The 57,671-nt window shown below is 71.2% G+C and carries 48 protein-coding genes (2 of these 48 running past the window's edge); 17 read left to right on the top strand and 31 right to left on the bottom strand.

Annotation, left to right across the window (positions count from 1 at the left end):
- The 3 genes in view from INT49_RS08965 to INT49_RS08975 are tightly spaced (at most 11 nt apart) and all read left to right on the top strand, a layout consistent with a single transcriptional unit that may run on beyond the window.
- On the top strand, positions 1-626 hold the 3' portion of the coding sequence (locus INT49_RS08965; protein ID WP_193117395.1) for a DUF4350 domain-containing protein. It extends 601 nt beyond the left edge of the window; only the last 626 of its 1,227 coding nucleotides appear in the window; its start codon lies off the left edge, out of view; its stop codon occupies positions 624-626.
- A complete protein-coding gene (locus INT49_RS08970; protein ID WP_193117396.1) occupies positions 623-1,672 on the top strand; it encodes an AAA family ATPase in 1,050 nt (349 codons plus the stop codon). The genes INT49_RS08965 and INT49_RS08970 overlap by 4 nt, the downstream gene beginning before the upstream one ends.
- Positions 1,673-1,683: 11 nt before the next feature.
- A complete protein-coding gene (locus tag INT49_RS08975) occupies positions 1,684-2,982 on the top strand; it encodes a DUF58 domain-containing protein (protein ID WP_193117397.1) in 1,299 nt (432 codons plus the stop codon).
- Here the strand turns inward: INT49_RS08975 and INT49_RS08980 are convergent.
- Together INT49_RS08980 and INT49_RS08985 are read right to left on the bottom strand one after the other, a co-directional pair.
- Positions 2,949-3,611, bottom strand: a complete 663-nt coding sequence (locus INT49_RS08980) for a class I SAM-dependent methyltransferase (protein WP_193117398.1) — start codon at positions 3,609-3,611, stop codon at positions 2,949-2,951. The genes INT49_RS08975 and INT49_RS08980 overlap by 34 nt on opposite strands.
- 41 nt (positions 3,612-3,652) lie before the next feature.
- A complete protein-coding gene (locus INT49_RS08985; protein ID WP_193117399.1) occupies positions 3,653-4,648 on the bottom strand; it encodes a stage II sporulation protein M in 996 nt (331 codons plus the stop codon).
- 116 nt (positions 4,649-4,764) lie between these two features.
- On the opposite strand from INT49_RS08985, the gene INT49_RS08990 reads away from it, so the two are divergent.
- Positions 4,765-5,616 (top strand): RDD family protein, encoded by an 852-nt coding sequence (locus tag INT49_RS08990; protein WP_193117400.1) that lies wholly within the window; start codon positions 4,765-4,767, stop codon positions 5,614-5,616.
- 201 nt (positions 5,617-5,817) lie between these two features.
- On the opposite strand, the gene INT49_RS08995 is transcribed toward INT49_RS08990, so the two are convergent.
- Together INT49_RS08995 and INT49_RS09000 are read right to left on the bottom strand one after the other, a co-directional pair.
- Complete coding sequence (locus INT49_RS08995) at positions 5,818-7,524, bottom strand: phosphohexomutase domain-containing protein (protein ID WP_193117401.1); 1,707 nt, start codon at positions 7,522-7,524, stop codon at positions 5,818-5,820.
- A complete protein-coding gene (locus tag INT49_RS09000; RefSeq protein ID WP_377802285.1) occupies positions 7,517-7,843 on the bottom strand; it encodes a DUF3499 domain-containing protein in 327 nt (108 codons plus the stop codon). Before INT49_RS09000 ends, INT49_RS08995 begins: the two co-directional genes overlap by 8 nt.
- 133 nt (positions 7,844-7,976) lie before the next feature.
- Between INT49_RS09000 and INT49_RS09005 the strand changes: the two genes are divergently transcribed.
- On the top strand, positions 7,977-8,435 hold the full coding sequence (locus INT49_RS09005; RefSeq protein WP_193117403.1) for a metallopeptidase family protein: 459 nt from the start codon (positions 7,977-7,979) through the stop codon (positions 8,433-8,435).
- 72 nt (positions 8,436-8,507) lie between these two features.
- On the opposite strand, the gene INT49_RS09010 is transcribed toward INT49_RS09005, so the two are convergent.
- Genes INT49_RS09010 through INT49_RS09020 form a run of 3 tightly spaced genes read right to left on the bottom strand, consistent with a single transcriptional unit; the run spans position 8,508 to position 13,929 of the window.
- Positions 8,508-10,154 carry a DUF5719 family protein gene (locus tag INT49_RS09010; RefSeq protein WP_226850024.1) on the bottom strand — a complete coding sequence of 549 codons (1,647 nt, stop codon included), beginning with the start codon at positions 10,152-10,154 and terminating at the stop codon, positions 8,508-8,510.
- Positions 10,147-13,617, bottom strand: a complete 3,471-nt coding sequence (locus INT49_RS09015; RefSeq protein ID WP_193117404.1) for a hypothetical protein — start codon at positions 13,615-13,617, stop codon at positions 10,147-10,149. The genes INT49_RS09010 and INT49_RS09015 overlap by 8 nt, the downstream gene beginning before the upstream one ends.
- Before the next feature lie 12 nt (positions 13,618-13,629).
- Positions 13,630-13,929, bottom strand: a complete 300-nt coding sequence (locus INT49_RS09020; protein WP_319021561.1) for a WhiB family transcriptional regulator — start codon at positions 13,927-13,929, stop codon at positions 13,630-13,632.
- Positions 13,930-14,070: 141 nt separating this feature from the next.
- Here INT49_RS09020 and INT49_RS09025 point away from each other — a divergent pair, with 141 nt between their 5' ends.
- Positions 14,071-15,300 carry a coenzyme F420-0:L-glutamate ligase gene (locus INT49_RS09025; RefSeq protein WP_193117405.1) on the top strand — a complete coding sequence of 410 codons (1,230 nt, stop codon included), beginning with the start codon at positions 14,071-14,073 and terminating at the stop codon, positions 15,298-15,300.
- Positions 15,297-16,031, top strand: coding sequence for a TIGR03089 family protein (locus INT49_RS09030; RefSeq protein ID WP_193117406.1), 735 nt, complete (start codon positions 15,297-15,299; stop codon positions 16,029-16,031). The genes INT49_RS09025 and INT49_RS09030 overlap by 4 nt, the downstream gene beginning before the upstream one ends.
- A 56-nt stretch (positions 16,032-16,087) precedes the next feature.
- Here the strand turns inward: INT49_RS09030 and INT49_RS09035 are convergent, their stop codons facing one another.
- From INT49_RS09035 to INT49_RS09060, 6 genes are all read right to left on the bottom strand, one after another.
- The gene (locus tag INT49_RS09035) at positions 16,088-16,858 is read right to left on the bottom strand and encodes an ABC transporter ATP-binding protein (RefSeq protein WP_193117407.1); all 771 of its coding nucleotides are present in this window, start codon (positions 16,856-16,858) and stop codon (positions 16,088-16,090) included.
- 13 nt (positions 16,859-16,871) lie between these two features.
- The gene (locus INT49_RS09040) at positions 16,872-17,807 is read right to left on the bottom strand and encodes an ABC transporter permease (RefSeq protein WP_193117408.1); all 936 of its coding nucleotides are present in this window, start codon (positions 17,805-17,807) and stop codon (positions 16,872-16,874) included.
- Positions 17,804-19,933, bottom strand: coding sequence for a glycosyltransferase (locus INT49_RS09045; protein WP_193117409.1), 2,130 nt, complete (start codon positions 19,931-19,933; stop codon positions 17,804-17,806). The genes INT49_RS09040 and INT49_RS09045 overlap by 4 nt, the downstream gene beginning before the upstream one ends.
- A 58-nt stretch (positions 19,934-19,991) precedes the next feature.
- Positions 19,992-21,152, bottom strand: a complete 1,161-nt coding sequence (gene glf, locus INT49_RS09050) for a UDP-galactopyranose mutase (protein ID WP_193117410.1) — start codon at positions 21,150-21,152, stop codon at positions 19,992-19,994.
- A 118-nt stretch (positions 21,153-21,270) separates the two neighbouring features.
- Complete coding sequence (locus INT49_RS09055) at positions 21,271-22,188, bottom strand: glycosyltransferase (RefSeq protein WP_319021562.1); 918 nt, start codon at positions 22,186-22,188, stop codon at positions 21,271-21,273.
- Positions 22,185-23,192, bottom strand: coding sequence for a glycosyltransferase (locus tag INT49_RS09060; RefSeq protein WP_193117411.1), 1,008 nt, complete (start codon positions 23,190-23,192; stop codon positions 22,185-22,187). The genes INT49_RS09055 and INT49_RS09060 overlap by 4 nt, the downstream gene beginning before the upstream one ends.
- A gap of 304 nt (positions 23,193-23,496) precedes the next feature.
- Here INT49_RS09060 and INT49_RS09065 point away from each other — a divergent pair, with 304 nt between their 5' ends.
- Entirely contained in the window at positions 23,497-24,702 is a 1,206-nt protein-coding gene (locus INT49_RS09065) for an LCP family protein (protein ID WP_319021563.1), read from the top strand.
- Positions 24,703-24,889: 187 nt separating this feature from the next.
- Positions 24,890-26,464, top strand: a complete 1,575-nt coding sequence (locus INT49_RS09070) for an ankyrin repeat domain-containing protein (protein WP_193117412.1) — start codon at positions 24,890-24,892, stop codon at positions 26,462-26,464.
- A gap of 53 nt (positions 26,465-26,517) precedes the next feature.
- Here the strand turns inward: INT49_RS09070 and INT49_RS09075 are convergent, their stop codons facing one another.
- The gene (locus INT49_RS09075; RefSeq protein WP_193117413.1) at positions 26,518-27,237 is read right to left on the bottom strand and encodes a glycosyltransferase family 2 protein; all 720 of its coding nucleotides are present in this window, start codon (positions 27,235-27,237) and stop codon (positions 26,518-26,520) included.
- A gap of 166 nt (positions 27,238-27,403) precedes the next feature.
- Between INT49_RS09075 and INT49_RS09080 the strand changes: the two genes are divergently transcribed.
- The 4 genes from INT49_RS09080 to INT49_RS09095 are packed head-to-tail and all read left to right on the top strand — an operon-like array spanning position 27,404 to position 32,234.
- Positions 27,404-28,729, top strand: a complete 1,326-nt coding sequence (locus INT49_RS09080; RefSeq protein ID WP_193117414.1) for a nucleotide sugar dehydrogenase — start codon at positions 27,404-27,406, stop codon at positions 28,727-28,729.
- 4 nt (positions 28,730-28,733) lie between these two features.
- Complete coding sequence (locus INT49_RS09085) at positions 28,734-29,159, top strand: DUF2304 domain-containing protein (protein WP_193117415.1); 426 nt, start codon at positions 28,734-28,736, stop codon at positions 29,157-29,159.
- Complete coding sequence (locus tag INT49_RS09090) at positions 29,156-31,108, top strand: DUF6541 family protein (RefSeq protein WP_193117416.1); 1,953 nt, start codon at positions 29,156-29,158, stop codon at positions 31,106-31,108. Before INT49_RS09085 ends, INT49_RS09090 begins: the two co-directional genes overlap by 4 nt.
- Positions 31,095-32,234: an acyltransferase gene (locus INT49_RS09095; RefSeq protein WP_193117417.1), complete on the top strand. Its 1,140-nt coding sequence runs from the start codon at positions 31,095-31,097 to the stop codon at positions 32,232-32,234. Before INT49_RS09090 ends, INT49_RS09095 begins: the two co-directional genes overlap by 14 nt.
- 19 nt (positions 32,235-32,253) lie before the next feature.
- On the opposite strand, the gene INT49_RS09100 is transcribed toward INT49_RS09095, so the two are convergent.
- From INT49_RS09100 to INT49_RS09115, 4 genes are all read right to left on the bottom strand, one after another.
- Positions 32,254-33,477: a glycosyltransferase gene (locus INT49_RS09100; RefSeq protein WP_193117418.1), complete on the bottom strand. Its 1,224-nt coding sequence runs from the start codon at positions 33,475-33,477 to the stop codon at positions 32,254-32,256.
- Positions 33,477-34,541: a non-hydrolyzing UDP-N-acetylglucosamine 2-epimerase gene (gene wecB, locus INT49_RS09105; RefSeq protein WP_193117419.1), complete on the bottom strand. Its 1,065-nt coding sequence runs from the start codon at positions 34,539-34,541 to the stop codon at positions 33,477-33,479. The genes INT49_RS09100 and wecB overlap by 1 nt, the downstream gene beginning before the upstream one ends.
- A gap of 103 nt (positions 34,542-34,644) precedes the next feature.
- The gene (locus INT49_RS09110) at positions 34,645-35,826 is read right to left on the bottom strand and encodes a glycosyltransferase family protein (RefSeq protein WP_193117420.1); all 1,182 of its coding nucleotides are present in this window, start codon (positions 35,824-35,826) and stop codon (positions 34,645-34,647) included.
- A 109-nt stretch (positions 35,827-35,935) separates the two neighbouring features.
- Positions 35,936-37,141, bottom strand: coding sequence for a glycosyltransferase family protein (locus INT49_RS09115; protein WP_193117421.1), 1,206 nt, complete (start codon positions 37,139-37,141; stop codon positions 35,936-35,938).
- 156 nt (positions 37,142-37,297) lie between these two features.
- On the opposite strand from INT49_RS09115, the gene INT49_RS09120 reads away from it, so the two are divergent.
- Positions 37,298-39,580 (top strand): glycosyltransferase, encoded by a 2,283-nt coding sequence (locus tag INT49_RS09120; RefSeq protein WP_193117422.1) that lies wholly within the window; start codon positions 37,298-37,300, stop codon positions 39,578-39,580.
- On the opposite strand, the gene INT49_RS09125 is transcribed toward INT49_RS09120, so the two are convergent.
- From INT49_RS09125 to INT49_RS09185, 13 genes are all read right to left on the bottom strand, one after another.
- On the bottom strand, positions 39,567-40,691 hold the full coding sequence (locus INT49_RS09125) for a glycosyltransferase (RefSeq protein WP_193117423.1): 1,125 nt from the start codon (positions 40,689-40,691) through the stop codon (positions 39,567-39,569). The two genes, INT49_RS09120 and INT49_RS09125, sit on opposite strands and share 14 nt — an antisense overlap.
- Complete coding sequence (locus tag INT49_RS09130; protein WP_193117424.1) at positions 40,688-42,532, bottom strand: ABC transporter ATP-binding protein; 1,845 nt, start codon at positions 42,530-42,532, stop codon at positions 40,688-40,690. The genes INT49_RS09125 and INT49_RS09130 overlap by 4 nt, the downstream gene beginning before the upstream one ends.
- A 22-nt stretch (positions 42,533-42,554) precedes the next feature.
- The gene (locus tag INT49_RS09135) at positions 42,555-44,507 is read right to left on the bottom strand and encodes a DUF6541 family protein (RefSeq protein WP_193117425.1); all 1,953 of its coding nucleotides are present in this window, start codon (positions 44,505-44,507) and stop codon (positions 42,555-42,557) included.
- A gap of 40 nt (positions 44,508-44,547) precedes the next feature.
- Complete coding sequence (locus INT49_RS21545; protein ID WP_193117426.1) at positions 44,548-46,047, bottom strand: glycosyltransferase family 4 protein; 1,500 nt, start codon at positions 46,045-46,047, stop codon at positions 44,548-44,550.
- Positions 46,037-47,050, bottom strand: a complete 1,014-nt coding sequence (locus tag INT49_RS09145) for a Gfo/Idh/MocA family protein (protein ID WP_193117479.1) — start codon at positions 47,048-47,050, stop codon at positions 46,037-46,039. Before INT49_RS09145 ends, INT49_RS21545 begins: the two co-directional genes overlap by 11 nt.
- 2 nt (positions 47,051-47,052) lie before the next feature.
- Entirely contained in the window at positions 47,053-48,162 is a 1,110-nt protein-coding gene (locus INT49_RS09150) for a DegT/DnrJ/EryC1/StrS family aminotransferase (RefSeq protein ID WP_193117427.1), read from the bottom strand.
- A complete protein-coding gene (locus INT49_RS09155; protein WP_193117428.1) occupies positions 48,159-48,845 on the bottom strand; it encodes an acyltransferase in 687 nt (228 codons plus the stop codon). Before INT49_RS09155 ends, INT49_RS09150 begins: the two co-directional genes overlap by 4 nt.
- A 204-nt stretch (positions 48,846-49,049) precedes the next feature.
- Positions 49,050-49,568, bottom strand: a complete 519-nt coding sequence (purE, locus tag INT49_RS09160; RefSeq protein WP_193117429.1) for a 5-(carboxyamino)imidazole ribonucleotide mutase — start codon at positions 49,566-49,568, stop codon at positions 49,050-49,052.
- Entirely contained in the window at positions 49,565-50,737 is a 1,173-nt protein-coding gene (locus INT49_RS09165) for a 5-(carboxyamino)imidazole ribonucleotide synthase (RefSeq protein ID WP_193117480.1), read from the bottom strand. The genes purE and INT49_RS09165 overlap by 4 nt, the downstream gene beginning before the upstream one ends.
- A gap of 172 nt (positions 50,738-50,909) precedes the next feature.
- Positions 50,910-52,265 (bottom strand): ATP-binding protein, encoded by a 1,356-nt coding sequence (locus INT49_RS09170; protein ID WP_193117430.1) that lies wholly within the window; start codon positions 52,263-52,265, stop codon positions 50,910-50,912.
- A 3-nt stretch (positions 52,266-52,268) separates the two neighbouring features.
- Positions 52,269-52,964, bottom strand: coding sequence for a response regulator transcription factor (locus INT49_RS09175; RefSeq protein ID WP_319021564.1), 696 nt, complete (start codon positions 52,962-52,964; stop codon positions 52,269-52,271).
- Between the two features lie 48 nt (positions 52,965-53,012).
- Positions 53,013-54,179 (bottom strand): adenylate/guanylate cyclase domain-containing protein, encoded by a 1,167-nt coding sequence (locus tag INT49_RS09180; RefSeq protein WP_193117432.1) that lies wholly within the window; start codon positions 54,177-54,179, stop codon positions 53,013-53,015.
- Entirely contained in the window at positions 54,176-55,222 is a 1,047-nt protein-coding gene (locus INT49_RS09185; protein ID WP_319021565.1) for a biotin--[acetyl-CoA-carboxylase] ligase, read from the bottom strand. The genes INT49_RS09180 and INT49_RS09185 overlap by 4 nt, the downstream gene beginning before the upstream one ends.
- Before the next feature lie 237 nt (positions 55,223-55,459).
- On the opposite strand from INT49_RS09185, the gene INT49_RS09190 reads away from it, so the two are divergent.
- From INT49_RS09190 to INT49_RS09200, 3 genes are all read left to right on the top strand, one after another.
- Entirely contained in the window at positions 55,460-57,049 is a 1,590-nt protein-coding gene (locus INT49_RS09190) for an acyl-CoA carboxylase subunit beta (protein ID WP_193117433.1), read from the top strand.
- A gap of 2 nt (positions 57,050-57,051) precedes the next feature.
- The gene (locus tag INT49_RS09195) at positions 57,052-57,291 is read left to right on the top strand and encodes a hypothetical protein (RefSeq protein ID WP_193117482.1); all 240 of its coding nucleotides are present in this window, start codon (positions 57,052-57,054) and stop codon (positions 57,289-57,291) included.
- A 74-nt stretch (positions 57,292-57,365) separates the two neighbouring features.
- Positions 57,366-57,671 carry the beginning of a DUF885 domain-containing protein gene (locus tag INT49_RS09200; protein WP_193117434.1) on the top strand. It continues 1,374 nt past the right edge of the window, so only the first 306 of its 1,680 coding nucleotides appear in the window; the start codon lies at positions 57,366-57,368; its stop codon lies beyond the right edge, outside the window.

Genomic DNA, 57,671 nt, shown 5'->3' on the forward strand with positions numbered 1-57,671 from the left:
GCGCCGAGGGCTGCTTCGACTCCGGAGACGGCTCGCTGGTGGCCGCGGAGGACGGGATCATCGTCCTGGGCAGCGCCGATCTGCTGACCAACGCGGGGATCTCCGAGGCCGAGAACTCCGCGCTCGTGCTGAACGTGCTCGGCGAGTCCGGCGAGCTGACCTGGTACGTCCCTTCTGCCGGGGACCCGATGGGCTCGAGCGGCCAGTCCCTCGTGGGGTACCTCCCGGACTGGGCCGGCCCGGTCGCGCTGTGGATCCTCGCCGTGGGCGTGATCGCCATGGTGGCGCTGGGCCGACGGTTCGGGCCGGTGGTCGTGGAGCCGCTGCCCGTCACCGTGCGACCCCAGGAGCTCGTGCTGGGACGGGCCCGCCTGCTCCAGCGGTCCGATGCCCGGGACGCGGCGGCGACCTCCCTGCGCTCCGCCACGTCGACGCGGCTGGCAGATCGCCTCGGGCTGCGCCATGAATCCGCCCTCGACGGTCTGCTGGCGGCTCTCGCCCCGCACACCGACCGTTCGCCCGAGCAGCTGCGCACGCTGCTCGGCCCCACCCCCGTCACCACCGACGAGGACCTCGTGCGACTCGCACAGGACCTCGACCGTCTTGAGAAGGAGATCGACCGATGACAGACCCCACCCCCGGTGACACACCGGCCACCGAGCCCGGAAGCACCCCCGGCGGCCTGCCCGGCGGCGGTCCGACCGCATCGCAGGACGCCGTCGATCACGACACCCGCGCTCAGCTGCAGGGCCTCTCCTCGGAGATCCACAAGGGCGTCGTGGGTCAGGATGCCGCGGTGACCAGCCTGGTCGTGGCGCTGCTGTGCCGCGGGCACGTGCTCCTCGAGGGCGTCCCGGGCGTCGCCAAGACGCTGCTGGTGCGATCGCTGGCCGCCGCGCTCGACGTGCGGATGCGTCGCGTGCAGTTCACGCCGGACATGATGCCCGGCGACATCACCGGCTCCCTGATCTACGACAACACCACCAGCGATCTCGTGTTCCGCGAGGGACCGGTGTTCACCAACCTGCTGCTGGCCGACGAGATCAACCGGACCCCGCCGAAGACCCAGTCGGCCCTCCTGGAGGCGATGGAGGAACGGCAGGTGACGGTCGACGGGGCGAGCCGACCGCTGCCCGATCCGTTCCTCGTGATCGCCACCCAGAACCCGATCGAGTTCGACGGCACCTACACCCTGCCCGAGGCGCAGCTGGACCGCTTCCTGCTCAAGGCCGTCATGCCCCTCCCGGACCGCGACGTGGAGATCGACGTGCTGCGCCGCCACGCGGACGGCTTCGACACCACCGACCTCGCCGCGATGGGGCTGGGCCCGGTCGTCGACGTCCCGTCCCTGCACCGCGCCCAGCAGGACGTCTCCCAGGTCGTCGCCGAGGATCCCGTCGTGCAGTACATCGTCGACGTGTGCCGGGCCACCCGCCACTCCCCCAGCCTCTCGCTCGGGGTCTCGCCCCGGGGCGCGATCGCCCTGCTGCGCACCTCGCGGGCCTGGGCCTACCTGACCGGGCGCGACTTCATCACCCCGGACGACGTGAAGACCATGGCCCCGTCCACCCTGTCGCACCGCGTGCGCCTGACCACCGAATCGGAGCTCGAGGGCACCCAGGTCGAGTCCGTGCTCGCGGCGACGCTCGCCTCCGTGCCGGTGCCGCGCTGAGGCGCCATCCCATGAGGATCTCCCTGACCCCGCGCGCGGCCCTCGCCGCGCTGATCCCCCTGCCCGTGGTCGTGCTGTGGCCGAGCTGGTGGATGCTGCTGACCCTGTTCGTGCTGTGGGCGCTGGTGATCCTCGCCGACGCCTTCGCGGCCCCCGCCCCGACCGCGATCCGGGTGCGCCGCGAGGCACCGATCCAGGTGCGGCTCGGCAACGAGGTCACCGGTCGGCTGCTGCTGACCAACACCACCGCCCGCGCCGCGCACCTCGAGGTGCGCGACGCCTGGAACCCCACCGCGGGCCTCGCCGCACAGCGGACGACGATCCGGGTCCCGGCTCACGAGCGTCGGGCGATCTCCCAGCACTTCACCCCCACGCGACGCGGCGAGCACAGCTCCCGCGCGCTCCTGGTCGCCTCCTGCGGCCCGTTGGGGCTGGCCCGGCGCACGACCAGGGCCGACGCCCCCGGCCGCCTGCTCGCCCTGCACCCCTTCGGTGCACGACGCCATCTCCCCTCGCGGGTGCAGCGGCTGCGGGAGATCGAGGGCCTGGCGGCGATCCACCAGCGCGGCCAGGGCACCGAGTTCGACTCGCTGCGTGACTTCGTGGACGGCGACGACGTGCGCTCGATCGACTGGCGTGCCACCGCCCGCCGCCGCAGCGTCGTGGTGCGCACCTGGCGGCCTGAGCGGGATCGGCACGTGCTGATCGTCGTGGACACCTCACGCACCTCGGCGAGCCGCCTCGGCGACGCGACCCGCCTGGACTCCGCCTTCGACGCCGCGCTGCTGCTGACAGCGCTCGCGGGGCAGGCCGGGGACCGCGTGGATCTGCTGTGCATCGACCGCATCCCGCACGTCTCCGTGCTCGGCTCGACTCGGACGAAAGTGCTCCACGACATGGTCACCGCGACCGCCGCGGTGCACCCTGCGCTCGTGGAGACCGACTGGGATCGCGCAGCGGGGGTCATCGCCGACCGTGCCCGGCGCGGCTCCCTCGTGGTGCTCGTGACCCCGGTGGATGCGTCGGTCGTGCATACGGGATTGCTGCCGGTCGCCGCACGCCTGGCCAAGGACCGTCCGCTCGTGGTCGCCTCGGTCGCGGATCCTGCCCTCGAGGAGCTCGCCGCAGATCGCAGCGACGTCGAGGACGTCTACCGTGCGGCCGCCGCTGAGAAGGCGCGCGCCGAGCGGGCCGGGGTCTCCCGGACCCTCGAGCGGGTGGGCGCCCACGTCGTCGATGCCCCGCCCGACAGCGCCCCGCAGGCTCTCGCAGATGCCTACCTCGCCCTGAAGGCCGCCGGCAGGCTCTGAGCTCTGCGTCGGACGCCGCGCGAGGACCTGCATCGCGCGAGGACCTGATAGGTGTGCCAATGCTTCGGGCCCTGGAACGAGGCTCCGTCACGCTCCCGCTCGTCCAGGGAGAGCACGTCGAAGCCCGCGAGCCGGGCCTCCACCTCAGCGCGGGTCAGGAACGTGCCATCGGTGCCGGCCCCGTCATCGCGGTCCCCGAAGAAGTCCACGGCGAGGACACCTCCCGGTCGCAGTGCCTCCAGCATCGTCTGCCACAGTCCGTCGAAGTGATTCCGCGGGACGAAGGGCAGGGTGGCACAGGACAGGATCAGATCCGCCGCTGGGAGGGCGGTGATCGAGGCCAGATCCAGCGTCTCGTGCTGCACGGGACGCTCTGCAGCCAGCTCGGCCATCGCAGGCGCCACACTGGGGTCGACGTCATAGGCGTGCACTGTGTACCCGCTCTCTGCGAGATGACGGGCCTCGATACCTCGGCCGCACCCGAGGTCGATGGCCACCCGCCTCGTTCCCATCGCATCGCCCGTCGGCCGGGCCGCGGCGACGGCGGCGCGTGCCAGAGGGCGGACGTCCCTGCCCTCCTGCGCGGCGTTGTACGGGGCGAAGTCCCGGTCGGCGCCGCTGCTCTGCATCCGGGAAGGGTACCGTTCGGACCGCTGTTGCGAGGCGCTGTTCAGCCTGCGGTGGCGACGCGATCGCCCACGAGGTCGTCGGAGAGGTCGCCGGTGATCCCGAGGCGATGCACCTGGCGCCCGCGCACGAGGAAGAAGACCATGAACGCCGCCCAGGCGAGGGCGCCGAGGCCGACCCGCACCGCCGGAGGAAGCCCGCTCGGAGTCACGAAGGCCTCGAGGAAGCCCGAGATCAGGAGCACGGGCACGAGCCCGATCGCCACCGTGATCAGGGAACGGGCCGCCCGGGACAGGGCCCACAGCCGAGGGAGCGGACCGGGCCGCACCCAGGCCCAGAAGGTGCGCAGCCCGGCACCGGCGCCGACCAGCACGGCGGTGATCTCCAGCAGACCATGGGGCAGCAGGTAGACGAAGAAGGTGTCCAGCCCGTCGTACGCGCCCATGACACCTCCGGAGAGCCCGACGTTCAACCCGTTCTGCACGAGCATGATCAGCGGCCAGATCCCGGTGACGCCGAAGACGACTGCCTGCACCGTGATCCACGCGTTGTTCGTCCAGACCTGAGCGGCGAAGCCCGTGGCCTCGCCCTCGAAGTAGTACGAGACGAAGTCGCGCTGCGCGAGGGAGCGCTGGGCCGCCTCGGGGAGCACCAGGCCGCGGGCCACCGGATCCGTCCCGAAGTACACCCCCGTGACGATGGCCGAGACCAGGAAGATCGCGGCCGAGAGCGCCACCGCCCAGCGCGCCTCGTACAGGGCGGCGGGAAGGTCCTCCCACAGGAAGGTGCGCGCGTTCTTCCACAGCGGGATCCGTGCCCCGGTGATCCGCAGGCGCGCCCGATGCACGAGCAGGGAGAGCCGTGCCGTGAGCGCCGGGTCCGGGTTGGTGGAGCGCACGGTCGACAGGTGCGTGGACGTCTGCTGATAGAGAGCCAGCAGCTCGTCGATGCCCTGCGCATCGAGAGTGCGCGAACGGGTCAGTTCCGCGAGCCGCTCCCACTGGGGGCGGTGCACGGCGATGAATGCGTCGGTGTCCACGATCCCAGCGTAGGGTCCCGACCGTCCTCGCACCGCCGACGAAAGTCGGAGCCCTCGGCGCCGGAAGCCGACGCTCGGCGCTGACCGAGGGCACCGCAGGCTGACAGGATGGGGGCATGGCAACGATGGGCTCCGCTGCGCCGGTCACGGCGCGCACCGACCGTGACGCGCTGATCACCGGGGATGCTGTCCTCCTGGATCTGCGTCCGGCCTCCTTCGCGGCCCGCATGCTCTCCGCCGCGATCGACGGCGCGCTGCAGCTGGGCATCCTCATCGTCTGCACCGTCGCGGTGGCATGGACGGCGGCGCGCGCGGATCTCGACGAGGGGTTGATCGCCGCCGCGATCGTGGCCGTGTCCGTGGCCGCCTACGTCGGATACCCCGTGCTCTGCGAGATGCTGCTGCAGGGTCGTTCGGTGGGGCGAATCGCGATGGGCACGCGGGTGGTGCGGGACGACGGCGGTCCCGTCCACGGGCGCCAGAGCCTGCTCCGTGCCGTGATGGCGATGCTGGAGATCTGGTCCACCGCCGGATCCATCGCGCTGACCTGCGCGGTGATCGATCGCAAGTCTCGGCGACTGGGCGATCTGCTGGCCGGGACCCTCGTGATCCAGGAGCGCATGGCGGCACTCGAGCCGAGGCGCACCGAGGTGCCCGCGCGCCTGCAGGAGTGGGTGGCCGCCGCCGACGTGGGCCGGCTCCCGCTCACCCTCATGCAGGACATCCGCTCGTTCCTGCCGCGGGCTGACCGGATCAATCCGGAGTCGCGCCGTCAGCTCTCCCGGGATCTGCTGCGTCGTACGCTGCCCCACGTCGCGCCAGCTCCGCCGCCCGGAACGGTGCCCGAGGAGTTTCTGGCCGCGGTGATCGCGGAGCGGTCGCGCCGTGACGAGGAGCGGCTGCGTCGAGCGCAGGGGCGCCAGGAGGAGCTCGCCGCGGAGGTACGCGCAGTCCGCTTCTCCGCCTGAGGCGCTCTCCAGCAGAGCATTCCCGGTCGCTCTCCGGCAGAGCGTTCCCGGTCGCTCTCCGGCAGAGCATTCCCTCACCGCAGGCGCACGTGCGTCACCCGCAGCAGAGACTGTGGCCCTCAGCGGGAGCGGGGATTGGAGCTGGGCCCGGACCTGCGCCGGAGCCGGGGACTCTCCGTCTCCGGGTGTCCGTGCGTCGTCTCAGGCTGTCGGCACGTCGTGGCGCCCGGCGATCAGCACCGGGATCCCGCCCTCGACCGGGTGCCGACGGGCGCAGTCCGTGCACTGAAGAGCCGCCTCGACGTCCCGCAGCTCTCCGCCGCAGTCGGGACAGCGCAGGCGCGAGCGCACCCAGCTGGGAACATCGGCACCGCTGGCTCCGGCAGGAAGCTCGACGGCTTCTGCGCCCGGCCCCGCCTGATCGGCGTCGTCATCGTCCCGTGCGATGGCGAGGATCTCGTCCCGGATGCGGGCCATGGTGGTCCTCTCTCCTGCTTCGACGTTCAGCCGCAGCAGCGGCTCGGTGTTCGAGGAGCGCAACGAGAACCACCAGCGGTCCTCGGGGTCGAGATCCTCGTCCCAGTGCACGACGGTCAGCCCGTCCAGCTCGTCGATCTGCGCGGCTCTCAGCGACGTCGACTGCTCGCGGACCCGGTCCAGAGCCGCCCCGGAGTCACGCACCAGGGAGTTGATCTCCCCGCTGGAGGGATACGGATCATGCTCCGCGACCAGCGCGGAGAGCGGCCCGTCGGTCTCGGCGAGAGCTGCCAGCATATGGAGCGCCGCGAGCATCCCGGAGTCCGCGGAGAAGAAGTCCCGGAAATAGTAGTGCGCAGAGTGCTCGCCGCCGAAGACGGCGTCGTGCTCGGCCATGATCGCCTTGATCAGCGAGTGGCCCACGGGAGCGCGCACCACGTCTCCCCCGGCCTCGAGCACCGTCTCGGTGACGTGGCGGGAGGAGACCAGGTTCGCGACCACCGCTGGCCGCTCCTCGCCGGCGGCACGAGCCCGGGCGACCTCGCGGCGCGCGATGAGCGCGGTCACCGCCGAGGGCGGGACCGGGGTGCCGGTCTCGTCGACCACCACGCAGCGGTCGGCGTCGCCGTCGAAGGCGAGCCCGAGATCGGCCCCCTCCCGGACGACTGCCGCCTGCAGATCGCGAAGCGTCTCGCGGTCCAGCGGGTCGGCACGATGGTTCGGGAAGGTGCCGTCGAGGTCGAAGTGGAGCGGGATCACCATCAGCTGCTCCAGGGCACCGAGCACGGCGGGGGCAGTCAGTCCGGCCATGGCGTTAGCCGCGTCCACGACGACCCGGAGAGGCCGACGGGTGGGGACGCCGACCAGTTCATGGAGGGTCCGGACATAATCCGGGAGGGTGTCCAGCGGCTCCGAGCGGCCGTCCCCGCGCTCCGGGATCTCGCCGGCCGCGAGGTAGGCCTCGGCACCGCGACGGATCTCCTCCAGACCGGTGTCCCGGCTGATCGGTCGCGCGCCCGGCAGGCACAGCTTCAGGCCGTTGTCCGGGGCCGGATTGTGGGAGGCGGTGATCATCACCCCGGCCGCGCGATGCAGCCCGGAGGCGCAGTACAGCTGGTCGGTCGAGGAGAGTCCGGCATCGGCGACGATCGCCCCGCGGCGCACCGCGCCCTCGATGACCGCACGAGAGAGCTCCGGGGAGCTGACGCGCATGTCATGGGCGACGATCAGCTCCTGGGACTCCAGGAAGTCCGCGAAGGCGGCTCCGAGGGCACGGGCGACGTCGACGCTCAGCTGGGTCCCGGCCGTGCCACGTACGTCGTAGGCCTTGACGATCGAGGCGAGGGACACGGAGGAGGCGGGAGAAGCATGGGAGTCCTGATCGACCGCAGCCGGGGCGGTGCCGTCGGAGGACGGCGCGGGATCAGTCATTCGTGCTCCTGAGGACATGGAGGTGGCGGCCGGGCTCGGTGCCCTCGGGCCGACGGCTCGGTTCGCGGGACGAGGGCGGGCCCGGGCTGTGCCCGGTCGGCTCCGCCGGGGGCCGATGGGGGCGCACGGCATCGGCCAGAGCGACCAGATCGTCGCTGACCTCCTCGCTCCCGGCAACCCGCAGCAGCTCCCAGCCCCGTGGCGCGGTCATACCGCTCGCATGGTCGCGGCAGAGGTCATAGGCATGGGGCTCGCTGACCCGCGAGAGGGGGCCCAGCACAGCGGTGGAATCCGCATAGACGAAGGTCAACGAACTCACGGCCGGTCGCGAGCAGGCGGTTCTGGAGCATTCACGAGCTGGCACGTCCAGCAGTGTACGCAGTCCCGCTGTCGGCCGGTCGACGGCGCGCCCTGACCGGCGAGGACGTGGCGCAGAACGCTACTGTGGGGGCATGGATGTCGAGCCGTCGTCTCTCCCCGGCGCACCCGGACCCCGCTCGGGACCCCGACGCCGTGATCGTCGCGGACGCGGCCGCCGCTGGGATCTGATCCCTCCGCATCTTCCGGGATATCGCACGCGTCGGGAACAGTTCGACGACACCGTCGCCGATGCCGGCGCCGCCCTCGCCGAGCGCTTCCCGCGCCGTCTCGCCCACCTGCAGGTGCTGGTCGAGGAGGTCCCGCCCTCGGATCCTGCGCCCTGGGAGGACGTGACGGTGCTGCTGGGCCGGGTCCTGCCGCCCTCCCGGGACCATCCGGCACGGGTGATCGTCTACCGTCGGCCGATCCAGACCCGGTGCGAGGGCGAGCAGGACACCGAGGAGCTGGTGCGCCAGGTGCTGGCCGAGCAGATCGGCTCCTTGCTGGGCATCGACCCGGAGGACGTCGACCCGGAGGCGTGGACCGCCTGATCAGGCCGGCCGGACCGCGCTCCACGCCTCCCGGACCAACGCCGTCAGTCCTGCGATGTCAGTCCAGCTGCGTCAGTCCTGCACCCTGATCGTGAAGGGATCGCTGGTCTGCTGCGCCGTGGTGACCGGGAGCGAGGAGAGCAGGAGGCCGCCGGCGCCGTCGCTCTCCCGCTGCATCCATCCGGCGCGCACCGCGCCCGGCACGTCCGGGACCACGGAGAGCGCGCTCGGGCTGGCGCCGTCGATCGTCAGGGAGTCGGCCGCGACCGTGACCGATGCCCCCTCGGCGATATCCACCTCGACCGGCTTCCCCGCGCTGCCATCGGCGGCGAGGGGCACGATCGCCGCTCCGCTCGCCTCCGAGGCCGTCAGAGTCAGGCTTCCGGCGCCACCCTCGGCGGGCAGGGCCAGGACCCCGGCGCTGACGAGGGCGGGCGCGGGAGCGACGACCGTGAAGTCGACGGGTGCTCCGAGGGTGTCTCCGGGAAGGTCCGCCCCGGTGGCCGAGCTGCGGGTCACGGCATGCACCGGCTCCGGGGACCGCACGGAGACCGAATAGGTGCCGTCCTGGAGCCCGTCCAGCGGGAGCGAGACCACCGCGCCGGCGGCGATCTCGACGTCCTCGAGCGAGGCCGCATCGAGGACCCCGTCAGGTCCGGAGACCTCGACCGACGCCGTGGTGTCCGTCCCCTGCGGGTTGGCCAGCACCAGCTGGGGCGCGGTCCCGGCGACGTCGACCCCGGGCATGGTCTGCTCGACGGCCGCTCCGGACAGGGGCGTGAGGATCTCGGCGCCGCCCGGGGTGAGCCCGTCGCGCTCCGTGGTCTGGACGTGCATGGACAGCGGTGCACCGAGCACCGATGCCCGCACGCCCACGGCGTCATGACCGCCGGCGACGGACTCGAGCAGAACCTGCTCCTCGGCACCCGGGGCGACGACGATCTGGCTGCGGCCCTCCATCGCGGCCGGTCCGTCCTCGGTCCAGACCTGGACCGAGGCGGTGGCGGGGCGCTCGGTCGGGTTGCGCAGCACGAGCGTGGAGCTGTCCCCGGTGGCCGTGGAGATCCCCAGGAAGGTGGCGTCCGTCATCGGGGCGCCGCAGCGCGTCAGCGCGAGCGACCGGTAGTCGCCGCTGGTCGTGGCGGTGGACTGCACCGAGTCCGTGACCGCCCTGCCGCCCTCGGAGGTCGCCGCCCGGACCACGGAGGACCCGTCGACCTCGGGGACGATCTGGGTTCCGACGCCGAGGTCCGCCGAGGCGGTGTCCGTGCTCAGGGCAGAGCCGTCGGCGGTCTCGGTGGCGAGCGACGGGGCGCGCACCTTCCCGTTCTCGTCCTGCAGGGTCTCGGAGCCGCTGACCCGCCCGAAGAGCACCGAGGAGTCCTGCTCGAGGGCGACGCTGGACAGGCCCACCGTGGAGCTGGGCGGGGTGACCGAGAGGTCCTGATCCGCCGTCTCGACGAGCAGCTGATCAGGGACGTCGAGCGGGCCCGGGCACCACTGCGCGCTCGCCCCGGGCTGCGACTGGCTCTCCATGCGGGTGACCTGCGGGGGCTCGGGGGTCGGCGAGGTGACGATGATACCGATCGCAGCCGCGAGCGGGAGCAGGGAGGCCAGAGCCAGCACCGGGCGCACCGGTCCATGGCGCTCGCGGCGGGACAGCCGCGGGGGCTCCTGCTCCTGGGCATCGCGGGGATGCTGGGGATCGTGGTCAGCCATACATCTCCTCCGCGTCCCGGGTGCGCAGGCGCCAGGGGATCGAGATCACGATGGTCAGAGCGAGGACCGCGTACAGCAGGATCTGCCAGACCAGCCGGGCAGGCTGCTCACGGTGGATGTCGATCTCGCCATCGGCTCCGGACGGGATGGCGAAGCCCTGGGCCCAGTCGCCGACCACGACGGGTTCGAGCTCGGTCCCGTCCAGGGTCGCCCGCCACTGGCTGTCAGCGCGCTCGGACAGCACCACGGTGCGCTCGCTGCTGTCCGCGGGGATCCGTCCGGTGGCGTCGATGACGCCGCTGGACAGCGCCACCGGGTCCGCGCCGCCGACGACCACGGCGCGGGGCGCGGTACCGAGCACACGCCACATGCCGCCCCGGGAGCCTTCGGTGACCTTCTCCAAGGTCGAGGAGGAGTCGAGCGCGCCCACGAGATCCAGCTGGTCGGCCGGGTCGCCCTCGACGACGACATAGGCGATCGCGAGGGACGCCGCCGCCTGCTCCGGGTCATCGGGCCCGGCGCCCTCCGTCCCGCTGGACAGCATCGTGGCGACCGTCGCCCGCAGCGCGCCCTGAGCGGGGTCGTCGTCGACCATCTCGCCGGCGCGGACCGTGTCCACGGCGCGCGCATCGGTGATCGTGGCGTGCTGGATGACGGTGTCCCCGCCGTGGACGACGAGCCTCGCCTCGATCGTCCCGTCGTCCTGCTGCTCGAGCACGAGCACCCTCGCCCTCGCCTCGGTCCGGCCCTGATCCGCTGCGGCAGCAGGGACCGCACCACCTTCGACGCGGTCCAGACGGAGCTGGCCGGGGAGCGCCAGGGTCCAGCCGGCGACTGTCACGACGCAGACCACGGCGACCAGGGCACCTATCACCGTCGTGCCGGCTCGGCGCAGGCCGCCGTCCTCCTCCTCGCGGCGGGCCAGGGCGTCGAAGCTCGCGGCGGCACCGACCGAGAGGATCAGCAGGATCGCGCTCTGCAGGGCGTTCCAGGGCGCGGGCACCAGCTGGTCGCCGGCGACCGCGACGGCGGTGGAACGGGTCAGGAAAAGGGTCATGAGGCCGACGGCGGCCAGAAGGATGCTGAACCGTCCCGCCCTGCCGGCGCTCCCGGCGAGCAGCGGGGAGATGACCGCGGCGATCACCACGGGTGCCACCGGGATCATCGGCACCAGCAGGGCGCCGGTCGTGCCCACCAGGGGGACGAGCAGCTCCTGCAGGCCGGGGGCGACCGGCCACAGCGTGAGCAGGTCGAGCGTGTCGGCGCTGGGAGCCCGGGGCGGGACCCCGCTGACGGCCAGCAGCGTCTCGGGGTGGCCGAGGTAGACGGGGAGGTAGGGGACGTGCAGCGCGAGCGAGGGCAGCAGGATCCACAGCAGGCGCAGGCGCCGGCCGGGCACGACGACCGCGAGGAGTGCCAGGCCCAGCGCCGCCAGCAGCACCAGCACCGGGCTCACAGCGCCGATGATCAGGAGCAGGAGCCCGCCACCCGCTGCAGCGGACACGCTGGCCTGGGAGACCTTGTGGGGTAGGCCGATCGCACGGCCGATGCACAGGGCGAGCAGCGGCAGCAGGGCGTGGACCACCAGCAGGGGCCACGCACCGATCACGAGGGCGGAGATCAGGGGCGGCGCCAGCGCCCAGAGGGTCGCGAGGGTCAGGCGGGCGCCGACGGCGCGGGTGATCGCGCCGGCCGCCCACCAGGCGGCGAGCGCGCTGGCGGGGATGGCGGCGAAGATGAGGACCTCGACGAGGGAGCCCCCGAACGGGAGATGCCCCAGCAGGCGCGTCAGGGGGTCCGCCGGGCCGCGTTCGCCGAGTCCGCCGGGGATCCAGCTGGACCAAGCTGCTGCCCAGGTTGCCGCCCAGCTCTCGGGCAGCGCGCGCAGGCCGGGGCCGGTCAGCTCGCCGCGGCCGAAGAGACCTCGCAGCGCGAACAGCCCCAGGACCGTCGAGGCCAGCGCCACGACGACCGTCCAGAGCACGTGGCGGCCGTAGTCGGCATCCTCCACGCCGTGATGGGTGCCGGCGATGCCCCAGGTCGTACGGCGGACGCGACGTCGGTGGTCGTCATCGGCGAACAGCCGGGTCCAGGTGTCCTCGAGCCAGCGCCGCATGCTGTCGCCGCGCGGCAGGTACAGCGGCGCGAGCCGACCGCTCGGCACCCGCGCTCGGCGGCGTGCCGCCCGACTTCGCGAGAGCACACGACCCACGCGCGGCATCGCGGCGGCCCATGCCCGCAGCTCCATGACGGCACGCCGCGGCTGCGAGGCCGCCACGGAGCCGGCCATGCGCAGCAGCGTCGTCAGGGGCAGCAGGCAGAGCATCACCAGCGCCATGACCAGGGACCGGTGCTTCAGCAGCACGAGGATCTGGCCGGTGCGCTGCTCCTGCAGCCGGTCCAGGAGCGGCCGGGTGGGATGGGGCGACACCACGCGTGCCGCCGACTGGACGGCGACCCGCTCCCCCGATCGCCAGATCCTCCGGCACAGGTCGATCTCCGCCCAGGGCTCGGGGAGGTCAGGATCCAGCCCGCCCACATCGCGCAGGGTCTGCTCACGGATCAGCATGCCGGGCAGGGCGACCGCGAGGACGTCCTCGCGCCAATCGGCCTGACCCTGGTCGATCTCCCCGGGATCGACCCCGGTGATGATGCGCCCGCCGTGGGTCAGGGTGAGGCCGACGTCGACCAGCGCATCCGCGCTCTCCGCCGTCAGGAGGGCTGCATCGCCGGGCTCGCCGCCGTGCTCGACGGGACGCCCGATCTCGTCGTCGGACTGTTCCGCGCCGGTCGGCGCGGGGTCAGGAGCGGGACGGGTCCTCGGACGAACCCGCTTGGCGCCGACCACGCCGGTGTTCGGGGAGCTCGCCACCATCTCGAGCTCGCGCTCCAGGGCCGTCCGCCCGGGGGTCCCGGCGTCGGTGACGAACCACAGCCAGCTCTCCTCCGCCGCGCCAGCCATGCGACCGATGCGTCGACCGGAGCGCTGACGCTCCGTGCGCAGCCGTTCGGGGACCAGGGCCAGATCCTCGGCCTGCTGAGTACGACGTCGTTCCTCCGCCGCCGTGTCGATGGCCCGCGCACGCCGTCCCAGCGGCGCCTGCTTCGCGGGAGAGCCCGTGCCCGACAGGGCCGGGTCAGAGGAGTCATGCGCGGACGGGAGATCCGCAGCGGGATCGCCGTCACCCAGCTCACCGCCACTCTCGAGGAGATCCAGCGCCTCGTGCACTGCTCCGGCGCGTCCGACAGTGGACGACATGGTCCGGACGTCGTCGACGACCCCGTCGCCGAGGAGCTGATCGAGTCTGGCGAGGGAGTCGTCGGGAAGGTCCGCCCCGGCGACCACGACGAGGCGGTCGGCCGGTCGGGATTGTGAGAGGACTGCGTCGAACGTCGCGTTCCGCGAGCGCTCAGGGGTCGACCCGCTCAGCAGGACGACAGCAGTGACATGGCGTTCGCTCACCGGGAAATGATGTCAGACCACCCGGCGCTTGAGCTTACGGCGCTCGCGCTCCGACAGCCCGCCCCAGATCCCGAAGCGCTCATCGTTCTCGAGGGCGTACTCGAGACATTCAGCCCGGACATCGCAGGAGACGCAGACCTTCTTCGCCTCGCGGGTCGAGCCGCCCTTCTCCGGGAAGAATGCTTCCGGATCGGTCTGCGCGCACAGTGCGCGTTCCTGCCATGACATCTCGGCCTCGTCGGAGTCCTGCCCGGCGAAATCGAGCAGGGACAGCTCTGCACGCGCGTCGTCGTTGACTGTTTCCTCGTCCATAGCCACCTCTCCTTCCACTGCTGAGTGGCCACCGAAGGCCCGTTATCACCCTAAAATACACGCATGTAGTTATGGCCCGTCAAGCGGGCCCGGCGCGTCGCCCCTGCTGAACGCCCCGAATCACAGACCCGGGAGGATCACGTGACCACGTCACCGCATCGACAGGCCTCCGCGGCGGCGGGCGAACAGTCGACCGTACAGCCGGCGACCTGGACGCCGTCCCGGCCGGTTCCCGGTCAGGTGAACATCCTCCCCGTGCTGGGGATCGGCGAGATCCGCGCCGGGGACGACCTCGCCGGCGTGCTGCTCCCCGCGCTGCAGGCGATGGATGTCCAGGACGGCGACGTGCTGTGCGTCTCGACCAAGATCGTCTCCAAGGCGCTGGGGCTCCGCGTCGATCCCGAGCACCGAGATACCGCCGTGGACTCGGCCGCCGTGCGCACCGTCGCGCGGCGACGGCATACCCGCGTCGTCACCTCGGTGGTGCAGATCGCCTCGGGGCCCGTGATGGCGGCCGCCGGGGTGGACTCCTCCAACGCCCCCGACGGCCCGCTGCTGCTTCCCGAGGATCCCGACGCCTGCGCGCGTGACCTGCACCGATCCCTGTCCGATGTGCTCGGGATCCGGATCGGGGTGCTCCTGACGGACACCTCCTCGAGGATCTGGCGGGTGGGCGTGGGGGACATCGCCCTGGGAGCCGCCGGGGTCACCTCCCTGCAGGACCTGCGCGGCGGGGCGGACGCGGACGGACGGGCCTTGACCGTCACCGTGCGCAACCTCGCCGATGAGCTCGCCGCAGCGGCCGACCTCGTCAAGGGCAAAGCAAGCGGGGTGCCCGCCGCTCTCGTGCGCGGCGTGCACGCTGCGACGGACGGCGCAGTGCCCGCCCGGGAGCTCTCCCGCACCGGCGAGGACGACTGGTTCCGCCGTCCGAGCCTGGAATCCGTCTGGGTGGCGCTCGGCCTGGAACCGCATCAGGAGCCGATCGCCAGAATGTCCCCCGAGCCCGTGGCCGAACGGATAGACCGTGCCCTCGCGGTCGCCGCGATCCCTCGGCACGGCGACCCGGGCCACCGTGCCGTCGCGCGCCTCGTGCCCGCCCCAGGCACCGCCTCCTCCGGTCCCGACCGATCGGACGGTCCGGGTGGTCCGGACGGGCTGGAGGATCTGGAGGGGCTGGGTGGTCCGGCCCTCTCCACCGACGCACGCATCGAGGTCGTCCCGGCCGGCCCCGATCCCGAGAACTGGATCGCGGCCGGCTCCCTCGCCGAGAGGATCCGCGTCGCTCTGGGCGCGGAGTCCCTCGGCGCCGCTCTGCCGACCCTGGCGATCGACATCGTCCGCCCCGAGATCCCGGAGGATCACCGATGAGCACCGACCTGAACACCCAGCTGCTGTCGACTCTCGAGCGGAGCGGACCGAATCCGGCCCTCGCCTGGTACGGGGAGGCTGCCCGCATCGAGCTGTCCGGGCATGTGCTCGCCAACTGGGTGATCAAGACGATCGGGCACCTCCATGACGAGCTCGCCCTCGAGCCCGGGGACACGGTGGTGCTCGATCTCCCCGCCCACTGGAAGCGTCTGGTGCTGGCGATCGCGGCCTGGTCGCTCGGCGCCGAGGTCACGGTGCTCGATGGACGTGGCGCCGCGGTGTCGGCGGAGGCTGACCTCTCGGCGGAGCAACCCGCAGGAGCACCGGCAGCTGTCCCGCAGGAGCCCCGCGTGGTGGCCACCGATCGTCCGGAGTCACCGCTGGCCCAGTCCGCGGACGAGCTCCTCGTGCTCGAGCCCGTCTCCCTGACGCCCCGCTACAGCGGGCATCTGCCGGCGCTGGCCCACGACTGGGTGAGCGAGGTGCGTGCCCATCCGGATCAGCTCGGCGTGATCCTGCCTGCCTGGAGCGGCCCGGCTCCCGAGCAGTCGACCTCCGAGCAGTCGGAGCCCGCCGCAGGGACGCCGCCGCGCCTGCTGGTCCCGGAGGACGGCTGCGGCTCGATGCCCGCCGTGCTGCGCGTTCTGCTCGCCGGGGGCGGGATCGTCAGCCCCTCGGCGATGGTGACCGAGCGTCAGGCGAGCGACGAGGCGGTCACGGGGACCGCCTGAGCGCAGACGCGATGGGACGGGACGGGACGGCCTGAGCGCTGTCGCGACCCGGAGGATCAGCTGGCGCGCAGGGTCGCGACGGCCTCGGTCGGGTCCCCGTCGTAGATGACCGTGCCCTTGCGCAGCACCACGATCCGGGTGCACAGCTTCTCGAGCATCTCGAGCTCGTGGGAGACCACCACCATGGTGCGGCCCGCGGCCTGCAGCTCCCTGATCCGCTCGAGGCACTTGCGCTGGAAGGGCTCGTCACCCACCGAGAGGATCTCGTCGACCAAGAAGATGTCCGGCTCCGTGTGCACCGCGACGGAGAACGCGAGGCGCAGGAACATGCCCGAGCTGTAGTACTTCACGTCCGTGTCGATGAACTCCTCGATCTCGCTGAACGCGACGATCTCGTCGAACCTCGCATCGATCTGCTCCCGGCTCATCCCGAGGATCGCCCCGTTGAGGTAGACGTTCTCACGACCCGAGAGATCCGGATGGAAGCCGGCGCCCACCTCGATCAGACCGGCCACTCGTCCGCGCAGGATCACGCGGCCGTGATCGGGGAAGAGCACCCCGGAGATGGTCTTGAGCAGCGTGGACTTGCCGGACCCGTTGAAGCCGATCAGGCCCACGGTCTCGCCGGCGTGCACGGTCAGATCCACATCGTCCAGGGCCAGGAAGGTGTCGGAGAGCTTCTTCTTCTGCAGCGCGGAGAACACCAGCTCCTTGAACGAATGGTCATGACGCAGGGAGAACTCTTTGGTCACGTGCTGGATGCGCACCATCTCGCGGTCCGTGGGGACGGCCGCGGATTCGGGGACATCCTGGATGTTCGGACTCATCGCTCCGCTCCCCTCACAGTTCCTGGGCGAAGCGCCGCTTGGAGCGCTCGAACACGACGGTGCCGATGACGAAGGTGGCCACGGCGATGAGCAGACCGGCCCACCACAGACCGAACGGCTCCCCCGGTGTGGCGAGGGTCGGATCCATGGGCAGCTTGTCCACCACCGGACCGGAGTACCGCCAGAAGGCGACGTGGAAGAGCTCCACCACGATCGTCAGCGGGTTCAGCTGATAGAGCCACCACCAGATCGTGCCGCCGATCGACTCCTCCACCATGGAGATGCGGTAGAGCACCGGCGAGAGCCAGGTCGCGACCATGACGATGAGGTCCACGAAGTTCTCGACATCGCGGAACGCGGCGTTCAGCGCGGCGGCGAGCATGCCCAGCCCCATCGTGAACACCAGCAGGATCACCATGCCCAGCCCGAAGGCGACCATCGAGGTCGGGGATGGCAGCCATCCCGACAGCAGCGCCCCCACCACGAGCACCAGCAGCTGCGGCAGGAAATGCACGAGCGCCACGATCATGCTCGACCAGGGAAAGAGCTGGCTGGGCAGATAGATCTTCGCCACCAGCGCGCCGTTGCCCGTGATGGACCTCGTGGCATTGCCGAACACCTCGCCGAAGAGGTTGATCACGACGATGCCGCTGAAGAGGTAGACGGCGTAGCCGGGGGTCCCCTTGGACAGCTGCAGGAACACCCCGAGCGCGATGTAGAAGACGATGAACTGCACCGCGGGCTTCACATAGCTCCACAGCATGCCGAGCATGCTGCCGCGGTAGCGCACACGCAGCTCCTTGCGCACCAGCAGGCGCAGCAGGAACCGTTCCCGGATCGGGTTCAGCCAGCCCGCGTCCTGCCCAGGTGCCCGCCATCCCTGCGCCTGCTCGGCGCGGGTGGGGACCAGGGGCAGAGACGCCCGGGGCTCGACGGCCTCCGCGGTCACGCCGGAGCGCTTCCCGTCGAGGAGGCGGCCTCGGGGCCGTGGTCCTGGGCGGCACGATCCTGTTCGCGCACCGGCGCAGGGTTCGCGGCGAAGGTCTTCTCCCACTCCGCGAAGGAGGTGATGTGCTGGGCGGCCTGCTGGTAGGAGCGCTGCAGCTCGGGCCAGCGTCGGTGCAGATCCAGGTGCGTTCGCACGGCCGCGCCGAGCATCGCCCTCACCCGGCGCGGATCGCGCTTGTACCAGGAGACCTGGGTCCCCTCCGCGTTCGAGACCAGGGCGCTGTCGTAGGCGGACAGCCGCCACCACTTCGCATCGAGGTGAGCGATCGCGGCCTGCGGGTGCTCCTCCGAGCGCGAGGTCGGCGTCTTCACCAGCTGCTTGGCCAGGACCTTCCCCGTCCACGCCGGCAGCTTCAGGGGCGTCGGCTCGGTGAACGGCTTCCCCTTGCGCGGAGGCTTGTCCAGATGGACCGACGGGAAGTGGTCCTGGTCCTTCTTCGAGGTCGCATCGTCGAACTGCGCGGCCATCGCCCGGATCTCGGGGAGCTTGGTGCCGATGGACGGATGCAGCGCCTCGGGGCCGTCGAGAACGTCGCGCTGCGCAAGCAGACGCCCGGCCTCGGTGAAGTACTGCATGGAGATCAGGTGCTTGATGTCCAGGAACTGCGACTCCTTGATCACTCGCCCGCCCCGCGCGTACGGCGAGTGCAGCAGCGCCGTGATGATCCGGTTGCGCTCGTGGAAGTAGGCCTGCCAGCCCACCAGATCGTCCTTGTCGACCCAGCTCATGTGCCAGACCCCGGCACCGGGCAGGGAGACCGTGGGATAGCCGGCCTTCTTCGCGCGCAGGCCGTATTCGGCGTCGTCCCACTTGATGAACACCGGCAGGCTGAGACCGACCGCCCGCACCGTCTCGGTGGGGATCAGGCAGCTCCACCAGCCGTTGTAGTCGACGTCGGCCCGGCGGTGCAGCCAGGGCGTGGACCGCAGCGGCTCCTGGGCGAAGTCATGCCCCATGGAGGCGCCCGGGTTCGCCAGCGACGGCTGGATCCTCCAGGGATCGACGACCTCGCCGAAGGTGTGCAGCACGCTGCGGTTGTTGAGATCGAACATGTGCGCGCCGACGATGGTCGGCTTCGTGGCGAAGTCCGCGAAGGTCGCCATCCGGATCAGGGACTCCGACTCCAGCACGATGTCGTCATCGCAGTTGACCACGTAGGTCGAGGTGCCGGTGGTGGCCGCCTCGTACATGCCGCGGGAGAACCCGCCGGACCCGCCGATGTTGCCCTGCTCGATGATCTGCAGCTGCTCGCCGAGGAGCTCCTGCAGCGGTGCCAGCTGCTCGGGGTGGTCGCGCAGCCGATCCGACCCCTGGTCGACGACGTACATCACGTCCAGCAGCTCGCGCAGTGCCGGGTCCTCCGCGACGGTCCGGATGTTGTCGAGGCAGTACGGGACCTTGTTCATCGTCGTCATCCCGATGGAGAAGGTGCCCTCGGTGCGGGCGAGGTCGGCGTCCGCCGTCCACTCCGCGCCGAGGATCGTGAGGTCCTGACCGCCGGCGAAGGCATCGAACCAGTACCAGCCGCCGTCGCCGAAGGCCGTCAGCGGCAGATCGAAGACCTGCTCCGAGCGGCCCGCCGTCACCGTGCGCGACTCCTGGCGCTGGAGGGTGCCGCGAGCGGTGGACCGCATGATGATGAGGTGGCCCCGGCCTGCGGTGCGGATGGTGAGCCGCACTGAGCGGACGGGGGTCCAGCGTCGCCAGTAGCTGGCCGGGAAGGCGTTGAAGTACGTGCCGAAGGACCGCATCGAGCGTGCCGGGATCCGCACCGAGTGCCGATCGCTGAGCTCGCTGACGTCCACCGGGGCCTGCACCGCGCCGCGCGCCGCGGCGCCGGCATCCGCGGTGGCCTCGTTCGCCGGGGCCTCGCCCAGGCCGAAGGCACCTCCGGTGGCACCCGAGCGGGCATCCTCCGCCTCGATGTACAGCGGAACGATGTCCGGGGAGGCCTCGTAGGGGAGGATCAGCCGTTGCAGCAGCCGCTGCGGGGCGCGCTCGGGGGTCGAGTCCTCAGCGGTGGAGTCCTGTGCGGACGGAGTCAGGGTGGGGGCGTTGGCGTTCATGATGCTCCTCGTCGGCGATCGTCACGGGCCCCACGATCCTGACCGTGGGGCTCATAGGTCACGCGCGCAGCAGGTCGGGCAGCTTGTTGTCGGCCATGGACAGGGCCGCGCCGATGGCCATGTGCATGTCCAGGTACTGGTAAGTGCCCAGGCGCCCGCCGAACAGCGTGCGGGGCTCGGCGTCGGCGAGCTCGCGGTAGGCCAGCAGCCGCTCGCGGTCGCTGCCGGAGTTGATCGGGTAGTACGGCTCGTCACCGGTCTCCGCGAAGCGCGAGTACTCGCGCTGGATCACGGTGCGGTCCGAGGGGTAGTGGTCACGCTCAGGATGGAAGTGGCGCGGCTCGATGATCCGCGTGTAGGGAACCTCGGCGTCCGCGTAGTTCATCACCGAGGTGCCCTGGAAGTCGCCCACATCGAGGTGCTCGGTCTCCAGGTCGATGGTGCGCCAGCCCAGCTCGCCGAGCTCGAAGTCGAAGTAGCGGTCCACGGGCCCGGTGTAGACGACCGGGATGTTCCCGCGGGTGGCGTCCTTGTTCAGCGGCTGCGAGGTGTCGAAGTAGTCGGTGTCCAGCTGCACCTCGATGTTCGGATGATCTGCCATCCGCTCGAGCCACGCGGTGTAGCCCTGGGTGGGGAGCCCCTCGTGGGTGTCGTTGAAGTACCGGTTGTTGTACGTGTAGCGCACCGGGAGCCGCGAGATGATCGAGGCGGGCAGGTCCTTGGGGTCGGTCTGCCACTGCTTCCCGGTGTAGTTCTTGATGAATGCCTCGTACAGCGGGCGACCGATGAGGGAGACGCCCTTCTCGTCGAGGTTCTCGGGGTCCGTGCCCGCGAGCTCACCGGCCTGCTCGGCGATCAGCGCCCGCGCCTCGTCGGGCGTGTAGGCGGCTCCGAAGAACTGGTTGACCGTGCCGAGGTTGATCGGCAGCGGGTACACGACGCCCTTGTGGGTGGTGTGCACCGTGTGCTGGTAGCCGGTGAAGGTGGTGAACCGGTTGACGTACTCCCAGACCTTCTCGTTCGAGGTGTGGAAGAGGTGCGCACCGTACTTGTGGACCTCGATCCCGGTCTGCTCGTCGGTCTCGGAGTAGGCGTTGCCGCCGACGTGCGGGCGCCTGTCGATGATCGTCACCTTGGCGCCGTGCTCGACGGCGGCCCGCTCGGCGATGGTCAGGCCATACAGGCCGGAACCCACGATCAGGAGGTCAGGAGTCGACACAGGAGGTCCTTTCGAAGCAGGCGGCGGTCCGCTGGGGACCCGTTCACAGTAGCGGAGCGTCCCTGCCGCTCTCCTGCGGTCCGACGAGTCCTCGCAGGACCCGCCGTGGACGTCACATTCAGGCCGAACTCTCGATGAACTTTCGGTAACCGATTCGTCGCAGCTGCCCGGGGATGAAGCGGTAGACGCCACGCAGCACCAGGTTCCGCAGGAACTGGAAGGGCGTCGTGACACGGTCGAGGACGAAGCGACGCTGCAGGAACAGATCGCTCGAATACAGGCGCCATCCACCGCGCCGGGCGAACAGATCCTCGTCGACGCGGTAGTCGACGACGACCTCGTCGATATTGCCCATGCGGGCGCCGCCGAGCATCATCCTCTCCCACAGCCAGTAGTCCTCCAGCAGCGGGAGCGCCCGGTACCCGCCCACGGCGAGCGCGACAGACCGCCGCATCACCACGGTGGGGTGGTGGAAGGGACTGTGGTGCGGGAGATACTCTACGATCTGGTCGTGCTCCAGCGGGCGGGAGCGCAGCGGGCCCTCGCCCGGAGCGATCCGATCGTTGAACTCGCGCATCGAGCCGCCCAGCAGGTCCAGGGGGGCGAGCGCCGCTGATGCACGGGCAGCGGCGGGCGATTTCTCCGCGCCCGCGCCGCCCTGCATGCGCGGGATCTGCAGCGCGAAGCGCTCCGGGCGGCAGATGTCGTCGGCGTCGGCCCGAGCCACCAGCTCGTGGGGCGAGGCCTCGAGCCCGTCCTGCAGCGCCGCGGCCACGCCGCGATGCGCGTCATGTCGAAGCACCTCGGCCGGGCCGAACTCGCCGTCGAGAACGCGGGCGACGAGATCCTCCAGACCTGCGGGAAGGGGCCCGTCGACCGTGAGGAGGAGGAGATCGGGGCGCAGCTGCTGAGCGAGGGTCGCCGAGGTGATGGCGAGCTCGACCCGCTCCGGGACGTCCCGCCCCCACAACGGCATGAGCACCACGAACGGCGGCGTGCCCCGGTCCGATGCCGGGGCGCCGCGCGGGGCGGTCACCGGCCGGCCGCCCGTTCGATGGCCCGCACGTCGGCCGCGACCTCGGCGTCCATCTGCAGCACCTGCACCGACGGGCGAGGCCCGCGGCGCAGCGCATCCATCAGCCCGCGCACTCCGACGCCCAGCAGGTCGCCACGGTGCCGCAGCAGCTGACCGGCCCAGCCGAGCAGCGTGCGACCGCCATGGAGCACCTTCTCGCCCGGGCTGAAGGAGGTGGTGCGCAGCAGCGCCCACAGGCGATTGCGCACGTCGTAGTAGAAGCGCGATCCCGGGTTGGTCTGGGCGTTGCTGAACAGGACGGTGCGGTGCTCCACGACCGAGGAGGGGACCTGCAGACCACGGCCGTGTCGGAGCAACCGCCCCGTGTGCTCGAAGTCGTCGGACCAGATGAAGTAGTCGGCATAGGGCAGCCCCAGCCGGCGCACGTCCTGTCCGTTGAGGAGGGCCGAGACATAGCTCGCAGTGCGGATCGGCCGCCCCCCGGCGCGGGCGGCATCCGCCTTCTCCTGCGCGTTCGCGTCCAGGCGGGTGCGCTGGGTGTTCATGGGATGGTCGCGACCATCGGTCCACACCGCGCGCGAGCTGAGGACGCTCAGCCGCACGGGCGAGGCCTCCAGAGCGTGCAGCAGTGCGGCGAGGGCACCGGGGCGCGGGACGGTGTCGTCGTCCATCACCCACACCCAGTCCGCGTCGTGCCGCACGAGGGCGCGCGCGATCCCGGCGGCGAAGCCCCCCGCCCCGCCCACGTTGCGGCGGAGATGGACGACGTCCGCCCCGATCCGGTGCTCGTCGGCCACGGTGCCGCTCGCGTCGCTGGAGGCGTTGTCGATGACCACGACGGCATCCGGGCGCCGCTCCTGGGAGTCGAGCGCGTCGAGGCACTCGCCGAGCAGCTGAGCACGGTTGTAGGTGACTACCACGGCGACTATCCGGGCGGTCGTCGCGTCGGGGTGCGCGGTCCCTGGGTGCGGCGTCGGGCCGACTGCGGGTGCGGAATGGGTCACAGCGCCTCCTGCGGGTGGTCGTGGCCGCGGAACGGCACGTCACCCAGTGTACGGAGGCCGCAGAATATCGAGGACCTCTGGGGATGACGACGCTGTGAAGGTTCCTAGGAGGTTCTGCTCATGCTGGACATTCCGACCGTGCCGAGCCCCGCCGTCGCCCCGCGGACCGCTACCCTGGCGAACGCCGTGCACATCGGGGACGGCTTCGGACGGCCCCGGAACAGCACACCACGTGCACCCCGCACCCTCGAGACCCTCGAGACCCTCGAGACCTCAGAACATCCCGGCCGGGAAGGAGACAGCTGTGAGCGATCACCAGCCCCCGCGCTCCTCGCGACCAGGAGGGCCGCGACGCCCCGCCGGGCACAGGGCCCGCGCCGGAGGCAGCGCCCGTCCGGTCCCGCGATCACCCCGTCAGGGACCCACCGCTGGTTCCACGCCCACCCGGGCGCTCCCGGTGTCCGAGGAGCCCGATGCCGGGATCCGCAGCGGATCGTCCACGCGGGCTGAGGCCGGGCACGACCCGGTCGCTCCCCCGCCCCCAGGGCCCGCACGCAGCACCCGTCGCCGATCCCGGTTCCCGCGGCCCCTGCGGCTCGGGGCGACGCTCATGGTGCTGGTGCTCGTCGTCGTGGTGGGCTGGGTTGCCGGGCTGGTGCTGTGGGCTGACAGCCGCATCGAGCACGTCGACGCCCTCTCCGGGATCGAGAACACCGAGGGGACCACCTACCTGATCGCGGGCTCCGACCGGCGCGGCGGCGACGCCGTGGACGACGACGGGACCGAGGGCGCCCGGACCGACACGATCATGCTCCTGCACAAGGCGCGCAACGGGAACAGCTACCTGATCTCCCTCCCCCGCGACACCCTCGTGGACATCCCCGGCCGCGGCGGCTACAAGCTCAACGCCGCCTATGCCTTCGGCGGTGCACCGCTCCTGGTCGAGACCGTCGAGGAGTTCACCGGCCTGACCATCGACCACTACGTGGAGATCGGCTTCGACGGCGTCTCGGGCATGGTCGACGCCGTGGACCATGTGAACCTGTGCATCGATCGGGACGTGGACGACAAGAAGTCCGGCCTGTCCATGACCGAGGGCTGCCACGACGTGGGCGGCGAACAGGCTCTGGCCTTCGTCCGAGCCCGCTACTTCGACCCCACCGCGGACATCGGGCGGCAGCAGCGCCAGCAGCAGTTCGTCAGCGCGCTCATGGACCGCGTCACCTCCCCGGCCGTCCTGCTGAACCCGTTCAGCCAGGTCAAGCTCGCCGGGGCCGGCTCGGACTCGCTCGTCACGAGCGAGGGCACCGGCATCTTCACGGTGGGCCGGATGGCTCTGACCGCCCGCAGCGCCATGAGCGCGGGAACGCTGACGATGCCCGTGGAGAATCCGGAGTTCCAGACCCAGAACTCCGGGGTCGCGATCCTCACCGACGACGCGGACATCGCCACCTTCTTCGACTCGGTCGAGGACGGCTCGGCCGAGGCCACCGCCGCGGACGGTGCCTGACCCGCTCCTGACCGTGTTCGTGAACCCGTGGGACATCGGCCGTCCCGCCGCCTAGGATGGATGGTGGCGAGCCGGTGGCGCCTCCCGCCCACGGGAAGGGCACAGCCCGCACCGGACACGAGCACGAGGACGTCCGTCTCCCCTCCTGCCCGACCCAGTGGGCACCGGGCCCGGAGCGGAGGCCGCCATGTCCCAGCTGAACCTGCCCGACCATCCCGATCTCTCCCACCTGCGCCGTCAGGCGAAGTCCCTGCGCGACCGCGTGCGACGCGGCGACCAGCAGGCGATCGACCAGGTGAGCGACCACCATCCCGAAGCGCGGGCCCTCGTGCCCCTGCTGGGCGCGGAGGGCACCTCCCCGCCGTTCGCGCTGGCCGATGCACAGCTGACCCTCTCCCGGGCGTACGGCTTCCCCTCCTGGCCCGCACTGCGGCGACACGTCGACGAGGTGCACCGTCTGACCCGTCGGCCCCATCTCGCCCCGCTCGGCACCGGGGCGGACCGGCTGCTCCGGCTCGCCTGCTTGGACTACGGTTCGACGACCCGTGGCAGCTCAGCGGAGGCGGCCGTGCTCCTCGCCGCCGATCCCTCCCTCTCCCGCGCGAGCCTGGCCACGGCCGCCGCGACCGGGGATCTGCTCGCGGCTCGCGAGATCCTCGAGGCGGATCCCTCCGCCGTGCACCGCGAGGACGGGCCATTCGGCTGGACGCCGCTGCTGTACCTGACCTATTCCCGGCTCGGCGGCGCACCGGGGCCGCTCACCGAGCGTCAGATCGATCACCTGGGCGTGGCCCGCCTCCTCCTCGCAGCCGGTGCCGATCCGAACGCGGGTTTCCTCTGGGACGGCCTGACCTCTCCGTTCACGGCCCTGACCGGGGCTTTCGGTGGCGGTGAGCAGGGGGCTCCCCCGCACCCCCAGGAGCTGGAGCTGGCTCGGCTGCTCCTCGAGGCAGGAGCATCGGCGAACGACAGCCAGACGATCTACAACCGCGGCGCGGGCGATGCCCATGCCCGGGACGACACCGAATACCTCGAACTGCTGCTGCAGGCCGGGCTGGGACGCGGTGACGGCGGGCCCTGGCACCGGCTGCTCGCTCCCCGGCATCCAGCTCCCCGCCAGCTCCTCGCCGAGGCGCTCCAGCACGCCGCCCATGCGGGGCTCCCCCGCCGGGTCCGACTGCTCCTGGACCACGGCGCGGATCCCGACCTGCGCAGCACCCATCCTGTGTACTTCGGCCGCAGCCCCTACGAGGAGGCGGTGCTCCAGGGGAACCCTGGGGTCTCCGACCTGCTCGAGAGGGCCGGCGCCGCGACGTCCTCCGTCGGCGACCCGGAGCGAGTGGTCGGGGAGCTCCTGGCCCCGGCAGGGTCCGACGGAACCAGCACACGATCGGACGGAGGACCAGCCGGAGGATCAGCAGGAAGGTCAGCAGGCTCTGGGGCCGACGCCGCGCTGCTGGACGTGGTGCGGCAACGTCACCCCGACCTCGTCGCACGCGCCGCGGCCGCCGGCCGGGCCGACGCGATCGAGCGCTGCCTCGGTCACGGCTTCGGGATCGACGCCCGAACCCCGGCCGGGCTCACGGCCCTGCACGAGGCCGCGGTGCGGGGAGACACCGGAATCGTCACGCTGCTGCTCTCCCGGGGTGCCGATCCGGAGCTGCGTGATCCCCAGCACGGGGCGACGCCGGGGGGATGGGCCGCGCACGGCGGGCACGACGAGCTCGCGGCGCTCCTGCACTCCGCCGCCGAGGACGGCTGAGAACCGCTGGGCGCCGTGGGGCCGGCTCAGCGGACTCCGCGGACGTGGAGAACTCAGCGGAAGAGCATGTCGATGACGATGTTGACCGAGTTCAGCATCGACTGGCCCTTCGAGCGGGAATAGTCGGTGTACAGGATGTGTACCGGGTGCTCCCGCACGGTGAACTTATGGCGACCGATCTCCTCGACGATCTCTGAGGCGTGGGCCATGCGGTTCTGCTCGATCGCGATCTTCTCGCAGGCCTCGCGACCGATCACCCGCAGGCCGTTGTGCGCGTCGGTGAGCTTCACCCCGCTGGTGAGATTCGTGTACCAGACCGCACCGCGCAGAACGATGCGCTTGAGCAGGCCGGGCTTGGTCCGGGAGTCCAGGAAACGGGACCCCAGCACGATGTCCACGCCCTCCGCGTCACGCATTGCGATCATCGCGGCGGCGTCATCGACCTGATGCTGCCCGTCCGAGTCGAAGGTCACGATCTGCCGCATCCCCGGGTCGCGCAGTGCGTAGTCGATGCCGGTCTTCAGCGCGGCGCCCTGGCCCATGTTGAAGGGGTGGCGCACGACCGCGGCACCGGCGCGCGCGGCGATGGCCGCCGAGTCATCCTGGCTCCCGTCGTCGACCGCGACCACGAGCGGATAGCGGGTGCGCAGGTCACGGATGACATCCCCCACCACCTGACCCTCGTTGAACAAGGGGACGACGAACCAGGTCGTGTCCGCTCCCGGGGACGTCTCCTCGACGACTGCTTCGCGCGGGGGCTCGGGGGTGCTCACGGGCTCTCCTTCTGGCTGACGACCGGGGCAGGGCACGATGTCGAGGCGTCGCAGGGCGACGCTCCGGAACGGTCGATGACGATACTCTGTCACGGTGGACCGCTGATGACGGTCACCGTCGTGCATGCGACACCGATCCCGGTGTCGGACTAGGAGGAACCCCGCCGTGAAAACTGCTGTCGTCGCCCTGGGAAAGATCGGACTGCCGCTCGCCGTGCAGTTCGCCGATGCCGGCCATGAGGTGATCGGTGTCGACACCAACCCCCGCCAGGTGGAGCTGATCAACCAGGCCACCGAACCGTTCCCCGGCGAAGCCCACCTCCAGGAGAAGCTCTCCGAGCTGGTCCCGGCCGGGAAGCTGACGGCCACCACCGACTACGCCGAGGCGATCCCCGGGGTGGACGCCGTGGTGATCGTGGTGCCGCTGTTCGTGAACGATGCGACCTGGGAGCCGGACTTCGGCTGGATGGACGCCGCCACGAAGTCCCTCGCCGAGCACCTCACCCCCGGCACCCTGGTCTCCTACGAGACCACCCTCCCGGTGGGCACGCTGCGCACCCGGTTCGTGCCGATGATCGAGGAGATCTCCGGGCTGAAGGAATCGACGGATTTCTTCGCCGTGTTCTCCCCCGAGCGGGTCCTGACCGGACGCGTGTTCGAGGACCTGCGCAAGTACCCCAAGCTGATCGGCGCTCTGACCGAGGCGGGCACGCAGCGGGCCCGCGAGTTCTACGAGTCCGCGCTCCAGTTCGATGAGCGCCCCGATCTGAACAAGCCCAACGGGGTGTGGGACCTGGGGTCACCGGAGGCCTCGGAGCTGGCGAAGCTCGCCGAGACCACCTACCGCGATGTGAACATCGGCCTCGCCAACGAGTTCGCGCTGTTCGCACAGGACAACGGCATCGACGTGTACAAGGTCATCGAGGCGTCGAACTCGCAGCCCTACTCCCACATCCACCAGCCCGGCATCGCGGTGGGCGGGCACTGCATCCCCGTCTACCCGCGCCTGTACCTCTCGACCGATCCGCGGGCCGAGACGGTGCGCACCGCCCGCACGCTGAACGCGTCGGTCCCCGCGAAGCTCGTCGAGCGGGCCTCGGGCCTGCTCGGTGAGCTGAAGGGCCTCAAGGCCGTGGTGCTCGGCGCCTCGTACCGCACCGGGGTGAAGGAGACCGCGTTCTCCGGCGTGTTCCCCGTGGTCGAGGCGCTGCGTGAGCATGGCGCCGAGGTCGCGGTCCACGACACGTACTACGACGATGCCGAGCTCGAGGGCTTCGGCTGGGCCCCGTACCACGTGGGCGAGGCCGCGGACCTGGTGATCGTGCAGACCAACCACGCCGAGTACAAGGACCTCACCGCCGCGGACGTGCCCGGGGTGAAGCTCATCGTGGACGGCCGCAACATCACCACCGCCGAGAACTGGACGGGCACGCCCCGCCTCGTCCTCGGCGACGGCTCCGCCTCCACCCACCAGCAGGCCGAGGAGGCCTGACCTCGTGGGTGAGCACGAGCTGATCCTCGCCCTGGTCCCCGCGCTCGACGTGGGCAGCCGCACCTTCATCATCCAGCTCCTGCTGGTGCTCGGGATCGTGGCGATCATCGCGTGGCTGTTCATCAAGCGCGGTGCGAAGCAGCTGGCCGTGCGCCGGCTGCTGGTCATCGCCTTCGCGGCCTTCGCCGTGCTGACCGTGATGTTCCCCGGGATGCTGAGCCGGGTGGCGAACCTGGTCGGGGTTGGCCGTGGTGCCGACCTGCTGCTGTACGCGACCGTGCTCGTCCTGCTGGGCTTCCTCGCCCTGCAGGAGGCACGCACCAAGGCAGCGGAGAAGCGCACCACGTACCTGGCCCGTCGGCTCGCCCTCGACGAGGCGGTGCCCCCGTCGCAGTACCGCGCAGAGGCGCTGCCCCGATCCGATAGGTGACCCCGCTGCTCTCCCTGCTCCTGACCATCCTGGTCGTCCTCGCCGCGGCATACCTTCCGGGGTATGTCGCGGTGAGGGCGCTCGACGGGTCGCGCCTGCTCGCCCTGGCGCTCGCTCCGGCACTGGCCGCGGCGATCGCCGGGATCAGCGCGGTGGCCGCGTCCGTCCTGGCATGGCACTGGTCGATGCTGCCGTTCCTTCTCGGCGCGGCCGTCCTCCTCGCCGTGGCCTTCGGGCTGCGCCGACTGGGCGTTCGCCTGCCGTCCACCATCCTGGACGGTGCGCTGTCACCGCGCCGTGCGGTCCCGGGCGGGGCCCTGTGGATGATCGGCGCTCTTGCCGTCTCGCTCGTGCCGATCGCGATCCGGGCCGGGCGGCCCGACGCGATCCTCGAGCGCTGGGACACCCTGTACCACCTCTCGGCCCTGCAGCGGATCCGGGAGACGGGGGACGCCTCCTCCCTGCACGTCGGCTCCGTCTCGAACTCCGCGGGCGATCCCACCTTCTACCCCGCAGCCTTCCACGCCCTCGCCGCGGTGGTCCCCGGGGTCACCACGCCCACCCTGCTCAACGGCACGGTCCTGGCCCTGGCGGTCGTGCCCTGGATCCTGGGCATCGCCCTGCTGGCCCGTGCCCTGTTCCCCACCACCGGATGGGCACCGTTCGCCGCTGCGATCACGGCCGCGCTGATCCCTGCCAGCCCCGTGGACCTGTGGATGCACCTCTCCCCCGTCCCGAACCTGTCCGGCTTCGCCGCGCTGCCCGGGGTGATCGCTGCGGCGGCCGCCCTCTGGGGCGCCCTGCTCCCCCGGTTCACGCTGCGGCCCGTCGTGGCATCGCTCCTCGTGCTGGGCCTCGCCGGGGCTGGCCTGGGGCTCATGCATCCGAACGTCGCGGTCACCGCCCTGATCCTGCTCACCGCGCTCACCGCGGTGACCGGCGCCTCGTCCTGGCGGCGGCGTCCCTGGCTGGTCGTGGTGCCGGTGCTCACCCTGCTCCCGGTGGTCCTGCTCTCGTACACCCCGCTCGGGTCCCAGGTGACCGGGTTCAACGGCGGGCTGGTGGTGCAGTGGTGGCTCGCCCTCGGCGAAGTCGCTCTGGGCCTGCTGACGGTGTGGCCGATGGCGCTCGGCGTCGTCCTGGCGGTGCTGTGGTGGCCGGGCCTGATCTCGGCGTTCCGCACAGCCACCTGGCGCTGGCTCGCCGTCGCCTGGGTGGTGATCGCGGTGATCTACCTCGATGCGGCGCTCGACTCCCCGCTGAACCTGTCGACCCTGTACTACCGCGGCCAGGACCGGGTCTCGATGCCGCTCGCGATGCTCTCCGCCGTGCTCGTGGTGCCCGGCCTCCAGGCCTGGGCGAGGCTGCTGGTTCGCTCGCGGGGCGAGGCCCGCACTCCGGGCGCCGCTCGCGCTGATCTCCGACCGGCTCGGACGGTGACGGTGATCCTCGTGATCGCCGCAGTCGCCGCGGCCCTCTCGTCGGTGCCCAGCCGCTCCGACAACGCCGCCAAGAACCTCGCCGCCGACTATCCCGGCCGGGGCCGGTTCCTCCAGGCCGACGAGCGTGCGCTGTTCGAGCAGTACGTGCCGGAGATGGATCAGGACGGCACCCTGCTCGCCAGCCCGTTCTCCGGCGGCGCGCACCTGTACGCCATGTTCGGTCAGGATGTGCGCCTGCCCGTGGCCGGGATGGCCTATACGGACCTGGACCGGCAGCTCATCTACGCGACCGAGGATGCCGCGACGGATCCGGCGTCGTGCCGGGTGCTCGAGGAGAACGGGATCCACTACGTGTACCAGGAACGGATGCCATACAACCGTCACACCACGTCCGACTCCCTGAACGTCGCCGGCCCCGACCTGGGCATCGTGCTCTTCGAGACGGATCACTCGCGGATGATCCAGATCGACTGCGATCCCGGGGACGGGAGCTATGACCCTGCCTGAGAAGGCCGGTCAGCAGAACCGACCTGCGGCGGAACCGCACGTCCCGGTCTCGCCCCCCGCCGAGGCTGTCCCCGCTGTGCCCAGTTCGCCCGCAGTGCGCCGCTATGCGCCGGTGCTGGACCTGATCCGGATCCTCGCGGTGCTCGGCGTCGTGTGCGTGCACGTCCTCGCCGACCATCTCGAGCCGAGCTCGCCGATCGTCCTGCACATGCTGCGATCCCTGCTGTCGACCGCCGTGCCCACCTTCCTCATGATCTCCGGCGCGCTGAACCTCGCTCCCGCCGCCCTGCGGCACGGCTCGGGCCGGTTCCTCGGCCGGCGACTGCGCCGGCTCCTGCCCGCCACCGTGGTGTGGACGGCGTTCTATCTGCTGGTGATGAACGTGCTGGTCCCCGTCGGCCCCGTGGACTGGCGGGAGCAGGCCTCCTTGCTGGTCACCGCCGAGACCTATCCCCACCTGTACTTCCTGCCCCTGATCATCGGCCTGACCCTCATCTCCCCGGTCCTGGCCACCTATGTCGGGGACTCGGGCCGACGCGCCTGGGTCACCGGGGCGGTGTGCGCGCTGTGGGCCCTGGTGGTGATCGCGCTCCCGTTCCTCACCGAGGGTCTGCTCGGGGAGGCGGTGGTGCCGCTCCCGCTGGGGTCGATGACGTACTTCCTGCCGTACATCGGCTACTACGTCCTGGGCCGCGCCGCCTGGGCCGCGCCGGTGTCCCGCCGGACCTCGATGCTCCTGCTGCTGATCGCGGTGCCGGCTCTCACCGCGGCGACCACCTGGGCCTACCGATCCCCCGTGACGCAGACCCCTCCGGGCCAGGCACTTCTGCCCACCTATCTGACGCCGACGGTGATGCTGCTCGCTCTGGCCCTCGTCATCGCCGTCATGGCACTGGGCCGGGGCTGGAGAGCCTCCGCAGGCATGGAGTCGGCACTGCGCACCCTCGGCGACGCGACCTTCGGCGTGTTCCTGGCGCACTTCGCGATCCTGGTGGCGCTGCGCGGCGCCGGGTTCCCCGAGGGGTCGCCGCTCGCGGTGCTCGCCCTGATCGTCGTGGTGGCCATGCTCTCCACCGGCTTCACCCTGATGGGGAAGCGGATCCCGGGACTGCGCACGATCCTGTGAGGAAGGATCCCGCGGTTTCTCAGCCGTCCCGGGTGCTGCGCTCCTCGAGGCTCGCGAGCACCTGCTCGGCGCCCTGCATCGCGCAGCCGCCGAGCGAGGCGTTCTCGAGCGTCCAGCGGCGCAGGTGCTGCGGATCCGCCCCGCCCTCGCCGTGGCCCTCACCCTCGAGCGCCGCACGCATCGCCTCGGCGACGTGCTCGGCATCGTGGTCGCAGGCCCAGCCCAGCGCATTGTCCCGGATCCGGTCGTGGGCGGCGCCCTCGCCGGCGTGGATCACGGGGGTCCCGGTCGACGTCGCGGCGTAGATCTTGGTGGGCAGGGCGAACTCGTAGCCCTGGCCGGGAGTGATCGAGGACAGCCCGGCGGCGGCCCCCCGCAGGTGCGCGGCGACCTGGGCGGGCGGGATCTTGTCGCGGAACTCGATCCCCTCGATGCCCTCCGCGCGCACCCGTGCCTCGAGCGCATCGCGGCCGGAGCCCTCGGAGAAGAACAGCAGCCGCGCCGTGGGGTGGGTGGCGCGCACCCGGGCGAAGGCGTCGACGAACACGCCCGCGCCCTGCCACTCGGAGACGGTCCCGGCATAGACGAAGTAGGGGCCCTGCTCGCCGCCGGTCCCGCCCTGATCGCTGAAGGTGTCGGTGTCGATGCCGTTGCCGACCATCACCAGGCTCGGTCGGGAGCCGATGAGCTCCTCGAGCCGGTGCTGGACCCCCGGGGAGATCGTCAGCACGCGCGCCGCCCGCTTCCACACGGTCTTCTCGGCCCAGCGCACGACGGTGCGCACGAGCGTCGGCACGCCGTCGACGCTCTCGGTCGCATCGGACCAGACGTCGGCCGCGTAGAAGGTGTACGGGACCCGACGGATCGCCGCCGCGACCATCCCGACCATGCCCGTGGTGGGCGGCGGCTCGAGCACGAGCGCATCCATCGGGCGCTGCAGCAGCAGGCGCAGCGCGAGCGGGAGGTCGAAGCTCAGGTACGAGACGTAGCCGCGCACCTGGCCCTGCGAGTCGCGCTTGACCGGCCAGCGGGACACCTTCCGGGCCCGCGAGCGGACGCTCCCTGCACCGGGCGCGGTGGTGGTCAGCACCGTGACCTCTGCGCCGGCCCGTTCGAGCGCGAGCACGAGCGCCTCCTGCCGGAACGCGGCCGCGACCGGCTCCGGGGTGTAGACGCGGGTCGCGACGACGACGTGCGGGGGCCTGGTGCGGCCGCGCCGGCGGGCGGTGCGCGAGCGGGCCATCAGGCGCGCTCGCGGAGGGCGTCGATGCTGCGCAGGGAGGCGTGGCCGTCGCCGTAGTGGGCTGGGCGGTCCGCTGTGGGGCGGGGGCGCATCACGGCGGCGGTGAGGTCGGCGGGTTCGGGCACGAGGCGGTTCCAGTCGTTCTCGAGGGTCTCGACCCATTCGGTCTCGGTGCGCACGGTGGAGCCGGGGGTGCCCAGGAGGTAGGCCTCCTTCTGGAGGCCGCCGGAGTCGGTGACCACGGCGCGTGCGTGCTGCACGGCGTTGATCAGGTCGGGGTAGGCGACGGGGGCGCCGACGTGGACGGCGCCGCCGGCGAGCTCGATGCCGGCGTCCTTCGCCTTGGCGACGAGGCGGGGGTGGGCGAACAGGGCCAGGGGCATGTCGAGGGCCTGGAGGGCCTCGATGATGCCGCGCAGCCGGGCCGGGTCGTCGGTGTTGTCGGCGCGGTGGATGGTCGCGACGGCGTAGTCCGCGGCGGGGTCGATGCCCTCGGGCAGTGCGACCGGGGTGTCCTCGAGGGAGGCGGCGACGCGCAGGCACACGTCGGTCATGACGTCGCCGGTGACGACGGTGCGGTCGGTGAGCCCCTCGGCGGCGAGGTGCGCGCGGGCGACCTCGGTGGGCGCCAGGAGGAGGTCCGCGGCGTGGTCGGTGATGACGCGGTTGTGCTCCTCGGGCATGCGGCGGTTGAAGGAGCGCAGGCCGGCTTCGAGGTGGGCGACCTTGAGGTGCATCTTCACGGCGGAGAGGGTGCCGGCGAGGGTGGAGTTGGTGTCTCCGTAGACGAGGGTCCAGTCGGGCTGGTGCTCCTCGAGGACCTCGTCCATGCCGGCGAGCATGGCGCCGGTCTGGCGGCCGTGGGAGCCGGAGCCGATGGCGAGGTTCACGTCGGGCGCCGGGATCCGCAGGTCGGCGAAGAACACGTCGCTCATGGCGGCGTCGTAGTGCTGTCCGGTGTGGACGATGATGTGCTCGACGTCGTCGCGCTGGGCGGCGGCGTCCGCGATCGCGGCGAGCTTGACGAACTGCGGGCGGGCGCCCACGACGGACAGGATCTTCACAGCTTCGGGTTCCTTCCGGGTACGGGTCCCCCGGTGCCGGGGGTTGTCTCGAGGGTCGGCCCCAGGGCTCGAGCCGCTGGGCCCTGAGGTCGGGGCTCTGGAGTCAGGGCTCTGAGGTGCTGCTTCCGGGGGCCAGCAGGCGGCGCACGGCGTCGGTCCAGGGGATGGAGAGCCGGTCGCTGCCGAGCTCGGCGGCCGCACGGTCCGCCGCGGCCTTCATGGCATCGATCCGTGCTGGCGTCAGATCCAGCAGCTCGTCGGCGACCGTCTCCACCTCGAAGTCCGCGGTCACGGACCCCAGGTCGTACGACTCGACGTATCGGCGCATGTCCGGGCTGGGACCGATCACGATGCCCAGCCGGGCCTGGACGAACTCGAACAGCTTGTTGGGCACGGTGTGCTCGAGGTTGAAGGTGGTGGGCGGGCACACGAACAGGCCGACGTCGTATCCCGTGAGGGTCGGCACGATCTGGTCGAAGGGGACCGGGTCCAGGACCGTGATCGCGGGGTCCCCGAGGTCCTCGACGCGTCGGGTCAGCTCCGCGATGTAGGCGCTGTCACCGGGCATCAGGTAGAGGTCCAGGGTCAGGGAACCTGGCCGCCGCGCGTTCGCGGCGGCCACCGCGTCGATCATGATCTCCAGCCGACGGGCACGACCGGCGGCCCCGGTGTGGACCAGACGGATCGGGCCCTCTCGGGGGGTCTCGCGCACAGAGATGTCCGCCCGATGCCGGGCGGCGTTGGGCACCACGTCGGCAGCGATCCCGAACTCCTGGCCGTAGGCTTCGGCGAGACCCGGTGAGACCGTGGTCACGCTGTCGACGCGGGTCAGGTGCTCCGTGACGATCCAGCGCACGACGGGGCGCTGGTAGCGCTCCCAGAGCGCATCACCCTCGCGCTGACGGGTCGCGTACTCGTGCATGTCGGCGTGGACCCCCCGACGGGGCGCGAGCTCCCGAGCGAGCGGGACCGACGGAGCGTCGTTCGCGACGACGACGTCGTGGCTGCCCGGGGCGATCTTCCCTCGCAGGAAGCGCACCCAGGGTGCGTTGTCATAGAGACGGCGGAACTGCCTGGTCAGCACCAGGGCGTAGAAGCGCCGGTAGTCCGAGCGCCAGTTCCCGAGCTCCTCGGGGACCTGCACGTGGGAGGCGACCCCGGCAGGGGCCGCCCCGTACCCGGCCGTGTGGACATCGCCGAGCTCGCTGAGCAGAGCGATCTGGCGCAGCACGCGCGGGTCCCGTTCGATCGGGGACAGGGACAGAACCAGGATCGAGGGGCTCATCGGGCTCGTCCTCGGCATCGGAGTTCGCACATCACGAGCTGATCCTCGCACGCCGCGGCCGGTGCCCCCGGCGACCTTCCGGGCACGGGCGTGTCCATTCTGTGACCTTTCATCGACGGTCCGACGGATCCGAGGACTCCGGGCCGGCGACCGGGTTCGTGGAGCTGACGAGGGCGGCGACCGCCTCCCGCCACGGCTCGGAGGTGACCTCCGCGCTGAGCGACTGCGCCCGTGCATCGGCGGCGGCTTTCCACTGCGTGATCTGCTCCGCGTCGACGGCGAGCAGCGCGGTGCGGATCTGCTCGGCGGTCGCCTCGTCGACGGCGGTGCCGATCCCGTGCTCCTGGACCATCTCCCGCATGTCGACCCCGGGGCCGACGATCACGCCGAGCCGTGCCTGGACGTACTCGAAGAGCTTGTTCGGCAGCGCATGGACGATGTTGAAGTTCGTCGGCGGGTAGATGATCAGGCCCAGGTCGTAGCCCGCCAGGGTCGGAACGATCTGCGCGAAGGGGACGGGGTCGCAGATCCGCACACCGGCGTCGGGATGCGCCGCGACGAGCTCGCCGAGCTCGCGATGGTAGGAGGCGTCGCCGCCCTTGAGGTACAGGTCCAGCGTGAGGCGGCCGGGGGCCTCGGCGGCGGCCTCGATCACCGCACCCACCATCTCGGCGATGCCGCGACCGCGCACGGCGGAGCCCATATGGACCAGGCGCACCGGGGAGCCGACGGTCGAGGGCTCGATGTCCCCGCGGAACGGGGAGGCGTTCGGGACCACCCTCGCGGTGACCCCGTACTCGGCGGCGTACTGCGCGGCGAGTCCGGGCGAGACGGTCGTCACCGAGTCCGCGAGGGTCACATGGCGACGCACCATCCAGCCCTGGAACGGCCCCACCAGCGTGCGCCACCAGCGCTCGTCCTCGCGCTGACGCGGTGCGTACTCGTGGAGGTCCGCGTGGACACCGAGCCGCGGCCGCAGCGCGAGCGCCAGGGGGACGGCATTGACGTCGTTGGCGATGATCACGTCGACGCTGTGCGGAGCCACCCGGTCCAGGACGAATCTCGTGCGTCGGGCCCCGAAATAGGCGCGCCGATAGCGGCGTGCGGCGTACAGGACCATCAGGTGCCGGAAGCTCGGACGCAAGGAGTCCAGATGGGCGGGCACCTCGACGTGCTCCGTGACACCGGCCGGGGCGCCGCCGTAGCCGACGGTCACCAGCTCGTAGTCGTCCTTGAACATCTCGATCTGCCGCAGCACCCGGGGATCCCCCGTCAGCACCGAGAACGACATGATCAGAAGACGTGCACGTGGCATGCTCGAAGTGCTCCCTCGGGGATCGTGGATCGGCCGTGGCCGCAGGCCCTGCGGGCCACCCACATGGTACGCGGGGACGAGCGCGCTCCGACGCATGCCGTGGTCATGGGACCATGACGTCATCCATGGTTCATCCCCCGTCCTGAAGGGACCTTCGTGCGCATCACGGTCATCACAACCTGGTTCCCCACCGATGTGGCCCCGTCCCGGGGATCCTTCGTGGTCCGCGACACCCTGGCGATCGCCCGGCATGCCGACGTCCGGCTGATCCACCTCGTGCCGCCGGCCGACGATGACGGCAGCCGCCGTCTCGTCCACGACGGGATCGACGTGCTGCGCATCCCGATGGACCCCAAGCGGCCGGACCAGGTCCTCCGAGCATCTCGCGCCCTGGAGCACGCGGTGCGCGGCGCCGACGCCGTGCACTCGATGGCGTTCTCCTCGCTACTCCCCCTCGCGCTGCGCCGCCCGGACGTGCCGTGGATCCATACCGAGCACTGGTCCGCGCTGACCACCCCGGCCACGCTCCCCCGGCCCGCCCAGCTCGGGCTCCCCGTGCTCCGTCACCTGCTGTCGCTGCCCGACCGGGTGACCGCCGTCTGCGACTTCCTCGCCGCGCCGATCCGCGAGGTGCGCGCCGCGCGACCCACCGCGATCGTCCCCTGCATCGTCGAGCCCGGCGAGGTCGTCCCGCGCCGCGACCGACGTGACGGCTCCCTGCGCCTGGTCTCCACCGGCGGGCTCATCGATCGCAAGGACCCGCTGCTGGCCGTCGACGTGCTCGCCCGTCTCGTCGAGCGCGGGGTCGACGCGCGGCTCGAGTGGCTCGGGGACGGGCCGCTGCGGGAGGACACCGTGCGCCGCGCGGCGGAGCGAGGTGTCTCCGAGCGCCTGGTCCTGGCCGGCAGCGTTCCCGGCGACGAGGTGCGTGCGGCACTCGCCCGCGCCGATCTGTTCTTCGGCCCCACCAAGGCGGACAACTTCTTCGTCTCCGCCGCGGAGGCGATCGTCGCCGGCCGCCCCGTGGTGCTCGGCGCCACCGGCGGACAGGGCGAGTATGTCCAGCCGCAGGTCGGAGCCCTGGTCGCCGAGCAGGACGCCGATGCCTATGCCGACGCCGTGCTCGAGGTCGATGCGCGGACCCGGAACCTCGGGGCCCAGGAGATCGCCGACACCATCGGCGACAGCTTCTCGACCCGGACCGTCGCAGCCGGTTACCGCGATCAGTACGAGCTCCTGCTCCACGGCAGCAGCGACCACCACGCCGCAGGGTCGACGGGTGCCGCACGGGCAGCAGGTGCCCCGGGCACCGATGGCGCAGGAGACCCGACTGCCGGCCCGGTCGTCGATGTGATCATCGCCTGCCACACCCCGGAGCGTCCCGTGGGCCGCGCCGTCGCCTCGGTCCTGGACGGGAACGGCGAGCTGGCAGGCGTCACCGTGGTCTGCCACAACATCGCGGCCGCCGAGATCGCCGCAGTGATCCGCCCGGAGCACCGCGACCGGGTGCGACTGATGGAGCATCACGACTCCTACCGTTCGGCCTCGGGGCCGTTCAACGCCGGGATCCGGGCCAGCAGGAGCGAGTTCGTCGCGATCCTCGGGTCCGACGACACCCTCGCTCCCGGGGCGGTCCGCTCATGGCTCGCGGTCCAGGAGAGCACCCGGGCGGACTTCGTGATCACCCGCCTGGCACTCGGATCGGCCACCGCCGGGGTCCCGACGCCGGCGGTGCGAGCATACCGTCGGGGACTGGTGGACCTCGTCGCCGATCGCCTGAGCTACCGGTCCGCACCGCTGGGCCTGATGCGCCGTTCGCTGCTCGAGTCCACCGGGATCGAGCTCGTCGAAGGGGCGACCATCGGAGGCGACGTCGCGATGGTCACGCGCCTCATGGCGACCTGGCGCACCGCCTACGACCGGGGTGGTCCTGCCTACGTGATCGGGGAGGACGCCGGTGACCGCGTCACCTATGTGGTGCGGCCGATGCAGGAGCAGCTCGGATTCTTCCCGGACCTGCTCGACGCCGGATGGTTCGCGGCGCTGCCTGCGGCGGCTCGCCGCTCGATCGGGACGAAGCTGCTGCGCATCCACGTCTTCGGGGCGGTGTTCTACCGCGAGGATCCGGCCATCTGGACCTCGCGGGAGCGCACCGATCTGGCGGCCATCACGGCCGAGGTGATCGCTCGGGCGCCCGGCTGCCTGGAGCCGCTGTCCCGTGCGGATCGTCGACTCGTCGACGCCTGCCTGAACCCCGAGGTCCCGGCGACCGAGCTCATCGCCGCGGCGCAGGATCGCCGCCATCACGGGCGACCGGCGACCCTCATCCCGCGTGAACCGCGGTTCGTGCTGGACCGCGAGGCCCCGCTGCGCTTCATGGCGGCGTCCCTCGCGGTGCGTCACCTGCCCCGCCTGCAGGGAGCGGTCAGCGGGCGCTGATCCGCTCCAGAGCACGCGCCCACGCCTCGATCTGGACCTCGGCCGAGAGCGCCGAGGCCGAGGCGTCCGCCGCCTGCTTGAAGCGGTCGATCCGCGACGCGTCCAGGCTGTGCAGGACAGCGCCCAGCGACTCCGCATCGGGCCCGGGCAGCACGTCGCCGATCCCGTGCTCGCGCACCAGGTCCGCCATGTCCGGCGACGGTCCGACCAGCACGCCCACCCGGGCCTGCACCGCCTCGAAGAGCTTGTTGGGCAGGCTGTGCTCGAGGTTGAAGGTGGTGGGCGGGAACACGACGATGGACAGGTCGTACTCGGCGACGGCGTCCACCAGCTCGGTGTAGGGAACGGGATCACGGAAGCGGACCGCCGGGAGGTCCCGTGCACGTTCCTGCAGGGCCTCGATGTAGCCGGGCTCGCTGGGCACCAGCATGAAGTCGAGCGTCATGCCCTCAGGGGCTCCGCGCATCGCGTCGACCATGGACTCCAGCCGACGGTTCGCGCGCGCGACCCCCGTGTGCAGGAGCCGGATCCGCTGCCCCGTGGGGCGCGGCGCCCGGTCCTCGTAGGCGGCGGCGTTCGTGACGACCTCAGGCACCACGCCGAACTCCCGCTCGTACTCGGCGGCGAGCCCTGGGGACACGGTGGTCACGGAGTCCACCCGGGGCAGGCAGGTGCGGCAGATCCACCGCTGGTACGGCGCGATGAACCAGCGCCAGGTGCGCACGTGCTCCTTCTCGCGGGGCGCGTACTCATGGAGGTCGGCGTGAATGCCCTGGCGGGGGGCGAGCCACAGGGCGAGCGGCAGGGTGTTCACGTCGTTCGCGAGCACGATATCCGCCTGGCCGACGTGGGCCTCGAGGGCGGTGCGCGCGGCCCGAACGGCGCTCATGTCCCAGTAGGCGTGGCCGAAGCGACGGGTGAGCAGGTACTTCTTGCTGCTCGGCCAGGCCCGGGTGTTCTCGGGCAGCTCGATGTGGCGCACGGCGGGGTGCGGCGTCGGTCCGAACCCGACGGTCGTGACCTCGTACTCCTGCGCGAAGCGGTCGATCTGGCGCTGGACGCGGGGGTCCCGTGCGAGCGTCGAGAACGAGACGATGGTCAGCGAGGTCATTCCGCGTCCTCCTCGGGCACCGCCACGGCGCCGCGCGAGCGGCCCAGCCCTGCCAGTGCGGCCTGCTCGGCGAAGGCGGGCACGGCGGCGACGACCTCGTCGAAGGTCCCCGAGGCGGCGATCTCGCCCTCGGACATGTAGAAGACGATGTCGCAATGCTGGATCGTCGCGAGGCGGTGCGCGACGGTGATCGTGGTGACGTCCCCGCCGAGGTTGCGGATCGCAGCGGTCACCGCGGCCTCGGTCTTGGTGTCCAGGGCGCTGGTGGCCTCGTCGAGAACCAGCACCGATGGCTCCGCGTACAGGCCACGGGCGATCCCCATCCGCTGGCGCTGGCCGCCGGAGAGGGTCATCCCCCGCTCGCCCAGCCGTCCCTGGGTGCCTCCCGGGCGGTCCTCGATCACGCCGAGCATCTGCGCCCGGGACAGGGCAGTGCTCACGCGTTCCTCGTCGACGTCGGACGGGTCCCAGGTCAGTGCGACGTTCTCCCCCACGGTGACGTCGAAGAGGGCGACCTCCTGGGGCACATAGCCGACGGTCGAGCGCCACTGGCGCAGCACCGTGGTGATGTCGGTGCCGTCGACCAGGATCGTGCCGCTGCTGGGAGTGAGCAGTCCGAGGAGCAGGTCCACGAGCGTCGACTTGCCGGCTCCGGAGGTGCCCACGAAGGCGACCGCGGATCCGGCGGGGATGCGCAGGGAGACCCCGCGGATCGCCGGCTCCTCCCGGCTGGGGTAGGTGAAGGTGACGTCGTCGAAGACGATGTCGTGGAGGCCGCTGTCCAGGGTCGCGGTGTCCGGGGCGTCCTGGCGCTCGACGGCGGTGCGGGCGAACTCGATGTCGTCGATGATGTAGTCCGCGAAGGCCGCGTTGGTCAGGATGCGGTTCTGGGTCGCTTGGAAGCGCGTCAGGGAGGGCACCAGGCGGAAGCCGGCCACGGCGAAGAGCGCGACCGAGGTCATCGCGGACGCCGCCCCGTTGTCCGGGAGCCCGGCCAGGTAGCCGGCTCCGCCGACCACGACGAACCCGCCCACGAGCCCGGCATCGAGCACGAAACGCGGCATCTGGTTGTAGTACTGCGCGAAGGCGCGGGTGCGTGCCGCCGCCGAACGACGGTCGGCGACGATGTCCGTCACCTGCTTCTCGTTGCCCTTGAGGGTGAGCTCCTTGAGGGCCGCGAGCACCTCGCCGAGCAGCCGGACCACCGCGATCGAGTTGTCCCGGTTGGCGGCGCCGTTGCTCACCGCGAGCGGGCTGATCACCCGCGAGAGGACCAGCGCGATCAGGCCCAGGTAGGCGAAGGTCGCCAGGGCGGTCTGCCAGTCCAGGAGCAGCAGCCCCACGCCGATCACCGTGATCGTCGCGAACTCGGCGACCACCGTCATCGACGGCATCAGCACATTGGCGACCACGGCGGCGACGCCGGAATCGACCATGCGGATGATCTCCTGCGTGGACTTCGACGTCCGGTCCACCCACGAGGCGGACATGTACGAGCGGAAGAGCGTCTGTCCGATCGAGACCTCGTGCTGCGCGAAGCGCTGGGTGGCGATCCGGATCGTGAGCAGGTTCAGGAAGCTCTTGACGATGATGAGGACGACGAACACCCCGACCAGCCACATCATCTCCTCGAAGGAGTGCAGCTCCCAGCCGACGACCGGGATCGTCACCGACTGGTCAGGGCTGGTCAGTCCAGGGATGACGATGGCGATCGCGCCGAGCGCCACGACGTCGAGCAGGGCCAGCAGGCTCATCACGATGCCGAAGGTCACCAGGAACCGTCGGGAGTTCGCCGGCAGCACCGAGAGGGTGCGCCGCACGATCCTGAGCGTCTGCTTCACAGCTCGTCCTCTTCCGGTCGGGTCAGCATGGAGCCTCCAGTTCGTACAGGGCATAGGGTCCCTCGCCGGCGACGGGCGTCAGCAGGGAGTCGGGGATCTCGCGGAGCCCGTCCCACGGTGCCGAGGCCTCCGGGTTCAGGGCGACGCCGGAGTGCTCCGAGGTGTCACGGTACAGGTGGGTGGGGTGGAGTCGCTGATAGGCGGCGCAGACCCGTTCGTCCTCGTCGGCACTCATGTACCAGGCCGCCAGCATCCGGCTGTCGCTGGTCTGCGGGGTCGCGAGGGTCGGGAACACCGTGGTGACACCGCCGATGGACCAGTAGAGCGTCGCGCCGTCGCGCGGGTCCGCGAGGACGACCGCGTCCGCCGGGAGCTCGGCCGCCGTGCGTTCGATGAAGTCCCGCTCCTGCTGGGTGTCGTACGGGGCGAGGTGCACGCCGTACGCCGTGTAGGCGAGGGACCCCATCAGAGGCAGCCGCTGCGGGACGATCAGTGCGACGGCCACGGTGACCAGCAGAGCGCCGAGGGCGAGGGGCGCCAGGATCGCCTGGGCGCGTCGGCGTCGGGCCCTCGACAGGGCGACGACCGCGAGCACACCGCGGGCGGCCAGGATCACGAGCATGCACATGAGCAGCGGGGCGATCCGCTCGCGAGCCCCGTACCAGGGGTTGACCAGAGCCGCGCTGAGCGCGCCGGGCAGTTCGGTGGCCAGGGAGAGGCCGAGGCAGACCAGCGTGCCGACGCCGGCGGTCAGCGTCGTCGGCTCACGGTGCCGGGCGCCCGCGACGGCTCCGATCACCGCGAGCAGCATCACCACGGCGACTGGCCAGATCGGATCACCGATCACCGGGATCCGGGGAGAGTCCACGAGGATCTGCCGCAGGACGTCGCGCAGCGGCAGCGGGCTCGGTCCGGTCATATTCATCCCGTTGAGCATCGTCGCGGAGAGGGCGACTGCCGCGCAGGCCGAGAGCAGTGCCAGGGTCAGCTGGACGATTCCCCGGCGCACGTCGTCGCGCTGGACGATCCGCTGCGACCCGCGGACCAGCAGGGCCATACCCGCTGCCACCGCGACGGAGAAGAACACCGCCGGGTGAGCGAGGGCGGCCCCGACGATCACGGCGAGGTGGCCCAGCGCCGGCCAGACACCCACGGTGCGGCGGGGGTCGTCCGCGAGGTGGAGGGCGGAGGCGAGGGCGACGGGCAGGCAGAGGACCCCGAGGACGGTCGGCCACAGGCCCATGACCAGGGCCATCGCGGGAGTACTGAGGAACAGCGTGGAGGCAAGAGCACCAGCGGTCACCGCGACCGGGAGCGCACGGTGCGGCCCGAGAACGCTCGCGACCATCGCGGCGACCGCGGCCGGCAGGGCGGCGAGCACCGCGAGGACCATGGCGTTCGCGCTCGTCACCGTGCTGAACGGCAGGAGGGCGGCGAGGGCGTCGAACATCACCGGATAGAAGGTGGGCTCACCGTAGATCGGGGTCAGGGCGGTGGTGAGTCCGGCATCGCCGGAATCCCGGATGAAGGCGATCGCGGAGAGGTGGAAGAAGGCGTCGTAGCCGCCCTGGAGGGTCTCGATGCCTCCCATCCGGCGTGAGGACGAGGCGACGACGGCCAGCCCGGCGAGCACCACGCCCCCGCTGGTGACCACGTGCGCTGTGGGGTTCCGGAGCGGGTCGCCCGTCCGAGGCGGCTGGCCGCTGCGGTGCTGTCCGGGCTGACGGCGCCGATGCAGGCGTCGGAGCAGGACCGCCACGGCCGCGAGGATCGTCACGCAGGCCACGACGGTCAGAGGATGCCACGGGATGCCGAACAGGGAGAAGAACGTGCTCAGCAGCACAGCGAGGATCACGGTCACGGCGGGTGCCCAGCCCCAGCGCAGGGAGACCTGCACATCGAGCGCCCGCAGCATCACATATCCCGGCAGGGCGAGGAACGCCCAGGCGACCAGCACCGGGAGGATCCAGCTCATCGTCCCGCCCCTCGGGGCCCCGCACAGCGGTGGTGCGTCATCAGCACCTCGAGGCGCGGAGCGCGTGGTCGTAGTCGTCGACCACACGCTCGGGGCTGCGATGCAGGACAGCCCACTCGCGGGCGGCCACAGACTCCTCGGCGTAGCGTCCCGGGTCCTGGAGCTCCCGGATGCGCTGCGCGGCGGTCTCCACGTCGGGCACCACCCACTGCTCCCGGTAGATCGAGGACGCACCTCCGTAGTCGCGGGCATGCGGCCAGTCGCGCACCACGGCGGGGCAGCCGGTCGCCAGTCCCTCCATCACGGATTCGTGCGTCCCCTCACCGAAGGAGGACGAGAGCACGACCCCGGCCGCGGCGAAGATCTCGGGGACGTCCCGGCGCACGCCGAGCTGCTCGACCACCCCGGAGGGCAGGGCGGCGAGCCTCTGGCGCACCCTGCTCTGGTACGGGGTGTCCTCGGCCGGCAGATCCGGGAGCCCGGGGCCGACGAGCTTGAGGCGGTAGGCCGGATCCTCCCGGTGCAGGCGCTCGATGAGGTCGAGGGAGAACAGCACGTCCTTGATCTCGCGGTTCCAGCCCACCTGGACGATGACCCGGGTGTCCCGGGGCGCGTCGGAGACGGCGCCCAGACCGCGGCTGAGCAGGTTGCCCACGATGTCTGTGGGGACTGACGTGGACTCGGGCGCGATCGCGGTGACGAGCCCTCGGATCGGCGGGGACACGTGCAGCAGGTGATCGATCACGGAGTGGTCGTGCAGCAGGGGGAACGGCGTGAACGCCTCGAAGCGGTGATAGCGGGCGACGAGGCGGCGAGGGGCCATATCCAGCATCGTGATCCAGCTGAGGATGTGATGGCCCCACTCGACGAAGGCGACGTCGGCCCATTCGTAGGCCTCGACCAATCGCTCAGGGGTCGGGATCCTGCGGCCCTCGGTGACCAGGTCGTAGCGGGCGCGCAGGATGCGCTCCCGGTCGGGCCGGTCCGTCTCGGGCAGACCGTCGACCTCGAACTCGAGGATCTCGAAGCGGCCCGTCTCGCGCAGGGCGTCGAGCAGCGGGCGCAGGAACGTCCAGTTCTGCTGCGCGATCACCAGCAGATGGACCACCTGCTCCCCGTCTCCGCTCGCCCCCTCGCCGGAGCGCGGTCCCGGTCGCCGGGGGGCCGTGCCCTCGGGGATCGGTGACTCCAGCAGGACCTGACCGGTCCGGGAGGCGCGCAGGGGGCGCAGGAACGCCTCCGGGTCCTCGACCAGCGGCGACTCGGCGCCCATGTGGAGGGTCGGGTGGTAGGCGACGCGCAGGGCCTTGTCGAACCACCGCACGGCCGACGTGATACGTCGGCGCTCCAGGGCCCGATCCGCTCGCGTGATCAGGATCTTCTCGTCACGCCTCCAGTCGTGGCTCTCCTGACCGGCCGCGAGCTCGTCGAGGGCGACGAAATACGTCCCCAGGCCGCCGACCGCCCCGGGGACGTGCCGCACGGCCCGTGATCCGGCGAGGATCAGGTCCTGGGTCAGCCGTCCGACGTCAGCGCTCACCGGCGGGTCCATCCAAGGACACGACCGTGCCCTCGCGTGCGCTCTCCAGCACAGCCTCGACGGTGCGGACGGTGTGCAGCCCCTCGCGCATGGTGACGATGTTGGAGGCGTCCCCGTTGATCGCATCGCGGAACGCCTGATGCTCGGTGGCCAGGGGCTCCTGCCGCTGCAGGGAGTAGGTGATCGAGTCGCCCTCGCTCACCCCGCGGAAGGAGGCCATCGACTCCCACAGGTTCGTGGTCGCCTCCCCGTTGGCGTGGAAGGTGAGGTCCGCGTTCAGGGTGTCGGCGATCAGGGCGCCCTTCTCGCCGGTGACGACGGTGACGCGCTCCTTGAACGGGGACAGCCAGTTCACGAGATGGTTGGTGATGGTGCCGTCCTCGAGGCGGCCGGTCACGGAGACCATGTCCTCGTCCTCGCGGCCGCTGCGACGGGTCGAGGTCGCCCCGACCGAGGCGTACGGCGACTGGGCGACCCAGGCCGTCAGATCCAGATCGTGCGTCGCGAGGTCCTTGACGACGCCGACGTCGGCGATCCGGGCGGGGAACCCGCCCTGGCGGCGGGTGACGATCTGGTAGATCTCGCCCAGCTGGCCGTCGGCGATGCGCTTGCGCATGGCCTGCAGCGCCGGGTTGTACCGCTCGATATAGCCCACCGCGCCCACCAGGCCGGCCTGCTCGTACGCGGTCGCGATCTCCTCGGCCTCGCCGATGTCGAACGCGAGCGGCTTCTCCACCAGGGTGTGCACCCCGGCCTTCGCCAGCGTCATCGCCACATCCCGATGGAACTGGGTGGGCACCGCCACGACCGCATAGTCGATGCCCGCCGCGATCAGCGCCTCCACATCCGGCAGCACCTCCAGATCCGGCGCCGCCCCATGCGGATCGCCATAGGCATCCGCCACCGCCACCAGGTCGACGCCCTCCAGAGCCTGCAGATTACGGGCGTGATGGCGACCCATCATGCCCAGACCGATCAGACCGGCCCGCAGATTCTTCCCCATGCTCACGCACCCGCCTTCGCCACAGTGTTCACAGCCGCCACGATCCGATCCCGATCCTGCTCCGTGATGCTCGGATGCACCGGCAACGACAGCACCTCACGCGCCAGCATCTCCGTCACCGGCAGATCCACCTCCGTCAGGAACGTCGCCAAGCGGTGCACCGGCGTGGGGTAATACACCCCGCACCCCACCTGATGCTCCTCCCGCAGAGCGGTCGCGAACGCATCCCGCTCCGCCGCCGACGCGCCCTCGATCCGGATCGTGTACTGGTGGTAGACGTGCGAGGCACCCTCACGCACCACCGGCGTCACCACCCCGGCCAGATTCGCATCGAAGAACGCCGCATTCTCCTGCCGCGTCGCCGTCCATGCCGGCAGCTTGCCCAGCTGGACCCGACCGATCGCCGCATGGATATCGGTCATCCGGTTGTTGAACCCGGCGACCTCGTTCGCATACTGCTTCTCCATGCCCTGGTTGCGCAGCAGCCGCACCTGACGCGCGAGCTCCGGGGTCGAGCACGAGACCATCCCGCCCTCACCCGAGGTCATGTTCTTCGTGGGATACAGCGAGAACATGCCGCCCTGCCCGAAGGTGCCCACCTGGGCGCCCTGCCACGTCGCACCATGCGCCTGCGCTGCATCCTCGAACACCCACAGCTCATGCTTCGCCGCGATCGCCATGATCTGATCCATCGGTGCCGGATGGCCATACAGATGCACCGGCTGGATACCCACCGTGCGCTCCGTGATCGCAGCCTCGATCGCCGCAGGATCCACCGTGAACGTCTCGGGATCGACATCCACGAACACCGGCGTCGCCCCACACACAGCCACCGTGTTCGCCGTCGCTGCGAAGGTGAACGACGGCACGATGACCTCATCACCCGCACCCAGACCCAGCGCCAGCATCCCCAGATGCTGACCCGAGGTCCCCGAGTTCACCGCCACGACCTCCCGGCCACCGGCCAGCGCCGTCGAGAACTCCCCCTCGAACGCCACCACCTCCGGACCCTGCGCCACCATGCCCGACGCCAGGACACGATCCACCGCGTCCCGCTCCTCCTGGCCGATGATCGGCTTCGCCGGCGGAATCATCGTGAGTTCGCTGTTCATGCGGGGAGTCCATCCTGTCCATCGGGATCGGTGAGGGGGGCCGGGCGCGGGGCGTCGGCAAGGGGTGAGGAGGCGAGCAGCAGCCCGCCCGTGGAGTCATCGGGGATGTACCACTCGCCGGTGGTGGGGCACACCCAGGCGTCGGTGCCGTCCGAGGTGGGGACCAGCTTCTCCCCGGAGCGTCCAACCCAGGCGAGGCGCTTGGCGGGCACCCCGGCGACGAGGGCGTGCGGCGGGACGTCCTTGACCACGGTGGCGCCGGCGGCGACCATCGCCCAGGCACCGATGGTCACGGGGGCCACGCAGACGGCGCGGGCGCCGATCGAGGCGCCTGTCTCGCAGGTGACTCCCACCGGCTCCCAGTCCGAGGCGGACTTCGGGGTGAGGTCGGGATTGACCGCTCGCGGGAAGTGGTCGTTGGTGAAGACGGCCGCGGGGCCGACGAAGACGCCGTCGGCCAGCACGGCGGGCTCGTAGACCAGCGCGTAGTTCTGGACCTTGCAGCCATCACCCATCTGCACGCCGCTGCCGATATAGGCGCCGCGGCCGATCACGCAGTCCGTGCCGAGCCGGGCACCCTCGCGCACCTGCGCGAGGTGCCAGACGGAGCTGCCGTCGCCGATCGTCGCATCATCCGAGATGTCGGCCCCCGGGGCGACCCGGTAGGCGGGTGTGTCATTCATGGGTTCGACGATACCGCGAGGACCCCGCCGGGACCTGGAGCAGCTCGTCGGTCTCGACGAGCTGTTGTTCATATCGCCGTGCGAGTTCACCGGAACGACACCGGACCTTCTCTCCGTCGGCATCTCCTCGTCGGTGTCCTGTCGCTGGCGGTGTCCTGACGCTGTCGCTGTCGGCCGATGTCAGTGACTCGGTGGGTCAGCGACTCAGCGTGAGGAGCGCAGGGTCTCGCCCTTGCGGACCGCGATCTCCCGCAGCTCGGACTGGAAGTCGACCATCTTCTCGCGCAGCGCCACGGCCTCCACATCGCTGCCGGCACCCAAAATCCGGGCCGCCAGCAGTCCCGCGTTGCGTGCCCCGCCGATCGAGACCGTCGCCACCGGAACCCCGGCGGGCATCTGCACGATCGACAGCAGCGAGTCCATGCCGTCGAGGTGCTTGAGCGGCACGGGGACTCCGATCACCGGCAGCGGGGTGAGCGAGGCGAGCATGCCGGGCAGGTGCGCCGCGCCGCCGGCGCCGGCGATCACCACGCGCAGCCCGCGCTCGGCGGCGGAGCGGCCCCAGGTGATCATGTCCTCGGGCATGCGGTGGGCGGAGAGCACATCGACCTCGACGGCGATCCCGAACTCGGCGAGGGCCTCCTCGGCGGCCTTCATGACCGGGTAGTCGGAGTCGGATCCCATGACGATGCCCACCAGGGGGCGGGGCGTGGTCTCGGTCATCGGGTCTCCTTCGTCGGTGCTGCAGGGTCTGCGGATGCGGATGCGGATGAGGATGCGGATGCGGATGCGGATGCGGATGCGGATGCGGATGCGTCGATGATGAGGTGCTCGGCGCGGTGGGCACGCTCGAGGAGCTCCTCGACGTCCTGGCCGACCACCGTGACATGGCCGATCTTCCGGCCGGGACGCACCGACTTCCCGTACAGATGGACCTTCAGCTCCGGATCGGCGGCGAGTGCGGCGTGGACCCCGGGGGCGAGATCGGTGGCGGTCCCGCCGAGCAGATTCACCATCACCGCGACCGGGGCGACCGGGGCGGTCGAACCCAGGGGGAGGTCGGCGACAGCCCGCAGGTGCTGTTCGAACTGGCCGGTCACCGCGCCGTCCATGGACCAGTGCCCGGTGTTGTGGGGGCGCATGGCGAGCTCGTTGACGCTGATCGCGCCGTCCGCCGTCTCGAACAGCTCGACCGCGAGCATGCCCACCACGTCGAGGTCCTCGGCGATCGCGAGGGCGAGAGCCTGGATGCGCTCCTGGTCTGCTGACTCGAGGCCGGCGGCGGGCGCCACGACCTCGTAGCAGACCCCGTCCTTCTGGACCGAGTGCACGACGGGATAGGCGACGGCCTCTCCCCCGGGCCGGCGGGCCACCTGGGCGGAGAGCTCCCGGGTGAAGGGCACGAGCTCCTCGGCGAGGAGGTCGCCGTGCTCCTCGAACCAGTCCGCGACCTGAGCGGCATCGTCGACGACCCGCACCCCATGGGCGTCGTATCCGCCGCGCGGGGTCTTGACCACGAGGCGGCCCCCGGCATCGCCGAGCGCGGCGGAGAGCTCTTCCGGGGAACGGACCCGCCACCAGCGCGGGCAGGGATGGCCCAGCGCGGTGAGGCGCTCGCGCATGACCAGCTTGTCCTGGGCGTGGACGAGGGCCGCAGGGCCGGGACGCACGGCGGCGCGACCGTCGCCGAGGATCGTCTGGAGGATCTCGGCAGGCACATGCTCGTGGTCGAAGGTGACCACGTCGACCTCGTCGGCGAGGGCCTGGACGGCCTCCGCGTCATCGTGACGGCCCAGCAGCACCTGCCCGGCGACCGCCGCGGCGCTCTCCGCGGGATCGGTGGCGAGCACCGGCGTGGCCAGTCCCAGCTCGATCGCGGGGCCCAGCATCATGCGGGCCAGCTGGCCCGCCCCGACGATGCCGACGCGGCGTGCCCCAGAGGGCTGATCCGCCCCGGGGGACTGATTCACCCCGTGCGACCGGTCCGCCTCGTGGGGCAGACCGGAGGAGGCAGAAGGAGGGAGGGGCTGAGGAGTCTCGGACACGGCGGCCAGTGTACGAGGATCAGGCGCGCGAGCGCGGACGGCGCCGCACCACGGACCCCTGGGGCAGCGTCTCGAGATCGCCAACGTTCCCGGCGGACCCGTCCTGCTCGCCCGGGCTGTCCTCGCCGGGCGCGGTGATCAGGAAGACGCCGAACTTCGCGGGGGTCTCGGTGAGCAGTTCGAGCCGCCCGCCGTCGTCCTCGACGAGGGTGCGTGCCAGCGCGAGCCCCACGCCGGTGCCTGAGGAGCTGCGACCGGACACGGACCGCTCGAAGACGCGGGTGCCGAGATCGGGGTCGATCCCGCCTCCCTCGTCGGTGACCTCGATGACGGTGGAGTGGTCGTTCCGGCGCACCTTCACGGTGGTGCGGCCGTCACCGTGCATGAGGGCGTTCTCGATGAGCGTGGCGATGACCTGGGTGAGGGGTCCGATCGATCCCCAGACGGCGGCGCTGCGCGGCACCTGGATGCGCAGCTCGCGCTGGGCCCGGCGGTAGGCCGGGGACCATTCCTCGCTCTGCTGCGTGAGCACGGCGCGCAGCTCGACCACGCCGGGCGTACGACGCGAGGACGAGCGCGGGGCATTGATGAGGTCATGGACCACCTCGGTGAGGCGGTCGATCTGCTCGAGGGAGATGCGGGCCTCCTCGCGCACCCACTCCTCGGAGCTGGTCGCGAGGATCTCGTACAGGCGCATCGAGAGCGCGGTCAGGGGCGTGCGCAGCTGGTGCGAGGCGTCCGACGCCAGCTGGCTCTCGGCCTCCAGGCGCTCGGTGAGCATCGCGCCGGAGCGGATGAGCTCCTCGGCGACGTCGTCGATCTCGGAGATCCCCGAGGTGTTCCACGGCCCGCGGGCCCGGCCCGAGCCCATCTCCTCGGCGCGCCGGTTCAACCGGGCCAGGGGCATGGAGATCCGTTGGGCCTGCCAGAGGGCGACGGACGCCCCGATCGACAGGGCGGCGAGGCCGGCGACGACGAGCAGCACCCAGGCACTGGCCGTATGGGCGCGTACATCGGACTTCGGGATGTTGACGACGATCTGCTGCTGCTCGGAGCCGTAGGCCGTGACGAACAGCGGATCTGGACCGGGTGGCTCCCCGGCGGTGACGACGTCACCATCGTCGAGAGTCACGACGATCTGGATGTCCAGATCCGTCTGCTGGTCGACGATGGCCTGCAGCATCGCCTCGTCGAGCGGCCGATCATCCGCAAGCTGGGTCTCGGTGACGACCCGCGCCTCGTCCAGGACTCCGTTGGCCTGTGCGGAGAGCCTCTGCTCAGCGAGCTGCAGCCAGGACCAGCCCAGCGGGATGCCCAGCAGCAGCACGACGAGGACCACGGTGATGATCGTGGCCTGCAGCACCCGTTGCCACACGCGTCAGTTCTCCGCGCCGGTCTCGAAACGGAAACCGACACCCCTCACGGTGGTGATGCGACGCGGGTTCGTGGCGTCGTCGCCGAGCTTCCGGCGCAGCCACGAGATGTGCATGTCCAAGGTCTTCGTGGAGCCCCACCATTCAGCGCCCCAGACCTCGCGCATGAGGTCGTCGCGGGTGACGACGCTGCCCGACTCGCGCACCAGCACGGTCAGCAGGTCATACTCCTTGGCAGAGAGGCTCAGCTCCTCGCCGTCGACGTAGGCGCGGCGGGCCGAGACGTCCAGGGAGACTCCGTTGACGTCGAAGGCGTCGCCGGATTCCTCCACCGCCTGCGAGCGCCGCATGAGGGCCCGGATGCGGGCCTGCAGCTCCCCGAGGCGGAACGGCTTGGTGACGTAGTCGTCGGCTCCGGCATCGAGTCCCACCACGGCGTCGACCTCGTCGGCCCGTGCGGTGAGGATCAGGATCGGCGATTCGAGCCCGCCCTTGCGCAGGCGCCGAGCCACCTCGAGGCCGTCCAGATCGGGCAGCCCGAGATCCAGGATGACCATGTCGATCGGGTCGGGCCCGGCGGCGATCGCGAGCGCGTCCATGCCCCGCGATGCCCGCGTGACGGTGTAGCCCTCCCGGTCCAGTGCCCGGGAGAGTGGTTCAGCGATGGCCGAGTCGTCCTCGACGAGAAGCAGTCGTGTCACGAGTTCCATCCTACGTCGCGATGGGTGGCGGGCCGGTCGGCCCTCTCCTCACAGTCCCAGATCGAGCGGCGCCGAACGGTCACGGCGCATCTCCTGCACCCTCACCGATCCGATGCCGTGCAGATCCACGTCCTCACCCTCCGAGATGCTGAAGCCGCCCGGCAGTGCGAGGCCGATGGCGGCGGCGGTCTCGGAGTCGACCATCACGGAGCCGGGGCGGGCCACGGATTCCATGCGGGCGGCGAGATTGACCTTGGGACCGAAGACATCACCGTACCGGGAGAACATGGAACCCCAGGACAGACCCACCCGCACCGGAGGGAGGCCCTGGTCGGAGCAGATGTTCTCGGCGAGGCTGACGGCGATCTGCGCGCCGTCCTCGGGAGTGTCCGCCAGGAACATGATCTCGTCACCGACCGTCTTCACCACGCGACCCCCGCCCACGGAGATGATGTCGCGGCCCACGGCTTCGAACCGCCCGACCACGTCGGCGAGCTCGGCGCCGGAGAGGTCCTGGGCGAGGCGGGTGAACTGGACCAGGTCGGCGAAGCCGACGGCGCGCTGCAGCGGGAACAGCTCATCGGTGTCCTGGTGGAGCACCTCGGAGCCGGCCCGGGCCGCATAGGCCGCCAGCTGCCTGCGGAACGCGAACATGACCTGCGATTCGAGGGTCTCGAGAAGTTCGGGGACGGAGTCGAGCATCTGCTGGCGGGCGTCCGCGTCGTCCGCGCCGTCGGCATGCTTCGCCTCGTCGACAAGTGCCTCGGTGATCCACATGGCGAGCCGTCCCATGTGGAAGCCCAGGCCACGGGTGATGCTCGCGAAGGCCCGCTCGGAGAGCACGCCGTCCTCGACGATGGCCGCGAGGTCGCCGATGGAGTAGGCATCCTCCTCGGTGAACACGACCGTGTCCTCGTCCACCGGGGTGAAGCCGAGCGAGCGCCAGTAGACCGAGGTCAGGCGCTCGGGAATGTCCTGCTGCTGGGCCAGGTCGCGCCGCGAGTACTTCCGCGGACCCTGCAGCAGCACCTTCTCGAGGGCGCCGACGCTGCGTCGCACCTCGGCGAAGCGCCGGTTCAGCTCCAGGATCTCGCGATCGTCGAGAGGGGTCTGCACGAGGTCGGGCGACTCCTCCAGCGGCACACCGGACTGCCCGGCCGGGGGATTCCCGTCCGCGGACGTCGTGCGCTCCAGGTCTTCGGTACCGCCGGTCACGTGCTGTGATCCTCCTGTTCGACGCCGCGATCGGCGTCTCTCGTCAGCCGAGCGGGTCCGCCCGGCCTCACATGCTTCACATCGCCGACGTCGACGGCCACCGGCCCCTCGGCGAGAGGATCGACCGGGTCGACCATCAATCTGCCACGGTCGTCGATCGCCACGGCGGTTCCGACCAGCGCCGGGAGCGGCGCACCGTGCGCACCCCCACCACCCAGCGGATCGACCCGCACCAGCTGCCCAATTGTGAGGCACGTCATAGTGTAACGGTGCGCAGAGCCTGCCGTCACCGCGTCCCCGCCCATGGACTCCAGGGCCGCCAGCTCCGCCCCGAGGGACAGGACGATCGCCGTCGCGATCCGGTCCCCCAGCTCCTCGTTCTGCTCCGGGCGCTGCGTGCCGCCAGGGGGTGATGCCGCGACGGGAGCTGCCGCGGCGGGCACCGAATCGCCTGGCGCCGACTCGGCGCCGTCCCGGATCCCGGCCTCGCCGAGCAGCCAGGCCGCTCCGGGCACGACGGTGCCGTCGCCGTCGCGCACGGGTCCGTGGAGATTGATCCCGATTCCGATCAGCACCCCGTGCGCTCCTCGGCCTTCGACGAGGATCCCGCCGAGCTTGCGGCCGTCCGCCGTCTGCAGGTCGTTGGGCCATTTGAGGCCGATCCGGACCCCGCTCGCCCCGGCGACCTCATCCACCGCGGAGACTGCGGCCAGGCCGGCCACGAGCGGCATCCAGGTGCGCTGCGAGGGCGCGAGCCGGGTGGAATGGGCATAGGTGAGGTAGACGTTGCCGCCGTCGGGGCTGACGAACCGTCGGCCCAGCCGACCGCGACCGGCCTGCTGCCGCCGCGCGGTGACCGCGAAGGGAGCCTGCTCGCCGGCGTCGAGCCGCCTCGCGGCCTCGTCCTGCGTGGAGCTGACCTCGCCCGACCGGTGGATCGGCGGAGACTGCAGGCCCGCCGGGAGCCGGGCGGCCGACGGGGAGGATGGGGCGGAGCCCGCCAGGGGGTGCGTCGCGACAGCGGGCCGGGGGTCGATATCCACCGTGTCCGCTGGGTCCGCTGAGTCTGCACGGCCCCCTGAGTCACCTGAGCCCTCTGGGTCGTCTGGCACGCGTGGTCTCCCTCCTGGGGCCGATGTCCGATGCCGCTGTGCCGTCCGCGACGGGACATGTCACTCCATGCCGGGTCAGGTCGGCCCTCGTCGGCATGTCGTAGCGTAGTATCCCGGTGTTCATCTCCCCGTATTCTTGGCGGCCTGACGGCCGTCGCAGGAGGCTCCGTGACCGACGCCCCGCGGCCGCTCACCACCGCTCAGCGACTTGACGACCTTCGCGAGCGCGACGCCGCGGCGGTCTCCGCAGCGGACGAGATCGCCGTCCAGAAGCAGCATGCGCGTGGGAAGAAGACTGCTCGCGAGCGCATCACCGACCTCCTCGACGACGGCTCCTTCGTGGAGACCGATCGCTTCGTGAAGCACCAGGCACGCAGCTTCGGCATCGACAGCAAGCGGCCCGCCGGCGACGGCCTCGTCACCGGGCACGGCACGATCGACGGCCGCCAGGTGTGCATCTACTCCCAGGACTTCACGGTCTTCGGCGGCTCCCTCGGCGAGGCCCACGGCCGCAAGATCCAGAAGATCCAGGATCTCGCGCTGAGCACCGGCGTGCCGATCATCGGGATCCTCGACGGCGGCGGCGCCCGCATCCAGGAGGGCGTGGCCTCGCTGGCCATGTTCGCCGGGATCTTCAAGCGCAACACCCGCGCCTCGGGCGTCATCCCCCAGATCTCCCTGATCATGGGCCCGGCCGCCGGCGGCGCCGTCTACTCCCCCGCGCTGACGGACATCATCGTGATGGTCGAGAAGACCTCCCACATGTTCATCACCGGCCCGGACGTGATCCGCACCGTGACCGGCGAGGACGTCGGCTTCGAGGAGCTCGGCGGCGCCCGCACGCATTCGACCCGCTCCGGGGTGGCCCATTACATGGCCCCCGACGAGGGCGAGGCCATCGAGTACGTCAAGGACCTGCTGAGCTACCTGCCGGCGAACACGCTGAGCCCGGCGCCGTCCTTCCCGGTGCTCCTCGAGGAGGGCCGGACGCCGCAGGACACGGCGCTGGACACTCTCGTACCGGACTCCCCGAACCAGCCCTACGACATGCTCACGGTGCTGCGCACGGTCCTGGACGATGAGGAGTTCCTCGAGGTCCAGCCGCTGTTCGCCCGCAACATCCTGGTGGGCTTCGGCCGGGTCGAGGGCCACAGCGTCGGCATCATCGCCAATCAGCCCTCCCATCTCGCGGGCACCCTCGACATCGACGCCTCCGAGAAGGCGGCCCGGTTCGTGCGGCTGTGCGACGCCAACAACATCCCGGTCCTGACCTTCGTGGACGTCCCCGGCTTCCTGCCCGGCACCGACCAGGAGTTCGGCGGCATCATCCGTCGCGGCGCCAAGCTGCTGTACGCCTACGCCGAGGCGACCGTGCCGCTGGTCACCGTCATCACCCGCAAGGCCTACGGCGGCGCCTACATCGTCATGGGCTCCAAGGAGCTCGGCGCGGACATCAACCTCGCCTGGCCCACCGCGCAGATCGCGGTGATGGGCTCCCAGGGCGCGGTCAACATCCTGCACCGCGGGGACCTGCGCCAGGTCGCCGAGCAGGGTGGGGACGTCGCGGCCGAGCGCAGCAGGTTCGAGGCCGAGTACGAGGAGCAGTTCGCGACCCCGTACACCGCGGCGGAGCGCGGCTGGATCGACGGCGTGATCCAGCCGGCCGATACCCGCATCGAGGTGGCCCGGGCGCTGCGCGCGCTGCGCACCAAGCGGGACACCCTGCCCACCAAGAAGCACGGGAACATCCCGCTGTGAGCATGCCGCACACCGACGTCAAGCTCGTCCAGGGCCGCCTCGCGGCGGACGAGCTCGCCGCGATCGCCGTGGTGGTCTCGACGATGAGCGTCACCAGCCGCCTGGAGGCCGACGAGCGCGCCCTCGCGGAGGGTCGCGGCGGCGGGCCCAGCGCCTGGAACGGCCCCGTGCACAGCCATCCCCGGGCGCATGCCCTGCGCGGGCACGCCTCCCCCACGGCCTGGCAGTTCGCCGACCGCTGAGCGCGCAGCTCACCGAGCGTCGAGCGCCGTGCCGGGACCGGCCCAGCACCTCGTGCGGCACTAGACTCGCGGACATGCCCGAGACCCCCTCACCCCAGCCCGCGCGCACGGCGTCCGCCCTGGACCGCCTCGCCGACGACTACGTCGATCTCAGCGTCCGCCTGGATCCGTTCCTGGCCACCGAGCTCGGCATCGCCGGGCACGACACCGAGGTCACCGACTACTCCCCCGGGGCCGTGTCGGAGCGGACCGAGGCGGCGCGCGGCCTGCTGGCGAGCCTCGCGAGGGTCCCGGATAAGGACGCCACCGACGCGGTCACCCGCGCCGCCCTGACCGAGCGCCTCGGCCTCGAGATCGAGCGCGCCGAGCGGCGCCTGGAC

Origin of the sequence: Brachybacterium tyrofermentans, assembly GCF_014897585.1 — a bacterium.
In the GTDB taxonomy this organism is placed as follows: Bacteria; Actinomycetota; Actinomycetes; order Actinomycetales; family Dermabacteraceae; genus Brachybacterium; species Brachybacterium tyrofermentans.

Bases quoted from the DNA above. Each gene is read 5' to 3' on its own strand.
- INT49_RS08970 (WP_193117396.1), top strand. From the start codon at position 623: ATGACAGACCCCACCCCCGGTGACACACCGGCCACCGAGCCCGGAAGC.
- INT49_RS08975 (WP_193117397.1), top strand. From the start codon at position 1,684: ATGAGGATCTCCCTGACCCCGCGCGCGGCCCTCGCCGCGCTGATCCCC.
- INT49_RS08980 (WP_193117398.1), bottom strand. From the start codon at position 3,611: ATGCAGAGCAGCGGCGCCGACCGGGACTTCGCCCCGTACAACGCCGCG.
- INT49_RS08990 (WP_193117400.1), top strand. From the start codon at position 4,765: ATGGCAACGATGGGCTCCGCTGCGCCGGTCACGGCGCGCACCGACCGT.
- INT49_RS08995 (WP_193117401.1), bottom strand. From the start codon at position 7,524: ATGACTGATCCCGCGCCGTCCTCCGACGGCACCGCCCCGGCTGCGGTC.
- INT49_RS09005 (WP_193117403.1), top strand. From the start codon at position 7,977: ATGGATGTCGAGCCGTCGTCTCTCCCCGGCGCACCCGGACCCCGCTCG.
- INT49_RS09010 (WP_226850024.1), bottom strand. From the start codon at position 10,154: ATGGCTGACCACGATCCCCAGCATCCCCGCGATGCCCAGGAGCAGGAG.
- INT49_RS09020 (WP_319021561.1), bottom strand. From the start codon at position 13,929: ATGGACGAGGAAACAGTCAACGACGACGCGCGTGCAGAGCTGTCCCTG.
- INT49_RS09030 (WP_193117406.1), top strand. From the start codon at position 15,297: ATGAGCACCGACCTGAACACCCAGCTGCTGTCGACTCTCGAGCGGAGC.
- INT49_RS09035 (WP_193117407.1), bottom strand. From the start codon at position 16,858: ATGAGTCCGAACATCCAGGATGTCCCCGAATCCGCGGCCGTCCCCACG.
- INT49_RS09045 (WP_193117409.1), bottom strand. From the start codon at position 19,933: ATGAACGCCAACGCCCCCACCCTGACTCCGTCCGCACAGGACTCCACC.
- INT49_RS09070 (WP_193117412.1), top strand. From the start codon at position 24,890: ATGTCCCAGCTGAACCTGCCCGACCATCCCGATCTCTCCCACCTGCGC.
- INT49_RS09095 (WP_193117417.1), top strand. From the start codon at position 31,095: ATGACCCTGCCTGAGAAGGCCGGTCAGCAGAACCGACCTGCGGCGGAA.
- INT49_RS09100 (WP_193117418.1), bottom strand. From the start codon at position 33,477: ATGGCCCGCTCGCGCACCGCCCGCCGGCGCGGCCGCACCAGGCCCCCG.
- INT49_RS09110 (WP_193117420.1), bottom strand. From the start codon at position 35,826: ATGAGCCCCTCGATCCTGGTTCTGTCCCTGTCCCCGATCGAACGGGAC.
- INT49_RS09115 (WP_193117421.1), bottom strand. From the start codon at position 37,141: ATGCCACGTGCACGTCTTCTGATCATGTCGTTCTCGGTGCTGACGGGG.
- INT49_RS09125 (WP_193117423.1), bottom strand. From the start codon at position 40,691: ATGACCTCGCTGACCATCGTCTCGTTCTCGACGCTCGCACGGGACCCC.
- INT49_RS09135 (WP_193117425.1), bottom strand. From the start codon at position 44,507: ATGAGCTGGATCCTCCCGGTGCTGGTCGCCTGGGCGTTCCTCGCCCTG.
- INT49_RS09145 (WP_193117479.1), bottom strand. From the start codon at position 47,050: ATGGGGAAGAATCTGCGGGCCGGTCTGATCGGTCTGGGCATGATGGGT.
- INT49_RS09150 (WP_193117427.1), bottom strand. From the start codon at position 48,162: ATGAACAGCGAACTCACGATGATTCCGCCGGCGAAGCCGATCATCGGC.
- INT49_RS09155 (WP_193117428.1), bottom strand. From the start codon at position 48,845: ATGAATGACACACCCGCCTACCGGGTCGCCCCGGGGGCCGACATCTCG.
- purE (WP_193117429.1), bottom strand. From the start codon at position 49,568: ATGACCGAGACCACGCCCCGCCCCCTGGTGGGCATCGTCATGGGATCC.
- INT49_RS09165 (WP_193117480.1), bottom strand. From the start codon at position 50,737: ATGATGCTGGGCCCCGCGATCGAGCTGGGACTGGCCACGCCGGTGCTC.
- INT49_RS09195 (WP_193117482.1), top strand. From the start codon at position 57,052: ATGCCGCACACCGACGTCAAGCTCGTCCAGGGCCGCCTCGCGGCGGAC.